Raw genomic sequence first — 57,671 nt, forward strand, 5'->3', positions numbered from 1 at the left:
AGTAAATTGACTGGATAGGAAGAGCCGTATGAATCGAGAGGTTCACGTACGGTTCTGTGAGCACCTGAGGGGGAAGTTCCTTCGGGTGACTCGACCGGGTTCTGAATCGTTTGAAGGTGTACGCAGTGAACATGCCTTGCCCGTGTGGTCAGAGCGACTAGGTTTGATCGGGAAATGTGATGTGGTTGAGTTCTATCCAGATGGGCGGATTTATCCGGTGGAATACAAGCACGGTAAAAAACGCGCAAAGATCCATGACGAAATTCAACTTGCAGCCCAGGCAATGTGCCTTGAGGAAATGACTGGTAAATCAGTGACGCACGGCGCGATCTATCAACATTCTTCCCGTCGCCGTCGTGAGGTCGCCATTACGCCATCACTGCGTCAACAGGTGGAAGAAACTGTTAAAGCAGTGCGCGCCTTGCTGGATTCCCAAAAATTACCGCCGCCTGTGAACGATGCACGCTGCAAGGAGTGCTCTTTGAAAGAGATTTGCCAGCCTGAAGCTTTGGCGGATAAAAGCCACCAGCGGGAAATATTGGCCGATTTATTCACCGTGGATGAATAGCGTAATGAAGCATACCGCAAACACCGAGAAAAGCGTGTTCGACAGCTTCCATTTCTGCTGTGCTGAGCGTGGCCAAAGGTCCTTCGCCGAATCGGGTACGGTCGAGAGTTCGTGGCTGATCTACGATGACCTGGCAATCCCTCAGCAAACGGTTTCGAGCTGTCACGGTAATCCGCCATTGTTTGAAAGACGGATAAACTTGTGTCGTCATCGGCAGGATGATAATCATGGGTGTGCCGATAGCAGTAAGTGCGTTATCTTGGAAAACCAGAACAGGTCGGATTTTGCTGATTTCCTGACCGCGCGGTGGATTCAGGTTGGCGACCCAAATCTCGCCTCGTTGGATTACTTCCACCATTTTTCACTGGTCTCTTTGTGCCGCAAATTGTCGGATATCTGGTCTTCTATGCTATCCAGTACTTCATTTTCGAATGGCAGGAATTCCTCGGCGATTTCTTTTGCTTCCTGCAGGATGTTTTTGTCTGCATATGCTTGCCGTGCCTCTTCCAGGAGCTGATCCATGAAACGTTTTTTCTCGATTTCTGTGAGATACCAGGTAAGCGCATCACGTACGATCTCGGAGCGAGTTTTATTTTCTCGCTGGGCCTCTTCGGAAAGTTGTCGTTCGATTTGATCAGTTAGCCGGATATTGAGCATTGCCATGTTGTACCCTCTAATAAACTACAAAATGTTATATAAATTGTAATACAAAATGTATCAGATTCTCAACACGCTCTATATCATGACGCCCAATGCCTATGCTCATTTGGAGAACAATACGTTACGTATAGATATAGAGCGAGAAAAAAGGCTGCAAGTGCCATTGCATCACCTGGGCGCGGTTGTTTGCTTTGGTAATATCATGATTTCTCCGGCTTTAATGCATCGTTGTGCTGATGATGGCATTAATTTTGTGTTGCTTGATAGCAATGGCCGTTTTAAAGCAAGATTGGAAAGTGCGGTTAGTGGAAACATTTTGCTACGCCAGGCGCAATATCGAAAAGCAGCCGATGAGCAATTCGCACTGGCGATTGCCCAAGGGGTGATTGCCGGAAAGTTGCGTAATTGCCGACAGGTGTTATTGCGAGGTGCACGTGAAGCATCGGACGAGGATGATCAGCGTGAATTGAGTAGTGCAGCAAAATATTTGGCTATTGCAATTCGTAATCTGCCCGGTACCGACACGCTAGACCGCGTGCGCGGAATAGAGGGTGATGCAGCTAAAGTTTATTTCTCTGCTTTACCTTATTTGGTACGCCGCGATATTCGTACATTTTTTACCATGAATGGGCGATCGAGACGGCCACCGCGTGATCGTTTCAATGCATTATTGTCCTTTCTTTATTCTATGGTAATGAATGATTGCCGCTCGGCGATAGAAAGCGTGGGGCTTGATCCACAGTTGGGTTTCCTGCATAGCGTGCGTCCTGGTCGAGCAGCACTGGCGCTAGATTTGATGGAAGAGTTTCGTTCGATTCTGGCAGATCGGCTTGCGCTGACATTGATCAATCGTGGCCAGATTACTGAGCGAGATCTGCAGGAACGGGAAGGTGGGGCGGTTTATCTTCAGGATGATGCCAGGAAAATTGTAGTCATTGCCTACCAGGAACGTAAGCACGAAGAAATTACCCATCCATTACTAGATTCTAAAGTACCGTTTGGAATACTGCCCCAGCTTCAGGCACGTTTTTTGTCTCGTACCATTCGAGGCGACATGGATGATTACATTCCTTTCGTGGTGAGGTAAACATGCTGATTATCGTAACTTATGATGTTTCGACTGAAACCAGGGAAGGCCGGAAAAGACTACGGCGTGTCGCCAAAGTATGTGAGGGGCATGGTCAGCGCGTCCAAAAATCGGTATTTGAATGTAAAGTCAATCTGATGCAATTCGAAGAACTGGAGCGGCGATTATTAGCCGAAATTAATGAAGAAGAAGATAATCTCCGCTTGTATCGTCTAACTGAGCCTTTTGAATTGCATGTGAAAGAATATGGTAATTTCAAATCGGTCGATTTCGATGGCCCACTCGTTATCTGAATTGCGCGAACATAAAGCAACTGAAAAATCGCGGGAGGTTCGCGCCACACCTAACTCTATGAAATTGAGGCATATTTCATACGACGTCCTTACGCCTAATCCTATAAAAGGATCTGATAATCATCAGTTCGCGCATTTACACCAATTTTCACTGATGTATGATGAAGTTGTAGTTGTACTGTAGCGCCCAGCTCTCACGCTACGGCATCTGCTGCCCCGGTTTAACACATCGTCGTGAAACACCTTGTTCCTGAGCGCCCCTTCGGCAAATAGTTTCCATGCCGTTTCATGATCTTTATAGATCAGTGGCACATGGCGTTTGCGCACCTTTGGGACAAGAAACAGCGGTATCCGCTTTTCCTTTCGGAAGAACGTTTTGTTCATGGGTGCGTCTTTCTGCTGGGTATTAACGGACTTGACAATTGTTATCATGTTCGATAACTTTGGTTATGGCATGGACGATCACGTTCTTTAACGAGAAGGTCGAAGCGGAAACCCTGAGGCTGCCGCCGGGTATTCTTGCCAATTTCCTGCGCATTGCGGAATTAATCCAGGAGTTCGGCCCTGATCTTGGACGGCCTCACACCGCACCGCTGGGCCGGGGATTATTTGAAATCCGGGCCAAGGGGCACGAAGGCATTTCCCGTTCGGTATTTTGCACCGTCAAAAACAAGGAAATCGTCATTCTCATGACGGTGATCAAAAAGGGGAACAAAATCCCCAAGCGCCAGATGGAAACGGCGCAGAAACGATTGAAAGAGGTACAAAGCGATGACACATAAACGGCCAACATTCGACACATTCAAACAAACGGCGTTGAAAGACCCGGAGGTCAAAGCCGAATACGATGCGCTTTCCACCGCATTCGAGATGAAACGCCAGATGATAGCCTTACGCAAACGCGCAGGCGTGACGCAGGAACAGATGGCGGCTTTGCTGGGCACTAAGAAAAGTAACATCTCTCGGCTGGAAAGTCTGAATTCGAGCATTTCACCAAGACTGGCCACGGTCGAGCATTATGCCCGCGTTCTGGGCTATTCGGTCAAAATCGAATTCGAACCACGTACACACTAAGGTCGTAATCAAAGTTACATCGACAAATCGAAATCTTGATTCTGCCGCTGTGACGGGGTGTTCCACCGTGCTTGCCGTTGCTCGAACTGTTCCTGAGGCCGGGCTTTCATCTCCGGCGGCAATGCGGAAAAGATCATCGTTTTCAAATGCTCGATCTCTTGGTTCCGTTCATGCCGGACATGGGTGATATTTCGTTGCAGCGCCTGGCGTTCCTCAGGCCGGCCGCTTGACTAAACTTTCCCGCTGCTGCCTGTCGCGTAACAACGCCTGCCAGGCTTCGCGTTCATTCTGATTCTTGGTGCGGCTGTGCTGTCCGGTCAGGCGATCCCATAAACCCCGGATTCCCTTGTTCAATCTCGCTTGCCGGTCTGCGCTTTCCTGCTGCCAGCGCTGTTTTTGTGTATCGGCAAGATTTTGCCGCTCATCCCGGTGCCGCATTTTCATGCGCTATTTCTGTTCCAGTAACGGTTCCAGACGGGCGCGGCTGGTTTGCCTGATCTCTGCGGTGAAGCTTCGCATGCGCTCCATAAGCCGTTTGTCGGTTTTTGCGATTGTGTCGGTAACGGTTGGCAATTGCGCTGGATCGCCGAGCCGCTCCTTGAGCGCTCTGGTTTTGACATCCAGCCATTTCGACAAAGAATAGACTTCTCCGCGCCAATCCACGGCAACAAATCCACGCCGGTCGCCCTTGGCAAGCGTATAGCCGCGCTGTTCCAGAGCGCGTTCGAATGCTTTCTGGCTGTCCGAAACCACCCAGCATTCTTTCAAGGCAGCTTTGATTAACCTGGGATCACCATCCAGCCGTTTGGCGTGCTCCCATTGCGCCCGCGTAAAATTGAGCGGATTACTTTGTCCGCGCTCGATCAGACCGGCAGGCAGTTTCCAACCCTGTTCCAGATGGATTTCCCTGGAAATTTCCATGAGCCTGTTTTTATAGAACGGCAGATTGACCGCTTTCATTGCTTTCGTATCGATGCGCGACCAGACGCAATGCGCATGGCGCCTTCCTTCTTTTTCATGAAAGACAATGACGCGGGGCTGATCCTGCAAATGCATGCGCTCTTCGATCCGGCTGATCGCCTGCTCGAAAACGGATATATCGACTTTTTCCGTCTCCGGCGGATTCAAACTGACGGAAAACAAATACTGGTCGCAGCGCGTGCGCATCGACTGGGCGCGGGCTTCCTGTAAAGCGCCATCCAGCGTATCGGATAAAAAGCCGCTAATCTCGTGCAATTCCACATGATCGTTATCCCAGTCGTTCAGCGGGTGCGCAGCCGGCTTGGCCGCGCTGGGAAGCGATGATGATCATAGATACTATTTATCCAGACCGAGGGATTTCATGAGGGTTTCGCGGATATTGCGGATATCGGCGCAGGCGTTCAAAAGCGCCGTTTTAACTTCAGGGGTAAGAATTAATAAACCGCTATTGGCGGCTTTGGCGAGTTGATTCAGATTATTCGAGAGTCGCGAGCGACCCAGTTTGTCCAGAAGCTGACTGAGAATCTGGTGATCCTTGACCGTATGTTTGTTCCGCGTGCGGCGTTTGATACGGTTTTCGTCGAAAACACGCTGACGGACATATTCGCCTAATGGCAGACCGGCGGCTTCACGTTCAAGTTGAGCACGTTCCTCCGGTGTCAGGCGCAGGCAAAAAGGCGAGGTTTGTTTTGGTGTGTGTTCGGGCATTCAATAACTCCTTTGCTTGAACAATACACACCCGGCTTCCGCCCGCCGGGCAACGGAAGCGATAAAAAACGAAAAATGAATTTGGAATACGAAAACAGCGATGCGCCGGTTCATCGACGCATCGCTGTCAGTGATGGATTTTTATGGTTTATTCTACGGTTCGGGATGCGGATAAATATCCAATGGCGAGCCTTTCAAACTTTCATTCCAGTCCTGTAAAATCGAGAAAATCTGGTTCGAGAGTTCTCCGGTTTTCTGCACCATTAAAATCAGCGGTTTAGGATTAATAGCCTTCGCCGTTTTTTATTTGTGGGGCGCACATGGGACACTCACAGAAAAATAACCCTATTGTGGCTTTTGTGTATATTTCCCTGTAACTTTTCGTGTAATTTGCTACTAATTTTCGCTTTATTTGGCATTGCCGCTTGACTCTTTTAACGGGTAGAGCGTCAACTCTTGGTGATAGGAAGCTTTTTATTAATTTTTCTGTGAAAGCTTAAAACAGATATACGGGCTTTGCTTGGTTATTATTCAGCATGTTACTTGATAGAACGAATTAAACTCGATTGTCTGTTATGCAGGAAGGGTCAATCGATTGCATTTTAGAGATGGATCGAAAATAGAAACGACTATGCTTTAATCTTTTTACAGACCATATTTGATGGGCTATGGTCTGCTAAGGGCCAATTACGATAAAGCAATTTCTTTCAAAACATCAGGCGGCGCTCAGCAATGGCAATCAGGGTTTTAGCTGTGCCACTGGGTTGACGGCGGCCTTGTTCCCGTTCCTGAAGGGGTTCGTACTGACACACTCAACTGCTTGGCAAATTCAGTTTACGAAAGACCCAATTTCTTGCGTGCAGAGATAACGGGGGACATCACTACATGGCCTTCTTTTGCAACCATTTGCTTTACCGATTTTAGTAATTCCGAGTATAGCGATTAGCGAGGGTGAGTCTGGATCAGTTGAATGCCATAGTGTAGCTAAGGATTGAGATGGCTTTTAGCTTTTGGAGGTATTTGTGTGACTTTTGTCATCCTTCCCCAATCGCCACGATCGACACCATTGATTGCAGTAAGGCCGTTATTGGTTAATTATCCAGTTTTAGAAGGCATTCTATGGGGTGCAATATTCCATTTTTTTAGCCTTGATTAAAATGACTTATTTTTTAGAAAATTTCTGCGCAAGAATAAACCCCGCAACTAATGCAATTAAACTATAAATGGTAATGTCTATAAAATCATACATTTGAATAATGTCCTGTTTGAATCAATCTAATACTATGATTCTATACTTGATATAGTCCAGTGATCAAATTTATGTAGCCGGCAATGTTAAATTGACCCACTCACGACATTATAAAACTTGACCAGGCCAAAACGTGCTGATCGAGTATCAAAACTTGATCCCTTCAACCCTATAATGTACACATTTTATTTACATTACAGGGCTTTGCATTTGCAATGCATCAACGTGTTTAAGCCGGTAGTAACGCGCCTTGAAGAAGTCATTGAGAAAGCAGCATTTTTGCGGTGCGCGCAAGGTTGTTCATCTGCTTACGAGAAGAAGTGTTCTCAGAGCGCAATATGGTCTTGCGCCTGTAATTTTTGTTTTGTGCTTAATCAAAGGGATTTAGAGATGGTTATTGATCATTTTCGCTCGCGCCCAGCGCTTCCTTTGCCAAATAATTACCCCGGTCACAGAAAGTGTGGCGACTGCCAGTCCTAGCAAGGAAACCAGGATGCGGCCCGGCAAGCCAAGGATGCGGCCGGAGTGGAGTGGAAACTGCGCTTGAAGGAAGATATCACCTGCGCTGCCATCGCCAGGGATACGCTCGCCTAAATAAGCGCCGGTTTGTCCATCGTAATAAAGCCATGGGTTGCCAAGGCCAAAGTTAGCATGATCTTGCCCTGGTTCATGGAATGTTACGCCATAAATTCCATACTCTGGTTCGTAAAACATGCCGCCGGGTGGGGCGGGCCAGTTCCTTTTCTGTGCTTCCATGCGAGCAAGTTGAATGATTTCTTGCCGTGTGATCGCTGGCTCGATCGGTTCGTCATGAGGGTTGGGTGTACGCAGTGCAAAAGGATCAGGGGTGAGCGTGGAGAAGACTGAGACGAGTGGGCGCATGATCTCCTGCTTGAGGTTCATCGAGATAGCGGTTACCGCCAGTATCAATAATAATCCCCATAGCCACACACCGCCGGAGCGGTGCAGATCGAAATTCAGTTTGTAGCCGCCTTGCTGCCAGCGGAAAGCAAATGATTTACGCCATGCTTGGAGATGGGGAAATGAAATCCACAACGCGATGAAACAATCGATTGTCCATACGATTGCCAGAATGCCCATCAACACAATACCTAATTCCAACCCGAATGCATCCGGGATATGCATGCTGTAGTGCAGCTTGTATAAGAAAGGTATGAAATTTTCACGGCTGAGTGAAATATCGCCCCACATTCGTGCACCGCGGATTTCTCCATTCACTGGATCGAGTGCGATTTGATTGAAAGGTAAATCAAATGCTTTGCCCGTCGTAGGATCGAGGCGTCCGGTTACGCCTAACCCTAAATTTTCATCTGATTCCAGCGATAACGGTAGCCAAGTGATAAGCAGCTTCGGATCAGATGCCTCCAATTGATCGGCAAGAATGAAGGGAGAAACGGGTTCGCCTTCGCTTTGTCTCTTGAATAAATGGGGATTGAGCCATTCATCGAGCTCATGATCCCATGAGATGATTGCGCCTGTTAATCCAGCAATGAACAGGAACACGGCCAGTAATAATCCGGCCCAGCGATGTAATAGGGTGAGGAATTGACGGCTTGTTCTGGATTGACTCAGTGGCTTGTCAAGTTGTCCATTGTCTGCAAGGATGTCGGGTTCGATGTGTTTTGTCATAACGTCATGCTACGCTGTTTGCCACAATCAGGGAGGAAAGCGCTTTTGTGGATTGAGTTGTGGGTAATGCTGCGGGATCGAAGATTAATTGACCATTCTCCATGCGAATAAGGCGATCAGCGAGATGAAAGTAACGATCATCATGCGAAATTACCAACACGGCTTTGCCCATGGCGCGTAACTCTGGCAATAGTTCGTGATAGAAAATCTCCTTGAAAACCGGATCCTGATCCGCCGCCCATTCATCAAATACCAGAAAGGGGCGATTCTCCAGATAAGCCACCACTAAAGCCAGTCGTTTGCGTTGACCTTGTGACAGCGTGAGTGTGCTAAATGCGCCATTTTCGACTTTCACCTTATGCTGCAAATGCAGTTTGGTTAATAGCGCGTTGCCTTTTTGATCCAGTTGGTTGTCATGATTTCCTTCAAGCAACCGATCGAAGAGATGGAAATCAGAAAAAATCGTGGTAAAAAACTGTCGGTAATAATCACGGTTTGCATCATCGATGGTTTGGTCATTGAGCGTGATGCTGCCTTCTTCCGGTGGGTAGAGCCCTACGAGTAATTTTGCCAAAGTCGTTTTGCCACTGCCATTGCCGCCAATCAGAAAGGTGATTTCTCCTGGCTGGAACTGCAAATCAATCGGGCCTAACGTGAACATTTCATCTTTCTGTTCATGATAATAACGATGCACCACGCCGTGCAACACAATCGATTTCAGTGGTGGTAACTCGACGTTCTCCACCTGCGGCTCAGAAGAACGCATTGCCTGTGTGATTTCTTCAATCCGCCTGGCTGAAACTTGCGCCAGATTGGCGCGCGGAATGTTCAACAGCAGCGCCTCGAGCGGGCCTACCATATATACGAAAACCAAAGCATAGCCGGTCATGATCAATGCCCGGTCCGGTACATCGCCAACCAGCAGGAACAGTACCATGCCAATGAAAGCGTAGATCAGAAAATTACCCCAGCTAGCCGAAGCCACAAAAATAGACATGCCGAAGGTGCGCTCTTTACGCACTCGTTCGATTGACCGTTTCAGTACGCCATCAAAAAAAGTGGTGCGTTTGTCACAGTTGAGGCGTAATTCCTTTGCGCCATCGGTGAGCGAGCGAAAATAAGCAAATAAATTGTCTTGTTCTTTTGCAGCGATATCGAGATGCCGTATGGCGCGCAAATGTGCGAGATGATAGCCCACGGAGCCAAATCCTATGACCAGCACCGCCAATAGAAAGACCTGCCAGGACAGTAAAGCCAAGTAGGCTAAGCAACCCAATACGATAATGGCATTGGTGAGAATGATAGGAAAACTTACAAAAAATTCGGCGACCCGTGTGCAATGTTCCGAAAGAGCGGATTGAACCCGCGCTGCGCCTAATTGCTCAAGCTGCCGGTAATCAGCTTGAATGACTCTTTGCGCGATAAAGCTGCGCAAATCAGATTGCGCGCGCTGTCCTAGCCGTTCAAAGAGAATCGCACCGATCATGTAGCCAAACATCACACACAGGGCGGTTACTGCAAAAGTCAGCGCGGCCTGTCCCCGATCGAATTGATCGGTTGTCAGCGCAGCGCTGATTTGGGCAAGTAAATAGACGCTGCCCATTCCATGCAATATGCTTACAAACGATGCACTTAACAGTAACGGCTTGGATTGTTTGATAAGGTACTTCAGCATGAATGATCCAATAAAGTGAACTATATGATAGAGACGAATAGCAAGGATAAAAATTTACTTCGCTATCGTCTTGCCTTTCCCCCGACGACCCCCTTGCTTTTTGTTACATACCAGAAAATGAGATCAGATTTATCAATATGATAGATACAGTCTTATCGTTTGATAAATCGTGTCATCTGCTTTGAAGGTCCTGGTCATTTAAAAATTATAAACAATAATACTTCTCATTCGTCTTAAATCTTAAACAAGCATATCACTCTTTAATTTTTTGTTGGAGACGAATGGAGCCTTATCGAATAAGCGAGCAATCTTGTGCGTTGCCGAGTGCATGTTCATCTACCCCGGTGAACATGCTTTCATACCCGGACAAGTCTTGTTATCGCACCATTTATTCCGGTGCTCAAGCCCAACTGAGCTTGCAAGCTGATGAAATCGGCAAACAATCTATTTGGCATTTATCCCAGCAATTTAATGAGTTAAGGCTGGAATGGCGTGAAGCGCATTCAAAGTCTCCTGAGCGACCTACGATGGCCACCTTTTTGGCGGCATTGGAAGCGGCTTTTACTCACTTTCCCCATCAAACGAAAATCTTTGTATCAGTACCCAAGCAATTGATTGCCGAATCGTATGATTCAGGTGTGCTGGTAAAAACCAGTGATGGAAGCTTCATCGTCCATGCCGAATTGTTCTGGCAACAAGCCAGGGTTTGGCATACGGGCACTCGGCCACAAGCTTACCCACTTTATCTCGTCATCAGTCATGGCCGGCGTCATCCATTGCGCCCACCTAAACCTGCAGGGACTGTCTATCGACGCTTTATCGCTTGGTTGGGCCGCACCTTGTCATTTCGAACCGTCGACATCGACTCTGATTTAGTCCGGTTCAATCGCTGGATGAACGATCCCGTCGTGGCGGCTTTCTGGCAAGAAACAGGTGATCTTGCTCAGCACCGCGCTTATTTGGAAGGCATCCAGGCCGATCCGCACGTCATCAGCCTGATCAGTTGCTTGGATGATGAGCCGTTTGGTTACTTCGAGATATATTGGGCAAAAGAAAATCGGATCGCGCCTTACTATGATGTCGACGATTTCGACCGTGGCTGGCATGTTTTGATTGGAGAGTCGCATTTCCGTGGCAAGCCTTTCGTAACCGCTTGGTTGCCATCTATTTCCCATTATCTTTTTCTCGATGACGACAGAACCCAACGTATCGTCATCGAACCCCGCTCTGACAATAGCAAGATGCTCCGAAATCTTGCCCAGTGCGGTTATGCACATCTCAAGGAATTCGATTTTCCCCATAAACGCGCCATGCTGGGCATGTTGCTAAGAGAACGTTTTTTTGCTGAGCGACTTTGGGTGCCACGTAACACACTATCTCCCCATTCTGTTTCTTTGTCCTGAGGAATTTGTCATGAAAATTTACGATTTGATCGGTATTGGCTTTGGTCCATCCAATATTGCACTTGCTATTACCTTGGAAGAACAAAAGCAATCAGGCTATGGTATCGAGTCTTTTTTCATCGAGAAACAACCTAATTTTGCTTGGCATGCCAACATGCTGCTCGATAACGCGCACATGCAAGTTTCTTTCCTTAAGGATCTTGCCACGATGCGCAATCCATCGAGCCACTTCACGTTTATCAATTACCTGCATCAAAAAAATCGGCTGCAAGATTTTATCAATCTCAAGACTTTTTTTCCGAGCCGACACGAATTCAATGATTATTTGACATGGGCCGCATCCCACTTTGATCACTGCTGCGCGTATGGTGAAGAAGTCATCGAGGTCTTGCCCGAAAAGCGGGGCGATGAAGTTGCACTGCTGCGTATCCGTTCGCGTAATCGGGAGCAAGTAGTCCATGAACGCTTGACCCGTAATCTGGTGATCAGCATCGGTGGGCAACCAAGAATTCCCGAAAGTTTTGCGCCGCTAAAAGGGGATCCGCGTGTTTTTCATTCCAATAACTATCTAAAAGAAATTAAACATCATCCGCACGCAAAAAAGATTGCAGTGGTAGGGGGCGGACAGAGCGCAGCCGAGATTTTTATGGATCTGCATCATCGCTATGAAAAGGATAAGGCACAGGTCGATTTGATCATGCGTGCACGTGCCATCAAACCTTCGGATGATAGTCCTTTCGTCAATGAGATCTTCAATACCGATTTTACCGATTATGTATTCAATAGTTCAGATCAGCAGCGCACAGAAATCCTCAATGAATTCTGGCATACCAATTATGCCGCTCCCGATCTGGTTTTGATCGAACAAATTTTCAATGTGTTTTATCGGCAAAAAGTCGCCGGTATCGAGCGGCATCGTTTCTTACGGCGTCATGAAGTCAAGCAAGCAGTTTCCCAGAATGATGGCATTCAATTTGTTCTGCATGATTTGAATACAGAGCAAGATCGCACGGCAACCTACGATGCGGTGGTGCTGGCGACGGGTTACAACCGCGATTATCACAAATTATTGTTGGCACCAATCATGCCCTATTTCAGAGATATGCAGGTAGATCGACAGTATCGCTTGAATAGCGTGGCGCAGTTCAAGCCATCGGTGTTTCTGCAAGGCGCTTGTGAATCGAGTCATGGCTTGAGCGATACCTTGCTTTCGGTGACCGCCGTGCGGACTCACGAAATAGCACAAGCCCTTATTAACACCAGCAATCAAACAACTTCGGCACAACTGAAAAGGGCGATGCCTTCAGCATTCGCTTATTAGGCAGCGCCAATTTTTTCTAACTGTAATTATTCAACTTATCATGAAAAATACCTTAAAAAAGAGGAAAAAGATCAATCCTAAGAAATTAATACTGTTACTCGGTCTGCATTTTTCTGTATTGTCAGCATCGTTCAACGGTTACGCTCAATCACAAAATACCAATAAACCGGCCGAATCTAAAGATCAGCAAACGCAGACTACGTCAGAGTCAAGCGAAGCTAGCTCAAAGCAATCGGGTATCACTGTATTACCCGCCATGACCATCAAGGCCGCGACCGCGGGTTATGCAGCTAAGAGCAGTAGTTCGGGTACTAAAACCGATACGCCGCTTATCGAGGTACCGCAGTCGATTTCTGTTGTGACACGTAATGAGCTCGATGCACGAGGTGTCCAGGATATGAGTGAAGCCTTGCGCTATACTCCGGGGGTAGCCGTTGATCAATGGGGGTTTGAAGGGCGTGGCTACGAATATCTGCTTTTACGTGGTTTTCAGGGACTCACGACTTCTCTCTTTCGCGACGGCTTGAGCATGGCCGGGCAAGGATTGTATTTTAATTCCTTTATTACCGAAACGTATGGCCTGGAACGGGTCGATGTGCTACGCGGTCCTACTTCAGTGACCTTTGGTCGTGGTGACGCGGGCGGTATCGTGAATCGCATCACCAAACGCCCCAATGCAGATCCGTATCGGGAGATCGAATTGCAATATGGCAATTTTGACCGGAAACGGGTTGCCGCTGACTTGGGTTTTGCCAATGACGATCGCACCTTGATGTTTCGTCTAGTGACGTTGGGGCTCGATTCTGATACGCAGGTGCGCTATCCGAACACGGGGGGAGACCGTGCTGGACTCAGACGCTTTTATATTGCGCCCTCTGTGACCTGGCGTCCCACCGCTGATACCACGATCACGTTGTTGGGAGAAGTACTCAACAACCGTGCGGAAGCCTCGCCTTTCTTTCTCCTTACGCCAGAGGGTATGCGTACCAATGTGGTACTGGCAGATTCAAAATTCGTTAAATATGCAACCAATCAATCCTCTTTTGGCTATCAGATCGAGCACCACTTTAACGAGATTTTCACTGCAAGGCAGAATTTTCGCCATATGCAGCAAGATGGCAACTTCAATGAAATGTTTCGCGCGGGTTTTGACACCGCTATCCCTACCTTGATGAATCGTTCGGCGATTTCGACCAAAGAGCGATTGACGCAAACGGTGATCGATACGCATATTCAAGCTAGGGTCAATACCGGCCCGCTCAATCACACGGCCCTTTTTGGCGTTGACTGGAACGTGACGAATGCTTCTCTGAAGTTTTTTTCAGGGGATGCGCCTGGCATTGATGTATTTAATCCGGTGTATGGTATACCGATTCCAAAACCGAGTTCCTTGGATATCCATGCTAAACAAGAGATCAATCAGCTTGGCGTCTATCTGCAAGATCAGATCAGATATGGCGAGAACTGGCTTCTGACGTTGAGCGGTCGTTACGATCGGGTCGATTCAACGGATGTCGATTATTTAAGCGCTACCCGTGGCAAGATTAGAAGCGACGCTTATACGGGGCGGGCTGGTCTGACTTATCTTTTCTCAAATGGGATTGCGCCCTATGTGAGCTATTCACAATCATTTTTACCCATACCCGGATTTGATTCCAGCAATAACCCCTTCAAGCCAACCCGTGGCGAGCAATACGAAGTGGGTGTCAAATACCAGCCTGTTGGGGGAAGAAGCTTGTATACTCTGGCCTTTTTTGACTTGACCAAAACCAATGTACCTACACCCGATCCGAATGATCCCCTTTTCCGCAGCAGGCAAACCGGTGAAGTCGGCTCACGCGGTGTGGAGTTGGAAGCGAGAGCGGAGTTGCTGCGAGGCTTGAACTATATCGGAACGTTTACCTATCACGATGTTACCGTTACTAAAAGTGGAGATGTTGATAAGGGAAATATGCCGACCCAGGTGCCCACGACCATGACTTCGCACTGGTTGGATTATTCCCTGGGAAGTTTGGGGGTAAGCTGGTTACAAGGCTTCGGGATCGGTGCCGGGGTGCGCCACGTGGGTAGAATTTTCAATGATATGGAGAATACCAGCACGACGCCTTCTTTTACTCTGTTTGACGCCATGCTTCGCTACGATCATGGGCCTTGGATGTTTATCGTCAATGCGAGCAATATATTTAATAATCGATATCTATCCTATTCTTCTCCTAGTGGCCTAGCCTATCCGGGGATACAACGAACAGTCTTAGGAACCTTGAAATTCAGATTCTAGTGGATTGCTGCAGTGGCTTTTTAACCATTGGTAGGGAGCTTGCTGGACACTGGACACGTTTGCTAACCAAATTTGGTTGGGTTGAGGTGATTAAGTTTCTGCTTTGGATAGCATTATTGCTTATTATTACAGGATGCAATATGCTCCCGCAGCGGCAGGCGCAAGAAGTAGGTACGGCGATTCCTGCTCAATGGACAGCAGGGCAGGGGTCGAATCCAGCTGCACCGGATCAGTGGGTGGATGCGTTTGGCGATGCTCATTTACGTGCCCTGGTCGATCACGCGCTTGCAAATAATTATGAGCTGAAGTCAGCGTCTGCACGGGTCGATGCGGCAATTGCCCAAGCGCGTATCGATGGGTCAGGGCGCTGGCCACAGCTTTTCTTTACGGCCGATCACGAGCAAGTAAAAATCCGTGAGGCGGGTTTTGGCGCCTCGAGGTTTGGCGTATTTGAAGCTTTATTTGGCTTGAGCTGGGAGCTCGACGTCTGGGGGCGGATACGCGACTTCCGGCAAGCGTCGCTGTTGGAAGCGGATGCAATGGCAGCCGACTACTACGGTGCGCGCTTATCGCTGGCCGCACGGGTTGCACAGAGTTATTTTGAATTGGTTGAAGCTAAGCTGCAGGCGGCCGTGATCGAACAGTCGATCGAAGATCGCACGATTATCGCCAATCTCGTGCGGGGCCGTTTTCAGCATGGTCTGGTGCGAGGGCTCGATTTACGCCTGGCACTCACCGATTTGGCCAATGCAGAGGCGCAACTCAAACAAATCAACAATAGTATTCAGACAATTACGCGGCGTTTGGAAATTTTGCTGGGGAATTATCCCATGGGGAAGGAATTGAACGTTTCCTCTCTGCCGCCCTTGCCTGCGCAGATTCCTGCGGGATTACCTTCACAGCTATTGGAACGCCGTCCGGATCTGGTCGCTGTGTTTAGCCGCTTGCAGGCCGCCGATTTACGGGTAGCGAGCTCAGAAAAGCTACGCTTGCCGCGTATTACCTTAACAGCCGCTGGCGGTACACGCAGTAGCGATTTAACCGAATTGATCGATCCCAGGGCAGCAGCCTGGAATGTTTTTGCTGGACTCATGCAGCCGTTGTTTACCGGCGGGCGTATTCAGGGCGAGATCTTGCGTAACCAGGCACGCGTGGAGGAAGTGTTGAATTTTTACAAAAATACCGCATTGAATGCTTTTCGCGAGGTCGAACAGGCATTGGCAGCAGAAGAATGGCTACGGCAACAAGAGGCATCGCTCAGAAAAGCCGTTGAGCAAACCGAAGCAAGCCAGGCGCTCGCTATTTATTCTTACCGCAATGGTTTAATCGGCATCCTCACCTTACTCGATAGTTACCGCAGTACACTCAGTGCCCAGAGTGCGTATTTGTCAGTCACTCGGCAATTACTCAGCAATCGTATCAATCTGTATTTAGCCCTCGGTGGCAACGTGTAAGGAGGAAGCCATGAGGGTTTATCAGAATCCGGTCCTCGGTCTTTTATGAAGGCACGACGTCAGTTATTTATCGCATTATTGGTCGCGTTTGCGGGTATTTTGGCGGCATCGGCCATCATTTTTTCTCCTCCCCAAACTGAGCAACAGGAGGAGGTCGTGAAGCCTCCTACCGTTCAAGCCATCGAAGTAAAGTTCGAGCGGTTACGCATGGATGTTCGCTCGCAAGGGCGCGTGATGGCCCAAACAGAAATCGATTTGGTGAGCGGGGTGTCGGGTAATATCATCAAAATATCACCCGCTTTTGTCAGTGGTGGTTTTTTCAAAAAAGGGGATTTATTGGTTTCGATCGATCCTGCAGAGTATGACCTGCGGGTGGCACAAGCCCAAGCGAGGGTGATGGAAGCGCAATACCAGCTGACACGGGAAGAAGCTGAAGCGGCGCAAGCCCAGGACGAGTGGCAATATCTGGGACAGGGAGAGCCTAATCCGCTTAGTCTCAGGATACCCCAGCTGAAAGAAAAAAAGGCAAAACTGGTTGCCGAACAGGAAGAACTAAGGAATGCCCGATTACTGCGGCAGCGTACGGAGATACGCGCACCCTTTAATGGCCGGGTGCGCAGCAAAGAAGTGGGCATGGGGCAATACCTGAGCAGTGGCGCGGTATTGGGCCGAATTTATAACAGCGATCTTGCTGAAGTACGCCTGCCGCTGAGTACGCAAGAATTGGCATTTATTGATTTTCCTGAGCACGTCAACGCTGCCTCTGCCCCAAAAGGGGCAACGGTCAGTCTAACCGCACATTACCAAGGGCAGCAGCGCACCTGGTCGGCTCATATTGTTCGGAGTGAAGGCGTGATCGACCCAGACACCGGCATGGTGGTCGTAGTGGCTCAAATCCCCGATCCGTTTCTTCTAGGCGCCAACAAACCGGCATCCTCCAGCGCCAAGTCACCTTCTACCATTTTGCCGGTTGGTTTGTTTGTGGAAGCGATCATTGAAGGACGCTGGTTTGACGGTTTGGTGGTGCTGCCCGCAAGCGCAATGCTCAAGGATAATCGAGTCGCTGTCATTGACCGGGAGGATCGCTTGCGTTTTCATAGGGTAGAGGTATTCAGGAAAACGCGCGAACAGGTCATCGTCAAAGCAGGTTTGAGTGCGGGCGAGCGGGTGTTTGTTTCTGGGTTGCTTCATCCTGTCGATGGGATGCAGGTGGTACCGGTGGTTGCGCGGGAGATAGACAAACAAATAGCACTGGAACAAGCACAAACCATCGGTAAGCCAGCCCTTCCATGAAATTGATCGTTTGGTTTGCCCGAAACCCCATTGCCGCCAACTTGCTGATGCTGCTCATTATTGCAGCTGGGTTGCTGGGGCTATCACTTTCAAAACGCTATACGGTTCCACCTGCTCCACAAAATCAACTGCAAATCGAAATAGCCTATCCTGGCGCGAGCCCAGCTGAGGTGGAGCAAGCACTGTGTATTCCAATTGAAGAGGCTATCCATGACTTGGAAGGCATTCGGCATATCAATGCCATTGCCAACCAGGCGGAATGTGAAGTCATCGTTGAATTCGATCCCGCGATGGGTGCTGCCCGCTTCCAAGCTGCTGTGCAGGCCAGGATGGATCGGATCACTGTTTTTCCAGAGCGTGCTGAGAAACTCGAAATACGTGAACGAAAAACGGATGCTTCTGCGGTCATCGTAACGGTCCACGGTGAAGTCGGCTTACTGACGTTGATGCGTCAACGTGACCAGCTTCAGGCCATGTTGAGCAAGCATCCCGATATCGGCCTGTTGTCTTCTTGGCCTCGGCTACCCTATGAAGTAGCCATTGAAATCACGGAAATGGATTTACGCCGATATGGCCTGACTTTTGAGGAAATTGCCGAAGCGATTCGAGCTGCTTCCAATAACATACCTGCGGGAGAACTCAAGAAAGCTGACGGCAAGTTACTGTTGCGAAGTAAAAATCAAGCCATGTCGATGGAAGATTTTGCGGCGATTAATTTGCGGCCCAACCCGCACGGTGCACGCTTATTGCTCGGCGATATTGCCCAGATACGTGAAACGGTCAATGAAAGAGATGTATTGGTAAGAATCGACGGCAAGCCGGCTGTCCAAATCTTTGTCATGTCAAAAGACCAGATTGTGAAGACGGTCAATGCCGTGAATGAGGTGATCGAAGCGTTTCGTTCCGAGTTACCTGATGGGATGGGTATTACCACCTGGGATGATTGGTCAAAGTATTATCAGGAAAACATGTCGATGCTGATGAGTTCCGCAGTATCGGGGTTTTGCCTAATCTTTCTGATATTGACGTTAACGTTGCGGTTTTACCTGGCGCTTTGGGTCAGCTGCGGGATTCTGATATCGGTGCTCGGTGCGCTTTGGGTGATGCCCATGCTGGGGATTTCATTGAATACCTATTCGATTGCCGCGTTGATTCTGGTGCTGGGCATCGTAGTGGACGACGCTATCGTAGTGGGTGAGAATATCTACTCGCACGAACAACGCGGACATACGGGTCTGACAGGCGCGATCAATGGCACGCTCGAGGTTGCGCCCATGGTCATCATTATGGTGTTGTCGACCATGATCGCATTTGTGCCCGGCATCTTTTTGCCTGGATTGAGCGGTTATCTGATGTATAACATTTCCGCTGTCGTCATTCTGACACTGGCATTTTCTATGCTGGAAGCACTGTTGATCTTGCCGGCCCATTTAGCGACACATAATCACACCACTTCACGGCCAAATCGATTGACCACCGCTTTCGATGCGCTCCGGCAAAAAGTTGATAAGGGTTTGCACGGGTTAATCGATCGGCTATACGTTCCATTGCTCAAAATATTGCTGCGCTGTCGCTATATCACGTTATCGGTATTTGCCATTTTGCTGCTGATCACCTCTGCGCTGGTCGTTTCCGGGCGCGTGCAAAGTGTCATGGATATGCCGGTGAACGATTATTACTTGTTTGCGTTTCTCCAATTCCCACCTGGTACGCCATTCGAGGAGGTTGACTACCACATAATGCGCTTGGAGCGTATTGCCAATGAAATACGGCTGGAATTGAACGATGAGCTCGGCATCGATACTGCAAGCGAAATAAAAGACAGTTTCCAGCATATTATCGCTGTGAGTGACGATAATGCCGGCTTTGTCGATATTGAAATTGCGATTGACGAGCGTATCCGCTCCCGCATGGATTACATTCAACGGCAATGGCAGGCGCGTTTCGGCGAACTCCCCGCAGGTGCGACGCTGTCCTTTCAAACTTTCTGGCCCAGAAATCTCGGGATTCCTTCTGCCCAGTCCGCCAAAGCGATAGAATTGAAACTGACTGCCCCCGACATCGCAGTGCAAAGCGCAGCAGGGGAGCTACTCAGAGCCAAGCTGGCGGCTTATGCCGGGGTGCACAGTGTGACCGGCTCCATGCAAATGGGTAAACCTGAGTTGAACCTCAGGCTGAAACCCGAAGCGGCGTTTTACGGCTTGACGATACAAAGCTTGGGTGAGCAGGTGCGCAGTGGTTTTCTTGGGCTAGAGGTTCAGCGATTTTTTCTGGAACGGAATGAAATCAGAGTCATGTTGCGTTTTCCTGCCGAACATCGCCGCTCTCTGGATGATTTGCAGCGCATGCCGATCAAGCTGGCCAACGGTAACTTTGTTCCATTCGCTACGGTGGCTGAAGCTGAATATACACCGGGTTTTGCCAGTATCACCCGGCAGAACCGTGAACGCATACAATTGATCAGCGCGGAAGTTCACAAGACGCAGGCGAGCGTTGAAACGATTCTTGCTGATCTGCATGCGCGCGTCATTCCTGAGCTCGAAGCATACTACCCAGGACTTAAGATCGAACCTGGCCAGACTCGGCAAAAGCAGGAGGAGACAATGTCGAATCTCTGGGGTTATGGCGCGCTGGCGTTATTTGCCATTTACGCGCTATTGGCGGTACCGCTGCGTTCCTATACGCAGCCGCTCGTGATTATGCTCGCTATACCCTTTGGTTTTATCGGGGCGGTACTGGGCCATCTGTTACTGAATATTCCATTGGCGCTGGAATCATATGTGGCCATGTTTGCCGTGGGAGGGATCGTAATCAATGCTAGCTTGATCCTGGTGGCCCAAATCAATCAATCTTTACAAAAAAACAGATCGATCTACAGATCGGTGATTCAGGCAGGCAAAGCGCGCTTCCGGCCTATTTTTCTGACGACTTTAACCACGTTTGTTGGTTTGCTTCCGCTGATCCATGCGCAAAGCTCCGATGCCGAGAAACTCATGCCGATGGCGGCAACGCTTGCGTTTGGCATTTTGTTCTCGACACTGATCACGTTGTTGTTAGTGCCGATAACTTGCATGATTCTGCAAGAAATATCCGCATCCAGACAGAAATAGATAAGAAAAATGATAGGAAGACATAGGCGTTACGCTTTTATTTTAATGAAAGGAAAAAAGCAGTGTATCCCTTACTTTTGAAACAGCTCTGGCATACGCCGCTAGCGAATGCATCCGAACAGGAAATTATTTATCGTGACCGATTACGCTTGAGTTATCGTCAAGTATATGAGCGGATCAACCAGGGCGCTGCCGCATTGGCTGTAGCATGCGTCCGGCAAGGCGAAGTGATCGCGGTGATGGATCACGATAGTCATCGCTATCTCGAATGCTATTTCTTCATCCCGATGTATGGCGCAACTCTGATGACGGTCAACACCAAACTCACCCCCGCTCAGATTGCCTATACCTTGAATCACTCGCGCGCATCCATGTTATTCGTGCATGCCGATTTCATTCCGATCATTGAAGAGATACGCGCAGCGTTGCACGGTATTAAAAAAATAATTTTAATGACGGATGAGGGAGCCATCCCGCAATCTTCTCTATCACTGGATGATGAGTATGAAAGCTGGTTGGCGGCTTACCCCAATGAGTTTGCTTTCGCAGATTTCGACGAGCATGTGCGGGCAACCGTTTTTTATACCACCGGCACGACGGGTGTGCCGAAAGGCGTTTATTACACGCACAGGCAATTGGTGCTGCATACGCTTGCGGCTGGCATGGCCTTGACTGCGCCCGCTGCACGGCAACGGCTGCATGGTGGCGATGTTTATATGCCAGTAACCCCGATGTTTCATGTGCATGCCTGGGGCATACCCTATATTGCGACCTTGTTGGGCGTCAAACAAGTCTATCCGGGCCGTTATGCACCGGAGATGCTGCTGAAACTCATCCGTGAGGAACAGGTTACGTTTTCGCACTGTGTGCCCACCTTGTTGAGAATGATATTGGTCGCTGCGCAAAAAGACGGTGTGGATCTCAGCGATTGGAAGGTTGTTGTCGGCGGGTCGGCTTTGCCGCAAGCATTAGCCAAACAAGCATTGGCAATGGGAGTGGATTGCTTTGCTGGCTATGGTTTATCCGAAACGGCTCCGATATTGACGTTGGCGCAATTGAGCGAGGCAGGTGACGCGTCAGAAACGCTACCCGATGATGCACTTGCCACACTATGTTGTGCAGGACGTGCGATTCCGCTGGTGGATTTGCAAATCGTCGATGAAACGATGCGTCCGCAAATGCGCGATGGGCAAAGCAATGGAGAGATCGTCGTGCGTGCACCTTGGCTGACGCAGGGTTATCTTGAAAATCCCGAAGCCAGCACAGCACTGTGGCATGGCGATTATTTGCATACTCAGGACATGGGGGCAATCGATCCCAATGGTTACCTGCGTATCACTGACCGCTTGAAAGATATCATCAAAGTAGCGGGAGAGTGGGTCTCGTCGGTAGAGGTGGAGAACGCGCTAGCCTCGGTTGAGGGGGTGAAGGAAGTCGCCGTTATCGGCATGCCGGATTCTCGTTGGGGAGAGCGTCCACTGGCCTTGTTGGTCGTGGATAAAACGCTCTTTGATGCGTCAGCCGCTCAAGAACAGATGCGTATCTCGGTCGAGCGGGGTACGCTTGCAAAACATGCCTTGTTGACCCACTTCAAACAGGTTGATGCCATTGCCAAAACCAGCGTAGGGAAAATAGATAAAAAAGCCTTGCGAGCCGAGCATGCGACTGCCAATTGATACTGACCTTATTTGGGCTACGGTAACCCGGCATATAGGCTAGCTTGCGCTAAGAAAATCGAAATGGAACCACGATCTACGTTGTGCAAACTTGTCGGCATGCTAGGGCTGTCCTTACTTTTGAATGCTTGCCAACTTTTTCAGCCAGCACCATCGATTCATCATGGTCCAGAGATTTTTTGGGATACATGGGGTGTGCCCCATATTGTCGCCCGCAAAGATAGCGATGCATTTTTCGCGTTTGGTTGGGCGCAGATGCGCAGCCACGGGGATTTGCTGCTCAAACTCTATGCAGTGGCCCGTGGTCGGGGTGCGGAGATCTTCGATGAAAGTTACTTGCCTGCTGATCGATCTGTGCGGCTATTAGCTATTCCAGCATTGGCTGAGAAATGGTACACAGCTCAGGAGCCTGCTTTTCGGGCTAATCTGGATGCATTTGCGGCGGGTATCAATGAATTTGCGCGCCGGCACCCGGAAACTATTTCCGATACGGTTAAAGCGGTCTTGCCTGTCACGCCGCAAGATGTCATAGCGCATACCACGCGGGTAATGACTGTCTTTATTGCGGGCACCTCCGAATGTGGTGCCGTACTGCCGGGTTTTGATTTTTCAGACCAACCGGTCGCCTCGAATGGCTGGGCAATCGGCCCTCAATATTCTGCCAGTGGTCATGCCATGCTGCTCACCAATCCGCACCTGGATTGGCGCGGACTGGAAACCTTTTATGAGGCGCATTTTTTATTGCCAGAAGTCAATCTTTACGGTACGGCCCTGGTGGGCTCGCCGGTGTTGCAGATCGCATTTAACGATAGACTGGGCTGGACGCATACTGTCAATACGATGGATGGCTGCGATCTTTATCGATTGAAGCTAGCCGGGGCCGCGTTGGAGGATGGGTATGTATTGGACGGCATGACTGAATTATTCGCCGTTACCACCGAAATGATCCGCATTCGCCGGCAAGATGGCAGTATGACGAGCGAGCCCTTGCGCATTTACCGGGCCAGACAGGGGCCTGTGGTTACTTTGGATGACCAAGTGCTGGCCGTGCGCTTTGCGTTACTGGAGACGTCATTGCTGGCGGGAATGAACCAGCAATGGTGGAAGATGGGGCAGGCAAGACATTTTGCAGAATTCCAGCAAATACTGCAGGATTTGCACTTGCCTTTATTCAATGTGGTTTACGCAGATGCGGATAAGCATATCATGCTGAGTTTCAATGGCATTATTCCGGTGCGTGACAAAGGGGATGTCACTTTTTGGCAAGCGCCTGTTCCTGGGGATGACTCGAGCCTGATCTGGACAGAAATGCATCGCTATGCGGATTTGCCTAAATCGATCGATCCTGCCAACGGTTGGGTGCAAAATGCCAATGGGGCACCTTGGTACATGACGCTTCCCTTCCTCGACAAGACGCGTTACCCCCCTAACATCGCAGCTGATGTGACCAATGCTCGTGAGTTGCGTGGATTGCAGATACTGAATGAACACAACAAAATGCATTATGCTGACTTGCTCACGGCCAAACACTCGACGCGTTCACTGGTGGCCGATCGGTTACTGGATGAACTGATTGCGGCTGCTCGGATAAGCGGCCATCCCTTGCTGAAGCAGGCGGCGCATGTACTTGATCAATGGGATCGCCATTTCTTGGCAGAGAGCCAAGGCGGGTGGCTTTTTTACACCTGGTTCCGTAAATGGGTAAAGAGAACGATCAAAAAAACAACCGCTGAAAATCCTAGCTATCGTTTTACCCCGGATCAACTCGTCGGCAGCCTATTTTATACTCACCCTTTCGATCCGGCTTTTCCATTGCATACTCCGAGAGGCTTGGCGGATATGTCTCTGGCGATACATGCGCTCGAAGAAGCCGCTATCGAATTGGATGCCAAATTCGGCGCACTCGATGTGGCATGGGGAGATAGCGCGCGCCTGCGCCGGGGTCAAGTTGATCTGCCCGGGAATGGTGCGCCTACCGCGCTAGGTGTTTTCCGGGAAATTTTTTATGAAGAAGATGCAGACGGTAAATTTAAATCGACATCGGGCGATACCTATATCGCGCTGGTAGAGTTTTCGCAGCCTGTTCGCGCCCAGGTGCTTACCACTTACGGCAATGCGACGCAGAATGGTTTTTTTGAGATAGGCGACCAGTTGCGTTTAGCTGCCAATCAGCAACTTCGTCCGGCCTGGCGGACATTGGATGAAATTGAAACAAATCTAATGATGCGTGAGCGTTTGAGACACGATCCTTGAGCCACAAAAATGCTGCAAGTATTGCGCTTGTTGAGGGCGCCGGTAACAGCCTCGTAGGTTGAATTGTTTGTGCTTTTTCGCTGGTGATCATGCAAAATAACAAGCTGATCATTTTTTCTATTCCAGTGTGTTCAATTGTGAAAGCTAAGCGTAACGCAACCAAAAGCGAAAAAGAACCGAAACTCTCCCGCACTCATGCACCTCCTGATCTATCACCAATCGACTGGCAGCGCGGCTTGCGCCGCCAATTTGGTGGCGAGCAAGCGTTTGTTCTGGAAAATAAAGGAGCACAGCCTTTTTTTTCAGAGTTCATTGTCAGCAATCCTCAGTCAAAAAGCCGCTACCGTGTCGCCATTCGTGGACGCCAACCGGGTGATAATTTTTGCTCTTGCCCCGATTATGCAACCAATGAGCTAGGTACTTGCAAGCATATCGAATTTACACTGGCAACACTGCTGAAAAAACGTGGTGCAAAAACAGCTTTCGCGCGAGGTTGGCAGCCACCGTTTTCCGAAGTTTATCTACGTAACGATAGGCTGCGCACCGTGCATTTTCGTGCAGGCACAGACTGTCCACCGATCGTGCATGAAGCGGCAGCAAAGCTTTTCGACACGCAACAGGGCTGGCGGCTACCTGAAGAACGTTTTGGTGAACTCACTCATTTTATGGCAGTCGTTGCAACTGCGGATCATGAATTACGTGTTTATGACGACGCGCTCGATTTTATCGCAAGCCGGTGCGATGCACAGCATCGATTGGCACAACTCGACAAGCTATTTCCACGAGGTGTGGGCGATGCCAAGCTTGCAAAATTACTCAAGGTGCCGCTTTACCCTTATCAGGCCGAAGGTGCATTGTACGCGGTGCGAGCCGGACGCATCCTGATCGGTGACGAGATGGGGCTGGGTAAAACTGTTCAGGCGATTGCTGCGATGGAAATCTTGGCGAGGCATTTTGGTGTTTCACGTGTGCTAGTGGTTTGCCCAACTTCATTGAAATATCAGTGGCAAAGTGAAATTACGCGATTTTCCGGGCGACCGGCTCGCATCCTGACGGGTGGACGATCCCGTCGTCAGAAGGCGTTTGCCGAAGATGATTTTTGTAAGATTACCAATTACGAAAAACTTCAGCCCGACCTTGATCTGATCACCGCTTGGGAACCGGAATTGGTGATCGTCGATGAAGCCCAACGCATCAAAAACTGGAATACCATCGCTTCCCGAGCGTTGAAGCGTATCGATAGCCCTTATGCCATCGTGCTGACGGGTACCCCGCTAGAAAATAAATTGGAAGAGTTGATTTCTATCGTTCAGTTTGTCGATCAGTATCGTTTGGGGCCGACCTGGAAGTTGTTGCACGAACATCAAGTCAAGGATGAAACCGGCCGTGTTACCGGTTATACCGGCCTGGAAAAAATTGGTGAAACCCTGGCGCCGGTGATGATACGACGACGCAAATCCGATGTGCTGGTGCAATTACCCTCTCGGACTGATCAGAATTTGTTGGTCCCCATGACCGAAATGCAAATGGTTTATCATCAAGAAAATGCCGAGATCGTTACCCGCATCGTGCAGCGTTGGCGCAAAACAAAATTTCTTTCGGATAAGGATCAACGACGGTTGACCTGCGCATTGCAGAACATGCGCATGGCTTGCAATAGCACTTATTTGCTTGATCAAGAGACCGATCATGGCGTTAAGGCAGATGAGCTGGCATCGCTCTTTGATGGGCTGTTCGTGCAACCTGGAGCGAAAGCAGTCGTTTTCAGCCAATGGACACGGACCCAGGAAATCATTATCCGGCGGCTGGAAGCGCGCGGTATTGGCTACGTCAGTTTTCATGGCGGAATCGCTTCGGATAAACGGCCTGAATTGATAGAACGTTTCAGTAGCGATCCAGACTGCCGCGTTTTTCTGTCTACCGATGCGGGGGCAACCGGACTCAATTTGCAGCAGCATGCCACCACCTTGGTCAACATGGATCTGCCCTGGAATCCTGCTTTGCTCGAACAGCGCATTGGCCGCATCCACCGCATCGGGCAGACGCAACCGGTACAGATCATCAATTTTGTTGCCAAAGGTACGATCGAAGAGGGCATGCTAGCCGTATTGGCTTTCAAGCGCTCGCTCTCGGCGGGCATTCTTGACGGGGGAGCAAGTGAAATTTCGTTGGGAGGCTCACGTCTGAATCGCTTCATGAAAGAAGTGGAAAATGTGACTGGCCAGATGGGCGAAAGTGAAGCCATGACACCGGCAGAAGAAACGGCAGGCGCCATGGGCGAAGCGGTAGCGGCACCCATCGACGAGATAATTTTGGATGAAACGCCGGAGCGAATAGACGATACACAACCCGCTCAGGCTGCAGCAAGTGGCATGAACCCTGAACCCTGGACTGCACTACTACAACTAGGCACCCATTTGGTTTCTGCGCTGACTTCGGTCAACGATAATTCGGCTGCACCACATCCCTGGATTGATCGCGATCCGGCCAGTGGTACGCACAGTCTGAAAATACCGCTGCCATCACCCGAAACGACCCAACGGTTAGCCGATGCACTATCAGCGATCGCTGATTCATTGCGTGCAGGGCATCGCAAGTGAAGGCGGTAGGCGCAGTGTGATCAGGTTGAAGCGAGCTTTAGAATGGTTGCCAGGAAAAACCAAAACCCACGCACATCAATGGTTTTTCATGGCAGCCTGTATTTATGCCATCTTAATGGTGCCATTGGCCATGCTGGCACGGCACGGCTATGGACCAGCAGTGCTGGCTGCACCGACCGTGCATGCTTTTGAGATGCTGTTCGGTTTCGTCTTGGCCTTGATTACTGGCTATTTACTGGGGCCCCTGCCGAAAAACCAGTTACTGTTATTTTTGCTGCTTTGGTTACTAGCGCGGGTGCTGGGTGTGATAGCGATAGCCGATTGGCTGGCTTTGATCAGTAATGCCGTTTTTGTCGCACTGCTGGCCTGGCATTTACTGCCGCGTTTATGGGTGGCGAAGAAATGGCGTAACCGGACACTGGTCCCCTTGCTGGGCCTGATATGTAGTTTGACGGTTGTCATCGCCTTGATCGGTCAGTTTGATGATTATCGGCTGCAACGCACCCTGCTGGGGGAAAGCGTGCAATTATTCGCGTTGCTGATGCTGTTCATGGGCGGGCGTATGTTGGCTCCCGCGGTAGCGGGAGAATTCTATCGCCAAGGAATGGAACTGGAAGCCAGGGTACAGCCACAGATCGAAGCAGGGCTGATCGTGACCCTTACAGCGGCTTTCCTGCTTGCTTCGGTGCCTACACTCTCGGGTGTTATGTTGATCATCGGAGGCTTGTTGGCCGCCATTCGCCTGATTCGCTGGCAACTCTGGCATTGCTTGGCTCGACCCGATTTGATTTGTCTCGGGGTCGGCTATGGTTGGCTGGCATTGGGTCTTCTGTCGCTGGGCTGGGTAAAACTGACTGGGAGCGATCATTTAGGTACTGCGGTTCATGTAATTACGGTGGGGGCACTCGGCACACTCGCTGCCAACGTAATGGTGCGGGTGACACTGCTGCAGGTAAAACAATACCCATCGCGGATACCCCAGATCGTCATTATGACCGGCATCATGGCAATTGCTGCGATTGCGCGGATCAGCGCCGATTTGAGCCTGTACCGTGAAATGTTTTTGGCGATCGCAGCGGTTGCCTGGAGTATGAGCTTTCTACTGTGCCTGTATGTCATATTCGATTGTCAGACGCGTGTTTTATCGCGCAAATCCTTATAACACTTGCTGTGCATAGTGGCATCAAACTCGCCTTGAAAGACAGATGAGAGGCAGGGTGCTGCCCGATATGCTTGCGGATCTGCCAACAGCTTGTGATGGCGGCATACCCATGAGTGGGTTTTAACATCGGCATCGACCTATGATAGCCAGGTAGCGATTCCTTTGACGTACATGACTCCTGAGCGGGTTGTTAATCGGTATGACCTGATGGACTCGGCCTATGATGTACCGCTGATCGATGTGAATCCGCGCCGGAACCAGGCGCTGAAAGAGGAAATTACGGCTACAGGGTGCGTATGCGCGGACATGGTACGTTTCATTTGGGAATGCTCGGTTTTTGGCGGTGGATTTAAACGAGGTCTCCTGACTGCAAAACCATTGCTGGCCATTCAGTATGAATCGATTTATCTTGTCATCCTTGCAAATTAAAAATAAAGATTTTAATATGCAAGGATGATAAAGCGCGGCGTCTATCAAACAGTATTGCAGGCTTTGAAGCGGCAAGCCGCTGTTGCGCTTATCGGGCCGCGTCAAGTTGGAAAAACCACATTGGCGCTTGATGTCGCAGCAGAAAAAGATGCTGTCTATGTTGACCTTGAAGCGACGGCAGACCGTGAGAAACTTTCAGACCCGGTGTTGTTTCTCACGCATAATGAAAATAAGCTAGTAATTCTTGATGAAATCCATCGAATACCTGAAATCTTCCAGGCCTTACGTGGCTTGATAGATCAGGGACGGCGGAAGGGTCTGAAAACGGGCCGTTTCCTCATTTTGGGTTCGGCTTCTATTGATTTGCTTCGTCAATCCGGAGAAACTTTGGCCGGACGGATCGAGTATATCAATATGGGGCCGTTGACTGTTTTGGAAACAAACTCCAAAAGCGAGTCAGACCCAACGCAGCTTTGGGTACGTGGTGGTTTTCCGGATAGTTATCTGGCGGCCAGCGATGAAGACAGCTATGTTTATCGGCAAAATTTTATCCGTACTTATCTGGAGCGTGACGTCCCTCAATTCGGGCCGCGTATTCCTGCGGAAACACTTGAGCGTCTCTGGATCATGCTGGCGCACAGTCAGGGACAGTCCTTAAATGCATCTAAATTAGCAGGAAGTTTATCCACTTCCGCGCCCACCGTAAGTAATTATATCGACCTGCTGGTTGATCTGCTGCTGGTGCGACGCCTACCACCGTATCATGCCAATATCAAAAAACGTTTGATCAAAGCCCCGCGTATCTATGTCCGCGATAGCGGTATTACCCATGCTCTTCTGGGATTGGCCGATTATAACCAATTGTCCGGTCATCCCGTATTTGGAGCGAGCTGGGAAGGATTTGTAATAGAAAATCTACTTTCCTTTGCGCCATTCCAAACTAAAGCCAGTTTTTACCGCACTTCTGCCGGAGCGGAAATTGATCTGATACTGGAACTACCGGCTGGCAAGCGATGGGCAGTTGAAATAAAGAGTGGTTTGACGCCGAATCTGACAAGAGGTTTTTACAGTGCGCTTGAAGACATACAGCCGGATCGCAGTTTCGTTGTTTATTCCGGCGGAGACCGCTATCCATTAACGGAAACAACCGAAGTAATTGGCCTGTATGCGTTGGCGAACGAACTGATTGAGAGTTTTTCAGTTAAAAGGTGAACGTTACCGGCTAATCTGATCGAAATCTTGTGCTTTCATCAATAGTTGATTATGTTTCAAGCAAATCTGTTTACGCAATTGTTACGAAAGTGCTGAATATTATTAAGCACCTCTAAGGCTGTCCGAGAATGGCAATCGTAGCGAGTCGGTTGCGTTTAAAGGAAAGGTATATAGGATACGTCGTGCTTATTTCTCCATTTTGCTGCTACGCCACTTCTTTCATTCATAGCCATCAAGTCATATATGGGAATAAACTGATCAATCATTGTTGCAACCATACAAATGGGCATCCGTAGCTGATTGCTAGACGCAATATTCTCACCTCTTTCACCCTTATCACCGCTAGCTACTAAATAGTTGATATTTCATTTTTATTTGACGGTCGTGGTTTAATTGAAAGCAATGAATATCCTTGAAAACTGAGAAATGGCATAAAAAGACCCGGCTTATTGGCTGATATTGTTATCTCTAAGCCTGTAAAAATTATCTCGTGTGTCGTATCCGTCTCATAAAGCTGAGACGGATGGACACACGTTTTTTTTTAACTTGTTGGTCAATGGATAGGTTTTGTCCGTTGATCTTGCTTGGAGTATGTAATGAAAACTATCAATAATTTTAGTCAAAAATCCCTTTTAGCAATGTTGGTAGCCGCTATGGGAGCGTTCGGCGGCACGAGCGTATTTGCTGCAACCGAAACGGGTTCGATGAGTGTATCGGGGACATTGGTAAGTGGATGCACGGTTTCAGCTGCAACACTGGATTTCGGGGATAACATCATTGCACTGTTATCTCAAGGAGATGTGACGGCGGATACGGGCGGCACACTGCAGATTGCTTGCACTACAGGAACAAGTCCTAAGATTTATTCAACAACAGCTCGAACTCTGACTGGATCGGGTACCGCAACGGGGGGCAGTATTGCCTTCAATCTGAGCCAGACCGCTGGAGCTGCAGCTGACAATCTGCCAACTACTGCCCTTGGAGCAGAAGCCATAACTGGTTATACTGCAAATGGTGCAGAACAAACAGTGGTCATTTATGGCCGAGTTCCTGTTGCCAATTATGGTAATCAGCCTGCCGGTCCGTATGCAGCGACCATAACCATGAGTGTAGATTACTAATGCTAAGCCAGTCATCCCTTGGATGCTGGCTTTTGTTAGTCGGCATATTGATTGTTAATAGTGCTCATGCCGTTACCATTTCGCCTGTCATGATCGAGTTGTCGAATGCAAAGCGAGTCGTGTCGGTCACTATCAGCAATCCATCGGATCAGCCTATCAATTTCCAGGCGGAAACGCTATCTTGGCGTCAATCTGACGGCAACGATCACTACGAGCCCACTGACGAATTAGTCGTTGCTCCGCCCATAGCGCAGATACCGCCAAAATCAAAACAGATTTTCCGGGTGGCCATGCGTGTTCCAAATCTGAATAACGATGAACGTGCCTATCGTCTGATACTGGAAGATGTCAGTGAGGTATCAGCGACTCAATTGGGTGTAGTTAACATTAGATTTAGACATAACTTGCCAGTTTTTGTCGTTCCTGCCGATGAGGAGAAGATTTCTTTACGCTGGAGTAAATGTTCTGCACCTGCTGGCCAAGGTTGTGTGCGTTTAGATAATGAGGGTAATCGCCGTATTCGTTTTCTGGAATTGGTTGTGGCAGGAGATGGATGGCAGAAGACTATTAGCGGTGGCACAGTACTCTCCAAATCCTGGAAAAGTTGGCAGTTTGACTTGCCTCGTGGTCAAAGCCAGCCTGTAAGTATTAAAGCCAAAACGGTAAATCATGGAGCGATTTCAGCCAACCTGTCCGATTAGGATTGAGTGTTGGTTGTTCGAAAACGAGATCATTCGTTTGAAATATATCGCAAAGCTGGATGTAGATTGTGATCATGGCTTTAGTGCTGCAGGTAGCCATTTGTTTTGCTGCCGGCACGAGAAAATTCGCGCGTTTTTCAGTATGGCTGCTGCTTCTGGTTTTGCTGTCGGGTGCGCAGTCAACTCACGCTTCTATGACCGAACAACGCGAGCATACTGAAGGACTCATTAACAATAAAACGCATCCTTTTGAATCCGAGTACGACAATAAGCCACAGATTTTGCTACTGGATGTCACGATCAATTCCATTAAGTTGGGTGATATTGTTTGGGCCGAACAACTTTCTGATGGTCGGTTGGTTTTGCCTGTGGAAGCTTGGCAGAATATGCGTTTGCGCACTGTTGGTGAGAAACTGACCTTAACCAACGGGAAAACTGGCCATGCGCTGGATTCCATAAAAGGATTGCAATACCAGCTTGATAAGGGTCAGTTAACACTGGCCATTATTGCCCCTGCAGAAGCTTTTGAGGGCAGCGCCCTAGATCATGGGCGGGGCGGTACTATCCCCACTAATGAATCCCCGCCAGGCATCTTTTTTAACTACAACTTAACCGGCACGCGACTTGGCGACGGTAAAATTAGTTATGGGGCGTTTCTGGAAAGTGTGGCATTTAACCGTATGGGTTCGTTGGTTGCGGGTGGATTAGCCCGGGGGAGTGAGGAGCAGCTCGAATTTGTCCGAACGGATACCTATCTCCAGAAGGATCTGCCCAGCACTATGGAAACCCTGGTACTTGGTGACACCATTGGTACGGGTGGCGCCTGGAGCAGGCCTGTACGTTTCGGCGGTATTCGATGGGCGCGAAACTTCTCGCTACGTCCCGGTTATTTTACTTTTCCACTACCATCGATTTCGGGCTCGGCAGCCTTACCCTCCACTATCGATGTGTTGATCAACAATCAGCGCCAACAAAGTCAGACAGTTGAACCCGGTCCATTTACCTTGACCAATATCCCGGTCGTGAACGGAGCCGGGGAGATCAGCCTGGTGGTACGTGACATGCTTGGGACTGAAACTTTGGTCACACAGAGTTATTACGCGTCTTCCCGCTTGCTGGCAAAAGGGCTATCGGATTTTTCGTTCGAAGCTGGCTTGCTACGCAAAAATTTTGGTATTCGGAGCAATGATTACGGTGCACCTTTTTTCGCTGGTACTTGGAGACAAGGCTTCAGCGATGCATTTACGGGGGAAGCCCGGATTGAAATACAGAAACAGCGTCAGGCAGCAGGTATCGAGATGAGCGGTTTGCTGGGAAATTATGTTGTCGCACGCACAGCGGCGGCCTATGCTAGAGCTGAAGGGGAGCAGGGAGGGCGTTATTTATTTGGCCTGGAACGCCGATCACTCAGCGGATCCGGTTCGCTTCAATGGGAGTATTTTGATCGTGGTTATCTGCAGTTTGCTGAACGGTCTGGAGCTATCCGTCCACGTAATCGTATTTCTGCCAATTATGGGATGCCTATTCCCTTCCTTCAGGGATCGTCGCTTGGGCTCAGCTATATTAGCCAATCCAATTGGAATGGAGACCCTTTTAAACTGGCGAGTGCTAACATAGGAATTTCGCTTCCCTTGAATTTGTTTGCCAGCATATTTGTCAGTAAACAACTCGATCATAATCGTGGTTGGATAGGGGGAATCAACCTTATGCTTCCGTTAGGTTCGCAACGTATAGTATCTGCTAGAACGGCCCGCGATAACGCAGGACGAATTATCAATGCCGTACAAGCCAGCCAATCGGTCCCTTTTGGGCCGGGAGTCGGCTGGCGGCTGCGCGCAAGCGACGACCCTCGCCAATACTTGCAAGCAGGTGGAACCCTCAATACCAATTACGGACAAATTAGAGCTGATACTAATCTAGGAGAAAACGGTTATTCGGTGCGTCTGGGTGCAAACGGTTCGATAGGCTATTTGCAAGACTTTCCTTTTGCTACCCGTAATATTGGTCATGGCAGTTTTGCCGTTGTTAAAGTGGGTGGTCTTGAAGGCGTGCCGGTGTATCGTAGCAATCAAATTGTGGCGACGACCAATAGCAGAGGTAAAGCATTGGTACCCAACTTACTGCCGTTTCAGAAAAACCAGATTAGTATTGACCCAGGCGAATTGCCTTTCAATACAGAGATTCAGGGCATAAAGGAGGTGGTGACACCTTATGCGCGTAGTGGTCTGCTTGTGGAATTTCCGGTACGACAAACACGCAATGCATTAGTAGTGCTACACCAAACCGATGGTTCGCCGGTTCCGGTTGGCGCCAGCGTCACCGTTTCACCGAATGGCTTGAGCTATACTGTGGCTAGACGTGGTCAAGTATATCTGACTGACTTGGAAGTAGATAATCATATTACCGTGAAATGGCAGGATGGGCATTGCAACTTGCCTATTACTTTACCTATCGATGGTACAGTGGAGCCGATTATCGGCCCTCTTATCTGTGGAGATTCACAATGAGAAAACCTTTACAATTAGCCGCTTTGTTGCTTCTGAATCAATTGTGGGCTTCGAGTACGCTTGCTTCGACCTGCACGGTTGACTCATCAGTGCTGTCCTTCGGCAGTTTCAATCCATTGACCGATAATACTGTAGAAAGTACTGGCACAATCAGTGTGACTTGCTCCGAATCCGTGTTTTATACACTTTCCCTTTCTCCAGGCAATAGCGGCTCTTATAGCACCCGCAGCATGATCAATAGTGGCAACTATTTAGAATATAATCTCTTTATTGATGCTGGCTATAGTCAGATTTGGGGTGACGGTACTGGCGGGAGCTATACGGTTAATGGTTTGTTTCCGGCTGAAGGGACTGAAAATCACACAATCTATGGCATTATCCCACTTTTCAATCAGCGAGATGCGAGTGTAGGTGTCTATAGTGATACTATTGCTGTGACACTGACATATTAATTTAGCCCCAGCTTCAGAGTTCATTCTTCAAATCTAAGCTTTAACTCTGGGCGATGTCCAGAACATTTCTTGTTAGAAATTCTTTTGTATCCGTAACTATTCACTTGTAATAGGTCACTTCAATCAAGTACTTTCATCCGTCATGCTATGACTGCTGGTCATTTATTTTCCATATAGTTAATGTGCGTAGGCAATCGGCACATCCTGCCAGCTCGTAGTATAACAAGGCGACATGATCTCTCGTCGCATGCTCCAGGATTTTTTGCTTCCTACGGAAAACACCGACACGGTGTTGCGACCATATTTGTTATTCAACTGATCAAGCACATTCATTAACCTAGTCGATCTCTCATCTGCACCCTGTTGTGTCAGCAGTGAAGTTTGATACAGTGTGAAGGGATCGATGCCAGTAAGAATCACCCCGGCTTTCTTGTAAGCATAACCTTTCCGATAGATATGCCTGAGTCCAAACAGTGCTGCTCTGATCAGCAATCGTGTGTCGCTGCTGGCGTTGGGAAGGGGTATGGTAATGCTATTACTATACTGCTTGTCCTGTTCACGAAAAGGATTGGTCTGGATAAACACCTGGATTGCATTGCAGACTGAACGCTGACGGCGCAGCTTCTCTGCCGCGCTGCTCGTATAACTGGCAACGGATTCACTGAGCTCGGTTAGACTATGAATGAGTTGACCAAACGAACGGGAAGAAATGATCTGTTTTCTGGGCGCGGATACTTCTTCCAGTGAGAGGCACGAAATACCTCGTAGCTCATAACCTAAACGCGCCATTACCACCCCAAACTTGGCACGCAACCAAGCAGTGGGCGTATCGCGTAACGCCAGCACGGTTTTAATTCCCGCTTTATTCAAATGCAGACTGATTTGCCTTCCCACGCCCCATACTTCACCCACTTCGATAGTGGATAACAAACTTTCCAATTGTGTAGATGGCATGGACGATAGATCACACACACCGTTGTAGCTTGGCTGTTTCTTGGCAATGTGATTGGCAAGCTTCGCCAATGTTTTGGTTGCCCCAAATCCAACACATACCGGTAAACTGGTCCATTGGCGTATACGGCTGCGTATTGATTGGCCCATGTCCGTAGCGGTTGGCCAAAGCCTGCCTAATCCCTGCAAACCCAGGAAACACTCGTCAATGGAATAGACTTCGACATGAGGACTGAAGTCACGCAGGATGGACATCACCCGATCAGACATATCGCCGTAGAGGGTATAGTTGGATGAGAGTGCGACGATGCCATGCTGCTTGGCCAAATCCTTCAACTTGAACCAAGGGGTACCCATTTTGACGCCAAGCGCTTTCACTTCATTGGAACGGGCAACCGCGCAGCCATCGTTATTGGAGAGCACCACTACCGGTCGATTGATGAGGCTAGGATTGAAGACACGCTCACAACTGACATAGAAATTGTTCACATCCACCAACGCAAACGTCGGTTGATTGATGGAAGCACTGTCTATAGCCATGATCACACAGCAAAGCGAGCGATGGTGCCCACCACGACGCCCCATACCTGCAATTCTTCGTGCTCCTTGCAACGGATGGGGGGATAGGCAGGGTTCTCTGCATGCAACTCGACCACACCATCGCAAGCATATAATCGTTTGACGGTGTATTCGTTGTTAATGACTGCCAGCACGATATGACCATGCTTAGGTTCGATAGAGCGATCCACCACCAGCATATCGCCATCGTGAATGTGAGCTCCGGTCATAGAATCGCCGACGACACGAAAGAAATAGGTCGCGACTTTATTGCGCACCAAATAGGTATTGAGATCGAGCCCTTTTTCGACGTATTCATCCGCGGGGGAAGGGAATCCAGCCGGAACACGATGCAGCAACAACGGCAAGATGCAAACAGCCGGATCGATGGCAGCAGGCTGCAGGTAAGGCAATGTCGATGAGCTGGATGGATCAAAGGATACAATGGTTGTCATGGTGTATGCTTTAGGACATGATGAGCGTACAGTATAAAACACTCGTTTGACGAATAACAATGTGACGATATGTGCGGACGTTTTGCCTTGGCTTACCCCCGTTCCCGTCTGATCGACGGGTATCATGCAGTATCGATGCCAGAGATCGAGCCACGTTATAACATCGCCCCTACCGACGCTATTCTGGTTATTCGTGACAGCGAATAAGGCAGGGCAGGGTCAATGATGCGTTGGGGATTGATTCCCCATTGGGTCAAGGACACCAACAAGCTGCCTTTACTGTTCAATGCGCGTGCTGAATCGTTGGCCATCAAACCCCTGTTTAAGCATGCGTTTCGAAGACAGCCCGCTTTTCTTCGCAGGCCTATGGGAGGCTGCGACAGTCGGTGAAGTCACAATCGATAGCTGCACGATCATCACCACAGAAAGCAATACTGTGATGCGTTCCCTCCATGACCGCATGCCCGTGATTCTTCCACCTGAAGTATGGGATGCCTGGCTGACCCCAACCCAGCAACCCGACGCTATTCTATTGTCGCTTCTGCAGTTCTATTATGCGGAGCAATTGCAGTTATGGCCTGTGTCACCTGCTGTCGAGCGAGCAAGCAATGAAGGAGCGCAGTTGATTCAGCCAATTCATGATCAATCCTCCTGATATACAAAATAACGGGACGCGGAGAATGCGCCAACACACTCGCATCATGTAATATCAATCTGCAAGTAAAACCCTATAGATTGAAAGAGTATGCCTCCTATAAGTACTTACAAACGATTCTGATTTATTTTTCCACAATTCTTGTGTATAAGTTTGTGGATAATTTGCAAATAACCGTGCTAACTTACCTGGTTGTAATAATTTTCTCTGGATTGATCAAAATTTAGACGAATTATATATATAATATATTCAATAAGTTACATTTTTTCCCTTTATTCATGCGCATTTTGCTACCCATTTATTACATACAAAAATCAGTGTGAATTAATTGCTTGTTGTCAAGATTTTTATCTCAAAGTGGAGCGGTTGGCTTTTGATAGTGTATTCTCATTGAATAAATCCCCGACCACGTTTAGCGAAATATTTTGATGAAAAAATATGGCTTCCTCAGTATCAACATCATTCTCTTACTATGGACTATCGCCCTGATTTCTCAATCTGTTTATGCAAGCTTCATTACAGATACGAGAGGCTATGTTTCTGGCCGGCTGAGCACGGTCAATCTTGAAAGATCGTTCAATTCAGCTTACGTGGGAGAGCTTTTGCTCGGCCATGACAGCAGTACTTTTATCAGCTCGGAAAATCAGCCGCCTGATTCCTTCTTTTCCAACCCATGGCGATTCTGTTTTGATGAGGATCGTTATGACGAGATCGAAGCGCTTATCGGCCGAAATGTTGTCGTTGAATTCAAAACACCTAAAAGTAATGCTCTGCTGTCATGTTCTGCCACTCATGAATTACTCGCGATATATCCCGTTGACAAAAAACAAACACTGGAGCAAACACAACTAGTAGGTAGCATACTTTCAACTGATCCAGAAATATCTCGTGGTGTTGAGTTTGGCAGAATTACCAATGTGATAGAGAATAAATATTCTTTTAGAACTTACTCCATGACAATCCAAATTGGAAGTGGTGGAAATCAATTTCGCCATTTTATTATGAACGATCCTGATTTATTTGATTTTGCTGTCAATTGCCTAAAAATGGCGACAATGGTGAGAGTGCATTATAGCGAGCGATATTCGGTGAGTAATCGTTCCGGGGTAAACGCCATGTCATATGTTTCAAAAATTGAAGTCGTTGATTAAGTAACCTGGGCGGTGGCGTAGCCAAGATCATTCGATGAGTTTGGCTGGGCCTGGTGTAGTAAGCTAATTTCCTGATGAGATAGCGACAGGACTTCGCGTTACTGTATTTCCCTAATTCTCATCTATGTACATACAATCAAACCTTACCGCTCAGAATCAGTTCGGCATAATCGAGAGTAGCTGATTGTTTCAGATCAAGAAGAGCAGGGGAGAATTACCACCAAGTACAGCTGATTCTCGGAATGAGTTCGGTTTGCTCCAAGCACATCGATACTTGCAGAAAAACAAGTTTGGATTCTTCGGCTATTTGTAGGTACACACTACTGATCTCCGGACTGTTAATCAGACGGTCACTTACTTTAGACAGGAATGGGAGGTTATCTGCGGGTAACTCTTTGTTATATAGAGATATCGCCAGAATATTTCGATTGGGGTGCAGGGATGAGCGCCAGACTTATATTTTTTTACTCACAAAATATTCCATGCACCAATTGTGTTAGATACACCTTTGCTAAATCCAGATGATCGGTCTAATAGCTGGCTTCTCAATACGTTGCTAAATTCCTGATTTTGATAGATGATGCTGTTATTTCAGAATTTGGTAACACCGCGCGTCCTTTCCCAAAATCCGGCGCTACCGTTTGTAGCTTTGCTTTATCCATCTCGACCATCGTGCCTTGCCTAAAATGGCCAGTTCAGAATCTAATTGCTCAGGCTCTGCTTATATTGGAAGAGACTTTTTCTAGTGCTGACATTGGATTTGTTGTATTCTGTGTGCTAATTGAAGTAATGATTTGCAATATTAGTATTTTTCCTACCAAACTGTGTTTGATTGATGGTAAGACATCATAGAAATTGGCGAGGAGATCATGCCGCTAACCGAAGGATACGATATCGTTCTGGAGCAAGTGAAGCGCGACGGTTTGCCTGAAAACCGTGCGATCTGGAAGTACATCGTAACTCTGCCACCAGGTGTTTATAAAGAAGTCTGCATTGACTTCAAAGGTAAGATTGAGGGTCTCACAAATCCAGCCAATATCTTTGGAGAAAAGGCAACGGATGCCACAGGTGTTCTAGAGTGGGGTGGCTCCAGAACATCGATTGACACTTTCGGTACTGATCCGAAGCAAGTTGACCTGACTTTCGTTTGCTTGAAAGCAAAAAAGGACAGCTTCTTTGGTGCACAATTTAAGCTAAATTTCATTGGGCCATCGAAAGGAGCACCAAGCGGTGTGAGCTTGCATACTAACGAACTTGTTAGGCTAGAAGAAGACGACACTAAAGTAGGATATGCTTGGGTTAACCACGGAGTAAAGGATGGGCAAGAAGCCCCATTGGCATTTTTACCCGTTACAGATAAGCCTGTCCCATCCGATCAGATTGTCGTGGCGACAGCTGAGCCAGTTTCGATGAGTCTATCTGCAGCCCAATTGACTGTTACTAATAGAGGATTGGTTGTCCCCTCGTCAATCTCGGTTCATCTTGAAGATGAAGTGGATCTTAGCCAAATTTTAGAGTCTCGGATCGCTAGGCTTTCTATCAGCGAAATTTTGGAATCTCCTCTTGCAAGCCTCCTCGGACTCACAGATGCTCAGTGGAAAACACTCGGAAAGACCCTAAATGTTAGTACTGTGGGCGAGTTGTTGTCGAACGAGTTAATAGATCGGCTAACGAGTCTCAGGCGAGTTATCGCATCCCAAAGATCTGGCGAGTAACCAATCCAGGATGGATGCGTCCAACGCTGCCACCTTTCCTTGTTTCTACTGTAGTGATTTAATGAACTTCGGTGCCAGGGTTCCCCCTGTGTCAGGCTAGTGGCTTTGCTTCATTCATATCGATTTTCCCATTTCTTTTATCAGTCACCTCCCAATCTATCAGGTCACTGACAAACCTCCGTCGAGCTGATCCATGAAGTTTTTTGTCATGTTTGTTCGTGTAACTCGATTGTCGGGTTAATATAGCCTATCTCAAAATTGTGTAGCAGACACGACCTTCTCGATTAAGCGTATTCGTATCACGCAGGTGCGGAAGGGGATTTCGTGATACGCGTAAAATGGGGAAAGAAGAGCAATTACAATCAGTCACCCGTTCTTATACGTTTCGTGGCTTCATCAAAATAACTCTATAAGTATTTATGATTAAGCGAATTTTTCTTGTTGTTGCATTGACGCTATTTATTTTTGGTGGATTATTCGGTTGGAAGTATTATCAGGACAAACGCGCACAAAGTCGGAAACAAGGGCCGCCGCCAGCCGTAGTTGCGGTGACCGAAGTCAAGCAGGAGTGGTGGCAGCCTTATTTGACGAGCGTTGGCAGTCTCGTAGCCGTAGCGGGTGTCGATGTCAGCAATGAGCTGGCCGGTAAGGTTACCGCTATTCAATTCGAGTCAGGGCAATCGGTTAAAAAAGGTCAATTGCTAGTTAAACTGGATACCTCGACCGATGAAGCCGAGCTCAAAGGGTTACAAGCGGATGAGCTCCTGGCGCAGGTTCAGTTGAAGCGCAGCAAGCAGTTATTGGGTCAGCAATTCATTTCTCAGTCTGCCTATGACCTCAATCGCGCACAACTTGCGCAAGCTCAGTCGGCTGTGACAGCCAAGCAGTCGGTGATCTCCAAGAAACATATCCGCGCGCCCTTCGATGGCAAACTGGGCATTCGCCTCGTCGATCTTGGGCAGTATCTGGCGGAAGGTTCAGCCATTGTTTCGCTGCAAAAGCTCGACCCCATTTATGTGGATTTCACTCTACCTGAGCAACATTTGGCCGATCTTGCCATTGGTCAAGATCTGACGATTACGGTTCAGGCGTATCCTGGGAAAACCTTTCATGGCGAAATCAGTGCGATCCATCCCGCCATCGATATTGGCACCCGTTCGATCGCCATTCGCGCCACTATCAAAAACCTAGATCAAGTTCTGCGTCCGGGTATGTTCGCCGATGTGCAAATCTTATCCAGTCAGCAAAAAGCGGTGTTGACGCTGCCCGATACAGCGATCACTTACAATCCTTACGGCGAATCCGTTTTTGTTATCAAATCCAGCGAGCAGGGGCTGACGGTGCAACGCCAGCAAATCGAAACGGGTGAGACGCGCACAGGCCGGGTGCAAATTGTCCGAGGGTTGGCGGCAGGTGATCGTGTCGTCAGCGCTGGTCAGGTCAAATTGCGTAACGATATGCCAGTCACCATCGCAGAATTGCCTGCACCCGGTGAGCGGGAGTAGCCGTATGAAATTTACCGATCTGTTCATACGGCGTCCGGTATTGGCGAGTGTCATCAGTCTGCTGATTTTTGTGATCGGTCTGCGTTCGATTCTGGTGCTGGATGTGCGCCAATATCCCAAGACCGAGGATACCGTCGTTACCATTACGACGATGTATCCAGGGGCGAGCAGCGATCTGATCAAAGGTTTCATCACCACGCCCCTGCAGCAGGCGATCGCCGAGGCTGAAGGGATCGATTACCTTTCATCGAATAGTCGGCAGGGGAGCTCGACCATCGAAGCGTACATGCGTCTGAACTACGACCCGAACGCTGCGGTCGCCGAAATTCAGGCTAAGGTCGCAAGTCAACGTAATGTTCTACCGGCAGAAGCCGAAGATCCGGTGATAATTTCCCGGACGGGCGACCGGACCGCGCTGATGTACCTGGCTTTTTACAGTGACACGCTCACGCCCTCGCAAATTACCGATTACATGCTGCGCGTGGTGCAGCCCAAGATGCAAGCGGTGGCGGGCGTCGGCAAAGCCCAGTTGCTGGGTAATAAGACCTACGCCATGCGCGTCTGGCTGGATCCGCGGCGTATGGCGGCGTTGGGCATTACGGCCGATGACGTGGCCGAGGTCTTGCGCACCAACAACTATCTTTCAGGCGCCGGGCAAACCAAGGGCAATTACGTCATGATAGACCTGAGTGCCACCACCGATGTGGCGAGTGAACGGGATTTCCAGCGCCTGGTGGTCGGCAATCGTAACGGTACGTTGATTCGGCTCGGCGATGTGTCGCATCCCGAAATGGGCAGCGAAGATTACGACGCGGTGAGCTGGTATAAAGGCAAGGATGCCATTTTCATGGGGATCGAGCAGGCGCCCGGCGCCAACCCGCTGATCGTCGCCCAGGATGTGCGCAAGGCGTTGGCCGAAATGGAATCGGAATTGCCGGAAGCGCTCGAAATGCTGATACCTTATGATGCCAGCCAATTCATCCAGGATTCGATCGATGAAGTGCTGTTTACTTTGGTGGCTGCTGTGGCGATTGTGCTGGTGGTGATTTATCTGTCGCTGGGCTCGGTTCGGGCGGCGCTGGTGCCGGCGGTGACCGTGCCGCTGGCATTGATCGGGAGTCTATTCCTGATGTTTTTGATGGGGTTCTCCATCAACCTGCTGACCATGCTGGCGATGGTGCTCGCGATTGGCTTGGTGGTCGATGATGCCATCGTCGTGGTCGAGAATGTGCATAGGCACATCGAACTCGGTGAACCCCGCTTTCAAGCGGCGATGGAGGCTGCGCGCGAACTGGTGCTGCCTGTCATCGCAACCACGGTTGCCCTGATCGCCGTCTATCTGCCGATCGGTTTCATGGGCGGGTTGGTAGGTACCTTGTTTACCGAGTTTGCCTTTTCGCTGGTTGGCGCTGTTATTATTTCGACGATCGTAGCGTTGACACTGGCGCCCATGCTCAGCTCGAAAGTACTGAGAGACAAAGGCTCGATCGGCCGGTTCGAGCATATGGTCGGGCGTTTCTTTACCAGGCTTGCGACCCATTACCGACGTTTGTTGCAGTTATTTCTGGAATTCCGCGCGCTCTTGCCAGTTTTTTCATTGGTGGTGATGATCAGTATTTATTTTATGTTCACATTATCGCAGAAGGAATTGGCGCCAACCGAAGATCAGAGCATTCTGTTCTTTATGGCGACAGGGCCGCAGACAGCAACCCTGAAATACAATGAAACCTATACGCGCGAGCTGATCGATGCCTTTGAAACCTTTCCGGAATATAACGAAAGCTTTTTGCTGCTTGGCTTTGGTGGCGATGACAACGTCGTGTTCGGTGGGTTTAAAATGCCGCCAACGACGCAGCGGCAGCGCTCGCAAATGGATATTCAGCCGGAATTACAGGCCAAGGTCAATGATATTGCTGGCTTCCAGACAGCGATCATTCCTCGACCGAGTCTGCCTGGATCGGGCGGTGGATTGCCACTGCAGTTCGTGATCAAAACCGATGCCGATTATACCCAGCTCGATCAGGTGGCTGATCAACTGGTGAATGCAGCCATGGCGAGCGGGCAGTTTTCTTTTCTGAAGAAAGAAGTGGAGTTTAGCCGACCCAAGGTGACACTCGTGATCGACCGTAACCGTGCCGCAGATCTCGGTATTTCGATGGAAGAAATCGGCCGTAATCTGGCGGCTTTGCTGGGTGATGGCTATATCAACCGCTTCAATCTGCAGGGACGCAGCTACAAGGTGATTCCGCAGGTCGACGATTTATCCCGTTTCGATACCAGCAAATTCCAGCATTATTATCTGCGTACCGCTTCCGGTGGCCAAGTGCCGTTGTCATCTTTGATCCATATCGAGAAATCGGTCGAGCCGAGCAAACAAACGCAATTTCAGCAGCTAAACAGCTTGACGATCGCAGGCTCGCCCGCATCGGGGGTTGCGCTCGGAGATGCCATGGCGCATATGGAAGCCTTAGCCAGCGAACTGTTCCCGCGCGGTTTCAGCTACGATTATACCGGCAGCTCCCGCCAGTATGCGCAGCAGGGGAGCGACTTGATCATTACCTTTTTTATGTCGCTGCTGATCATTTATCTGGTGTTGGCAGCCCAGTTCGAGAGCTGGCGCGATCCGTTCATTATTCTGACATCGGTACCGATGTCGATTGCCAGTGCGCTGGCATTCCTGATGCTGGGATTCGCTTCGCTGAATATCTATACGCAGGTCGGCCTGATCACCCTGATTGGGCTCACGGCAAAAAATGGCATTTTGATCGTTGAGTTCGCTAATTTGTTACAGGTACGGGAAGGGCTGTCGAAACGTGAAGCCGTGGAACAAGCAGCCATGATACGCTTGCGGCCGATTCTGATGACGACGATATCGACGATGGTGGGCATGGTTCCATTACTCATGGCATCCGGCCCCGGCGCAGCCAGCCGCTTCGATATCGGCTTGGTGATCGTCAGCGGCCTTGGTATCGGCGGCATGCTGTTCACGCTGTTCGTCGTGCCGACGTTTTATCTGTTGATGGCGCGCGACCGGCAGCAAGGTGAAGCAGTTGCGCTTAGCTAGCAAAGTACGCCGAGCCCATACCTCAGGCCTATTTCTGCAAAACCCTCAATTTCTGATTTCAAGCAGGTAAAGATAGACTGCTATAAATCCGGATTTTTAGATTTATTGGTATGGTTCTAATCTTGTTTTTATAGCTAGATGTCACGATTCTGTTTCTGGTTTGCGTTTATCAAACCTAATGAGAACAAGAAGTCCCAGGCTAATCAGCCAAATCGTATCTGGCAGAGGAACTGGAATCACTTGCGTGATCCGCATACCATAATCGCCATCCAGATCCGAGTTGTCGCTATAATAACTATCACTAGCCGCCACAAATAAATACGCGGCTCCAGCAGGAATCTGAATCAATGTATTCGTAATCAAAAAATCCTCAGCAATGTCATTGGGCAGGTTTCCAAAAAAAGTAGGCCCTGTTGATTCATCATTACCTGCGTCAATAGCGTCCTGTACCCTGTTGAGCGTAGAAGATCCAAGAAGTATATTAGTATTGCTGAATACACCAAGCAGATGCCCAGTAACGATGTCTGGGTCACCTGTCCTCTGGCTTAAATCTCCCAACTGCTCAAGCCTGACATAATCCCCCGTACCTAATCCGAGCGATGCGAGTTCAATGGAAATGCTATTTACTGCTGCCGGATCATTATTTGTACGAAGGAATGTACTTTTGGGATCAATACTGATCGTCGTTGCCATAGCTGTCATGGATGCAAGCAGCAAGCTGATTATGAAAATAGATTTTGTGTATATTTTTATCATTGAACTCTCAATATGTTTGTTGATGACTTGAATTCATTACTCTGTTCGCTATGTACTCGTTCAGAACTGATCTGATTATGCAGCTTATGCTATAGGCCTTGACCACCTCAGCAATTCTCTTTGCTTACTGGCCTATCGATCAAACCAATGAGGACTTCCGGTCTGCCGCTGGTACGTTCCATTAACACTGTGAGTCCTATCAAATCTGTAGGGTTCATATACGCATCCTGGATACTCGATAACAACGCTTTTATCTTTACTTGCATATTTACCAGTAGCAAACTCACAAATAGCACACAGATTGAAAAAATTATCAATTTGGTATAAAGGGAGGGGGAAATGGAGATAAAAAGGTATCCGACCAAAATTTTGCCACCGGTTTACGAGCGGGTTTTTGAGCGTGATCGCTTATTTGCGCTGGTTGGGCAGGGAAAGATGGCCAAGGTGATTTGGGTAAATGGGGCACCTGGTTCTGGAAAAACTATTTTTGTTGCCAGTTTGCTGAAGAAACAGCAGGCGTCTTTTTTATGGTACCGAGTTGATGTCAGTGAGAATAATTTTGCCGATATCTTTTATTTTCTAGCGTTGGCTGCACAAAAGAATTACCCCAGACAGAAGATTAAACTACCGGTTTTTACCGCTGAATATGCCAATGATGTAGAAAACTTTGCATGTGTCTTTTTTCGTGAGCTTTTTGCCTCGCTCACGCGGGAATCAGCAATTGTGCTGGATAATTGCCAGGAGCTGGAAAAGGATGCTACTTTTTTCCGCTTGCTACAAATTGCCATAAATCAGTTACCAGATGGCATGCAATTAATCTGCATCAGCAGAAATCGACTCAATGCTGCCCTTAAACGGTTGCAACTGAATAATGAATTATTAGCAATTGGTGACGCTGAGTTACAGTTTATTGATCAGGAAAGCCAAGCATTTTTGAAATGGCTTAATCCACAACTGGAGGATCATCAAATCCATCATATCCAGTTAAGAACACAAGGCTGGGCCGCTGGTATGGTGTTGATGGCAAGGCAATTGAGCATCACCGGTTTTTCCGGGGATTTTAGTTTTGCTGAAAATATTTTTGATTATCTGGTTTCAGAAATTCTTGCATTTTTACCCAAAGAATTAAACGAATTCTTGGTGACCAGTGCGTTATTTACGCAATTGACGGCGGAAATGGCTATTCAGCTGACTGGAAACCGTCAGGCCAAATCGTATCTTGATGAGCTGGTTTCTAAAAATTTCTTGATTGAACGCACTGCCGGTGCCACTCCCATTTATCGCTTCCATCCGCTGTTCAGAGATTTATTGCTGACCCAGGCTGGTACGCTCTTTACCGAAGAGATTTGGCAGGAATTACAGCATCAGGCCGCAAGGATACTGGCCAAGCAGGGAAGTCCAGCCGAAGCTATCCTGCTTTATCAGCAATTACAAGATTGGCCCTCATTGAAAGTGTTGTTGTTGCAACAGGCAGAACAGCTCATCAGTTCAGGGCGCCATCATACTGTCAGTCAATGGATAGAGATATTGCCAAGTGAATTTCTAGAAGCAGATGCATGGTTAAGCTATTGGTATGCGGTGGCGTTGAAACCGGTCGATCCTTTGCTGGCGGAAGAGCGGCTGGAAAAATGTTACCAATTATTTATTATCGATCATGATATCAAGGGTATTTATTCAGCCTGGGTGGCGGCGGTGGAAACCATTGCGATCAGTTGGGATGATTTTTCTAAGTTAAAGGTGTGGGTTAATCGTATTGATGAAATACGCAAACATTATTCTGCCAGCCCATCGATCGAATTGAAAATCCAATTTTACGCAATGGCATTACAGGCTTTCTCTATCTATAACATTCATCATCCATTGTCGCGAAGTTTAATCAGAATTTGTGAAGGAATATTCCGATTCATCCCCATCAGATCTGTCAGGACAGCACTGAGCCTGCAATTGGCCCAATACTACATGTTTAATCTTCAATTAACCAAAGCCCAAGCATTATTTCCATACCTGGAACAAGCGCTGGAAGATGAAGCTTTACCCATTATGACAAGGATCATGAGCGCATATCTATTAGTTGTTAAAAATCTTTTGGAGGCCAATACCATCAAGGGGCTTGAATATACCCACAAAGGATTGGAAATATCAAAGGCATCAGGTCTTCGAGTATTTGAAGGAATGTTGTTCGCCAATAGCGTGGGTTGCCATATCAATAATGGAGATCTGATCAGCGCTGAATATGCTTTGCAAAAAGCAGTTGAATCTAGAAATGATCGCCAACGTATACCGATTGTGATGCATTATGCTTATGTTGTATGGTTAGCCGCGTTAGCCGGTAATCTGCAATATGCCTTGGAGCAAAATAAGCAAGCACTAGAGTTGACACAATTGATTCACTATGAAATCGCTTATGTCGCTTTTTGGTCACTTGAAGTGCAAATGCTGGCTGAACTGTGTCAGTGGCAAAAAGCGGAGCAAACGCTTTCTTTGCTTTCGGCAGCAGCAAAGGATATTAATAATAAACATAATCAGATCCAATATTATGTGGCTGATGCTTGGTGTGCGTATTTACAACAAAATCAGCCTCGTGCGCTTATAGCTTTAACAGAATTATTGCGAATCATGCATCATGAACAGTTGTTCGCTTTTTTTGGATGGCGGCCCAAGGTCTTGACACCTCTGTGCTTACTGGCTATCGAAAATGGTATCAAGGAAGAATTCGCTGTGCGTTTGTTGAGGCACCATCGACTGTTGGATTGTCCACCGCCGCATCTCGAAAAATGGCCCTGGGCCGTACGAATCTATAGCTTCGGCTCGCTGGCTATTAAAGTCGATGGTAAGCTGATCGAGCCAGCAGGTAAAAGCCCGAAGAAGCTACTGGAGCTGCTGGAGCTAATCATTTCATTAGGTGGCCGCAAAGTTAATTGCGATCAACTTGCTGAAATATTATGGCCTGATGCGGAAGGTGATTTAGCCAATCGATCCTTGGAAACAGCACTGTACCGCATACGTAAGCTTATAGGGAAAGAGGCCGTGTTGGTGAATAATAACCTCGTCTCGTTTAATGAGCATTACTGCTGGCTAGATTTATGGGCGTTTGAAGCCACTGCAACTCAGTTGGAACAGGCTCTGAATGAAGGGCAACAACCTGTCATCGTTAAACTAACTGATCGACTACTGACTCTTTACCGGGATACCTTCTTAAAGAATGCTGATTCTGGATTGGTATTAGTGAAGCAAGAGCAATTACTCAATAAACTATGCCACTTACTAGACTTGGTAATAAGCTTTCATGAACGATGCGGTGAACATAAACTCGTCCAATTATTACTATACAAAGAACTCGAACTGAAGCCCTTGGTAGAGGCAAATTATCGGCGGTTGATGGTTTATTACCTCGATCTCGGCCAACCAGATCAAGCATTGAATATTTATCATCAGTGTTATCGGGTTTTACATAAAGGATTTCATATTTCGCTTTCTAAAGAGATTCAGCTCCTCGCTAAGCAGATAGAAACCAGCGAACAGAAGTACTTTGAATGATTTTCTGAATTTGATTGGGATCGATTTATGAATAAATTTATCCAGCCTGCTTCCGCAGCTTAACTATCAACGCATAGCTAGCAGCGATCTCACGGGCTTTATTCATCGACAGGCTCCCGCATGGTGACAAATTCTTCAGCCGCGGTCGGATGAATGCCGATTGTGGCGTCAAAATCTGCTTTGGTCGCACCGGCTTTGATGGCGATGGCGATACCTTGCATGATTTCGCCAGCGTCCGCTCCGACCATATGGGCGCCCAGAATTTTTCCAGTATCGCCATCGACCAATAATTTCATCAGCGTTTTCTCGTCAGAGCCACTGATGGCATGTTTCATCGGGGTAAAGATCGTGCGATATTTCTCGACATTGGGATAATCTCGCCTAGCCTGCTCTTCGGTCATGCCGATGGTACCGATATTGGGCTGACAAAATACAGTAGTCGCGATGTTGCTGTAATCCAATCGGTAGGATTCGTTGTTATACAGCGAACGGGCTAAAGCCGTGCCTTCGGCAAGCGCTACCGGCGTCAATTCCAGTCCGCCGGTTACGTCACCCAATGCAAAGATATTGGGTTCATCCGTTTGCAGGTGTTCGTTGACTTGAATGTGGCCGCTGTCTGTCATGTTGACATTGACGTTTTCGAGGCCGAGATCGGCTAACCGAGGTTTTCGGCCGGTTGCATACAATACAGCGTCGGCTGTGAGGGTCTTGCCTATGTTGGTATGGACGGTGAGGTGGCCATCGTTTTGTTTGTCAATTGAAGTCACATCGGCATTAAACCAAATATCGACACCTTTCTTGCGTATTTCCTGCGCGGCGAATTGGCGGACTTCATTGTCAAAGCCTCGCAAGAAAAGCTCACCCCGGTAAAGCTGGGTTACCTGTGCGCCCAGACCGTTGAAGATACCTGCAAATTCGACAGCAACGTAGCCGCCTCCGACTACCACGATACGTTCGGGAAAGCTTTCAAGATCAAATATTTCGTTGGTGCTGACGGCATATTCACGGCCAGGAACATCGGGAATAAACGGCCAGCCACCGACAGCAATCAGGATACGCTCGGCACTGTATCGTTGACCGGCGACTTCCACGGTATGCGGGTCGAGAATCTTGCCGCGGCCTTCAATGATATCGACATTGGCTTGGTCGAGGATGTCCTCATAAATGGCGTTGAGCCGACGGATTTCAGCTGTCTTATTTTGACGTAAGGTGGGCCAATCGAATTTGGGTTTGGCCATTTGCCAGCCAAAACCTTTGGCGTCGTGAAAATGTGCGGCGTATTCGGAAGCATAAACATAAAGCTTCTTCGGTACACAGCCTACATTGACGCAGGTGCCGCCTATATAGAGATCTTCACAGACGGCAACTTTGGCGCCAAAAGACGAGGCCATGCGGCTGGCCCGCACGCCTCCCGATCCGGCGCCTATTACAAAAAGGTCATAGTTGTAATTCATGAAAATAGCCTGGTTTCGTTCAATTGAGCCTATACAAAAGGGTAGGTGGTGGTGAACACTAAGGCTTGCTCAGTGGCTGTATCCGCTTATTTGCTCAAATAATTGAGCATCGTATCGACATCGCTGATTTCAAATGGATCATCGGGGCAATCATCCATCAGGCCGGGTTCGATAAACATCTGTTTGATCTCGCCATCGACGACGTGCATGGAATAGCGCCAGGAACGCAGACCGAAACCGACGTTCTCTTTCTTGACCAGCATGCCCATCAAGCGGGTGAAATCACCATTCCCGTCGGGTAGCATTTTTACCTTTTCGACTTTTAGATATTTGGCCCATTGGAACATCGTAAAGGCGTCGTTGACGCTGAGACAGTAAACCTCATCGATGCCTTTGTTTTTCAGTTCGTCATATTTAGCCTCGTAACCGGGTAGGTGCGCATTCGTGCAGGTTGGAGTAAAGGCGCCGGGTAAAGCGAAAACAACTACATTCGTGCCTTTGAAGATGTCTCGTGAAGTCACGTCTTGCCACCGGAAAGGATTATCACCGCCAATCGATTCATCGCGAACACGGGTTCTAAATGTGACTTCGGGTATTGAGTGAGCCATGATTTTCTCCTGTAGTTAATTAATATCCGCTTTAATTTCGATTGCATTGATGAAGTGGGGTTCAGTTTGATATCGTTTGTAAACGAATCAATCAACTTCCAATGAGCTTCACGATTTTGCTAATCTGCCAGTGTCAATTGACGCTGGCAATAATCGCCGAAGGACTCACCTGCGGCGCGTCCCTGTGCGTAATTCGCTAGCAGATCATCCAGTGTGTTCAAGATTTCTGCTTCGTTCAACCCCTCCTGGTAAAGGGTATTGAGGCGATAGCCCAGTCGGTCACCGCCCAACCGCAGATCGTAATGTCCCATCGAGCGTCCGACCAACCCGATTTCGGCGGCATAAGGCCGGCTGCAGCCGTTGGGGCAGCCGCTCATGCGAATGCTGATTTCGTCTTGCTTGAGCGCATGTTTATCCAACAAAGCCTCTATCTTGCCAATGAGTTCGGGCAAGTAGCGTTGCGCTTCCGCCATGGCTAATGGGCAGGTGGGCAAGGCGACGCAGGCCAGTGCATGGGTGCGGATGGGCGCAAGCGTAGACTGCGTTTTGAGGATGCCGTGCGCGGCTAGAATCGTGTCGATCACCGCCTTGTCTTGTGCCGCTACATTCAACAGCATGATGTTCTGGTTCCCCGTCAAACGGAAGCTGCATAAATGGGTTTCCGCAATGGCATCCAGCGCCGATTTCACCTGATATTCAGGGTTATTCACGACCCGCCCGTTCTCGACGAATAACGTATAGTGCCAGTGGTTTTTGTGGTCCTGCAGCCAACCATAGTGGTCGGCACGAGCGTTGAAAGTGAAATTGCGCGGGGTGGCCAGCCTAAACCCCAGCCGACTTTCCAGTTCGGCTTTGAATGCATACAACCCCATGCGATCGATGGTGTATTTCAGGCGCGCTTGCTTGCGATCGACCCGGTTGCCGTAGTCGCGCTGCACGGCGGCAATCTGCCACACGGTATCCAGCACCTGATCGGGGGTAACAAAGCCCAACGTATCAGCGAGTCGTGGATAAGTCGCTGCGTTACCATGGGTGCTGCTCAATCCACCGCCTGCCGTCACATTGAATCCGGCCAGCTCGCCGTTTTCTTCGATGGCAATAAAACCCGCATCCTGCGTAAAAATATCCACTTCGTTATGCGGTGGAATAGCGATGCCCACTTTGAATTTGCGTGGCAGGTAGCGAGTTTGGTAGAGCGGGTCGGGTTCCGGGTCGGCATTTGCATCCAACCGCTCTCCGTCCAACCATATCTCGGCAAACGCCTTGGTTTTGGGTAGCAAGTGCTCGCTGATTTTGGCGGCGAAAGCATGGACCGCTTCGTGGAACGGGGAGGTGGCGGGATGCGAGCCTGCCATGACGTTGCGGTTGACGTCACCGCAGGCGGCGATGGTATCCAACTCATATCGGTTGAACCATTGCATGGTCGGTTTGAGCTTGGATTTGATCACGCCATGCACTTGGATGGTTTGCCGTGTGGTGAGTTTGAGGACGCCCGAGGTGTTTTGCGCCAATAGCGGTTGCAACCCCAGCCACTGTTGCGGCGAAATGTCCCCTCCTGGCAGGCGCAAACGAATCATGAATGAATAGGCTGGTTCCAGCTTTTTCGCTTCGCGCTCGCTACGGCGATCGCGGTCATCCTGCTGGTAGACGCCGTGGTGTTTGATCAATTGCTGATCATCTGCCGAAAGCTGCCCGGTAAGCTGATTCTTCAAGCTCTCTGCCAACGTGCCGCGCAATCCTCGGCTGCGAACTTTGATGCCTTCAACAGGCGAAAGAGTGGGTTCAGTCATAGTCGTTTCCATTTTTTAGCACGCTCAACCGCTAGAATGCCAGTGGAGCGGGTAGGTCAATACACATCTTTTACGTATCGATTGTCATCGAGTAGCTGGTCTAGGAATTCCAGGGCCGCCTCTGGGCTGCCTTTGTTTTTGGTCAGAATTTCCAGCAAAGCTTGTTCTACGTCCTTACTCATGGGATCTTTCGCTCCACAGACGTAAATAGCGGCGCCACCTGCTATCCATTGCAGCAATTCATCGGCTTTTTCTTTCAGGCGGTGCTGGACATAAACCTTAGCTTCTTGATCGCGGGAAAACGCCAGATCGATTTTATGCAATACCCCGGTTTCTACAAAATCGATCCACTCGGCTTGATAGAGAAAGTCGCAGTGCTGGTGCTGCTCGCCAAAGAACAACCAGTTACGCCCGCTTGCGCCACGGGAGGCACGCTCCCAAACAAAACTACGAAACGGCGCAATGCCGGTACCAGGGCCGATCATGATGATGTCGCGTTCGTCTTCCGGTAGTTTGAACAAGTTGTTGCGTTGAATAAAAAAATTCACTTCGTCACCTACTTTCAAATCAGCCAGGTAGCGTGAACATAATCCAAAGCCAACCTCGCCATCCTCAGAGCGATGCCATGCCAGTGCGACCGTCAGATGAATATGACGGCCATGGGCCAAAGGTGATGACGCAATCGAATAAAGCCGCGGCGTGAGGTGATCTACGCCATCGGCGAAATGCGGCAGGATGATACCTGCCGCATCGCCCGGCTGGTAGGCCAATGGTTCATCATACGCTATTTCAATATGATAAGTTTCCTTGGCGGAGCCTCGATCATTGAGGTTTATGATTTCCACCACGCGTCCAACCACAGGTTCCAGCCGGGAATAACCTCTACCCGTGGGAGCGGCCAGATCCGCTATCGCCGGGGCGCTGGCAGGTTGCACAGAAGACAACGAAGACAGGACGCCCGCTATCCATTGCGGATAGTGGCTGGCAAAATCCACATCCAATTCTCCGCGTTCGTAAATGCGCTCAGCCCCCAGTTTTTCCAAATAAACATCGAGATCTTTGGCGGCTTTGTTGTATTGGGGGTAGCTGCTGTCACCCAGCCCTAGCACAGCGTATTTGACGCCTTTAAGTGATGCATCGGATTGCCGCAGCAGCTCAAAGAACGCTCCCGCCGTTTCAGGTGGATCGCCTTCGCCGTGGGTGGCAGTAATGAAAATAACCGGTTCACCGCCCTGTAATTCTTCGATGTTCTTGATTTTTTTTACCGGCTGCGGCGCAGAATTCCAGCCATGTTCTTTGGCTTGTTTAGCCAATTGCTGTGCCACCATCTTGGCATTGCCGGTTTCTGTAGCAAAAAACACACGCAACTTTTGTTGTGTGGTTGGGGTGACAGTCATGACAGTCATGCTGTCCGGTTGCGCTATGCCCTGCACATAGCCTGCAAACCAGATGGCTTGATCCCGGCTCAACGTTCGCCGCAGTTCTTCCCACAAGGCTTTTTGTTGTTTTGTTAGCATGTGTATAACATCCTGTTTATAGATTACCCTAGAGCAACAGGCATCTGTCTCGGTGGATAGATGCTGTGACTACCGAGGTTGGTCAACGCTTGTGTAGGCATAGCATACTCCGTAATCATTCCGCTTGCACAAGCGCAGGGGAGCGTGAGTCGAGATCACCGTCCTATTCCCCTGAAGGCAATCAGCGCCAGCGCATAGGCTGCAGCGGCGGCCCAACCAACGGTGGTAAAGCCACCCTGCATGACCAAAACAACCGCTAAGGGTGCCGCGATTACCGAGAAGCAGCCATTGATGCCCCATGCCCAGGGAACTTGCTGGGGGCACGTTTGATGCAAAGCACGCAAGGCCAGTGGAAAGGGCATGCCCAACAAGAAAGCTGGCAAAGCGAGCAGCATCAAGCCGACTAACCATTTCAACGGTTCTGGCCAGATCCATCCCGCAGTAAATAAAGGGGGCGTGAGGAACAGCGACAGCACGATCATGACAATGACACCGCCGATCACGAAACGTACCGTTTTGCAGGCGGCATCGAATCGGGCGCTCAACGCGCTGCCTGCCCCCATGCCACACAACAGAGCGGCAATGACACCGGCCGCACTATAAAGTGAGTGGCCCCAGAACAAGGTAAAGCGTTGAATCCAGACAATTTCCAGAAACATAAAGCCCAAGCCGATTGCCGCAAAATAACACAGTACAGCCAAACGCCCGCCCGGCGCCCACCCCAGCCGCAACAGCGGCGCTACGATCAGAATAAACGCAGCACCGGCCAATGCAAATCCCGTCATTGCAACCAATACGGAGCCCATTTCTACAAAGGCAAGGGTGCTGCTGCCGAGGGACTGCCTGACTTCCTCTAGGCGGTCCCAGCGGAGAAACTGATGGAAATAGGGACGGGCATCAGTGGGTGCCTGTACATCGAATAAATAATGATCGTAAAAGGCTGATGCATCATATGAAGAGAGCAGTGCTGTCAAGCCGGTTACGAGCTTATCTTCCTCCATTACATGAAAATGATCTGCTAGCGCTGGGCCTTGGCCGGGTGACCATAGCCGGTCAAACCCCTTGGTCTGGGAGAATGCCGCCAGTTTGTCGCGTGCGCTTTTTTTCATCGGATGTTTCGATACGACTACGGATAGCATATCCCAGCTTCGGATTGCCGCGACATGGTCTGACAAGTTGGATAAACCCGCTGCACGCATCGTTTCGGCGGCCAACGCCAATAACTTGAGGCTGTGGCGCGGCGGTTGATCGAGATAGACACTGAAGGACAATAATCCTTCTTCACTCAACGCGTTCCATATGGCATGAAAGGATTCTCGGGTCAACAGATAGTCTTCCTGCAGCGCTTGCAAGCCAACGCCGCCGCCAAATGAGCCTTGTGGCGGCAGCAGGATCAGGTCATATCGGGAGGGTGATGTGCTTAGGAAAGCACGGCCTTCACGAGCGATGACGGTCAGCCGATCATTCTGGTAATGTGCTCGCAGATGCCTGGCTACCACGGGATGTGGCTCTAGCGCATCGACCTGCACGCTTTCCTGCGCGAGCACATGGGCGATGGCCGCGCCGCCCGCGTGGAGGACGAGTGCGCTTGCTGGTTTCGACAGCACGAATGGTAATGCCTGCACGCTTTCATCTAGTGCCGCCGTATCGTGCAGCAATACCCCATAAGCATCGCCGTTACGGTAAATATGCGGTGCAGCTGGCACGCTGCCTTGAAACTGCAAGCTGAGACCCTGCCCATAGCGCAGGGCAGGGGATTGCACGATTTGGATCCGTCCCATCGGGTGCGGGGTATCGCTGATCACCTGCGAATCAGGCAATTGCAGCGCGTAACTGATGGCTTTATAGGGCGATGGTGAGATATCGGAGATTAACGCAGTGCTTACCAGCGCAGAAAGCACTAGCAATGTACTGAACCATGAACGGTGCAAGAGCCAGGCAGCGAAGGCGAACGCTGCTGCACAGAGCGCAAATCCCTGGCTGGGCGTGAAATAAACCAGCAGTAAAAGTCCTAGCCCGGCTCCCGTAGCCGATCCAAGCAGGTTCGCGGCATAGCGCTGCCCGACTGCCGCCGCGTCGCGCATGAAGATCAAACCGAGAAACAGCGCGCTTGCAAAAAAAGGTAAAAATACTAGCGCTGCACTCACCATCAATGGCCCCCAACTGCGCACATCGATAAACAGCAAGGGAAAATCTGTTGCCGCCGCGGCTTGCAGCGCCACAGGCAATGCCCCTAGACTGCTTGCTGCGGCGAATATCAGGCATAGGCGCGATACCCTCTCGGCATGCGGCAATAGCCACTCGCGCGCGAGCGTCAGCACCGTGCCGCTGCTGCCGAATCCCAGTAGGGCAATCGAAATCACCGCATAGGCGAAGTGATGGCTTTGCCCCTGCGCTAATGCCTGCATCAGCACGATTTGCAGTGCGATCAATGCTAATGAAGCAACGAACAGGGCAACATTGACGGTGGGTAATCGCATAAGACGGCGATCTGTTTTACGTCGTTATTCTCTGCCGCCCGTGAGCGGGACAAAACTGACCGGCAACAGATTTTGCGTACGCACCTCGCCGCCTTGCTTGGTGACGAGTACCAGCATTTGGACCCGGTAAGGATTGCCGACTGGAATGATCATTTTTCCCCCTTCCTTGAGCTGATCGATCAGCGGTGGCGGGATGTGCGGTGCAGCAGCGGTCACCATGATTGCATCGAATGGCGCATGTTCGGCCCAGCCGTAATAGCCGTCAGCCTGTTTAACCTGAACATTGTCATAGCCAGCAAGCTGCAAGCGTGAAGCTGCCCAGCGTGCCAGCTCCGGCACGATTTCAATGGTATAGACCTCCTGGGTGATCTCCGCCAGTACTGCAGCCTGATAGCCACTGCCCGCACCGATTTCGAGCACGCGGGCATCCGGTTTTATTCCCGCGATTTCAGTCATGTAGGCAACGACATAAGGCTGCGAGATGGTCTGGCCATGGCCAATCGGTACAGGCCGATCGTCATACGCAAACCGTGCTTCATTTTCTGGGATGAACATGTG

Annotated in this window: 44 protein-coding genes and 1 pseudogene (1 of these 45 running past the window's edge); 27 read left to right on the plus strand and 18 right to left on the minus strand. The window is 49.2% G+C overall.

All coding sequences use genetic code 11. The annotated features are described in order from the left end of the window. Positions 1–28 precede the first annotated feature (28 nt). Positions 29–568: a CRISPR-associated protein Cas4 gene (cas4, locus tag C8R30_RS01025; RefSeq protein ID WP_107789325.1), complete on the plus strand. Its 540-nt coding sequence runs from the start codon at positions 29–31 to the stop codon at positions 566–568. Here cas4 and C8R30_RS01030 read toward each other — a convergent pair. Together C8R30_RS01030 and C8R30_RS01035 are read right to left on the minus strand one after the other, a co-directional pair. Next, on the minus strand, positions 552–926 hold the full coding sequence (locus C8R30_RS01030) for a type II toxin-antitoxin system PemK/MazF family toxin (RefSeq protein ID WP_219908805.1): 375 nt from the start codon (positions 924–926) through the stop codon (positions 552–554). The genes cas4 and C8R30_RS01030 overlap by 17 nt on opposite strands. Then, on the minus strand, positions 914–1,231 hold the full coding sequence (locus tag C8R30_RS01035; RefSeq protein WP_107789326.1) for a ribbon-helix-helix protein, CopG family: 318 nt from the start codon (positions 1,229–1,231) through the stop codon (positions 914–916). Before C8R30_RS01035 ends, C8R30_RS01030 begins: the two co-directional genes overlap by 13 nt. A gap of 49 nt (positions 1,232–1,280) precedes the next feature. On the opposite strand from C8R30_RS01035, the gene cas1c reads away from it, so the two are divergent. The 4 genes from cas1c to C8R30_RS01055 all read left to right on the plus strand — a co-directional run bounded on the left by cas1c (position 1,281) and on the right by C8R30_RS01055 (position 3,682). Beyond that, positions 1,281–2,315, plus strand: a complete 1,035-nt coding sequence (cas1c, locus tag C8R30_RS01040; RefSeq protein ID WP_107789327.1) for a type I-C CRISPR-associated endonuclease Cas1c — start codon at positions 1,281–1,283, stop codon at positions 2,313–2,315. A 2-nt stretch (positions 2,316–2,317) separates the two neighbouring features. Further along, the gene (gene cas2, locus C8R30_RS01045; protein ID WP_107789328.1) at positions 2,318–2,608 is read left to right on the plus strand and encodes a CRISPR-associated endonuclease Cas2; all 291 of its coding nucleotides are present in this window, start codon (positions 2,318–2,320) and stop codon (positions 2,606–2,608) included. A gap of 449 nt (positions 2,609–3,057) precedes the next feature. Continuing rightward, positions 3,058–3,390: a type II toxin-antitoxin system RelE/ParE family toxin gene (locus C8R30_RS01050; RefSeq protein WP_107789329.1), complete on the plus strand. Its 333-nt coding sequence runs from the start codon at positions 3,058–3,060 to the stop codon at positions 3,388–3,390. After that, the gene (locus C8R30_RS01055; RefSeq protein WP_090669726.1) at positions 3,380–3,682 is read left to right on the plus strand and encodes a helix-turn-helix domain-containing protein; all 303 of its coding nucleotides are present in this window, start codon (positions 3,380–3,382) and stop codon (positions 3,680–3,682) included. Before C8R30_RS01050 ends, C8R30_RS01055 begins: the two co-directional genes overlap by 11 nt. A gap of 14 nt (positions 3,683–3,696) precedes the next feature. Here the strand turns inward: C8R30_RS01055 and C8R30_RS16335 are convergent, their stop codons facing one another. The 7 genes from C8R30_RS16335 to C8R30_RS01085 all read right to left on the minus strand — a co-directional run bounded on the left by C8R30_RS16335 (position 3,697) and on the right by C8R30_RS01085 (position 9,945). Beyond that, positions 3,697–3,828 carry a hypothetical protein gene (locus tag C8R30_RS16335; RefSeq protein ID WP_258191900.1) on the minus strand — a complete coding sequence of 44 codons (132 nt, stop codon included), beginning with the start codon at positions 3,826–3,828 and terminating at the stop codon, positions 3,697–3,699. A 67-nt stretch (positions 3,829–3,895) separates the two neighbouring features. Beyond that, a complete protein-coding gene (locus C8R30_RS01060) occupies positions 3,896–4,126 on the minus strand; it encodes a hypothetical protein (RefSeq protein ID WP_107789330.1) in 231 nt (76 codons plus the stop codon). A 3-nt stretch (positions 4,127–4,129) separates the two neighbouring features. Beyond that, a complete protein-coding gene (locus C8R30_RS01065) occupies positions 4,130–4,924 on the minus strand; it encodes a relaxase/mobilization nuclease domain-containing protein (RefSeq protein ID WP_107789331.1) in 795 nt (264 codons plus the stop codon). Positions 4,925–4,999: 75 nt separating this feature from the next. Continuing rightward, positions 5,000–5,371: a plasmid mobilization protein gene (locus C8R30_RS01070; RefSeq protein WP_107784412.1), complete on the minus strand. Its 372-nt coding sequence runs from the start codon at positions 5,369–5,371 to the stop codon at positions 5,000–5,002. 707 nt (positions 5,372–6,078) lie between these two features. After that, positions 6,079–6,183 (minus strand): helix-turn-helix domain-containing protein, encoded by a 105-nt coding sequence (locus C8R30_RS16750; RefSeq protein ID WP_476703506.1) that lies wholly within the window; start codon positions 6,181–6,183, stop codon positions 6,079–6,081. An 821-nt stretch (positions 6,184–7,004) separates the two neighbouring features. After that, a complete protein-coding gene (locus tag C8R30_RS01080) occupies positions 7,005–8,270 on the minus strand; it encodes a PepSY-associated TM helix domain-containing protein (protein WP_090669708.1) in 1,266 nt (421 codons plus the stop codon). Between the two features lie 4 nt (positions 8,271–8,274). Then, positions 8,275–9,945 (minus strand): cyclic peptide export ABC transporter, encoded by a 1,671-nt coding sequence (locus tag C8R30_RS01085; protein WP_107789332.1) that lies wholly within the window; start codon positions 9,943–9,945, stop codon positions 8,275–8,277. A gap of 281 nt (positions 9,946–10,226) precedes the next feature. On the opposite strand from C8R30_RS01085, the gene C8R30_RS01090 reads away from it, so the two are divergent. The 16 genes from C8R30_RS01090 (at position 10,227) to C8R30_RS01165 (ending at position 34,917) form a co-directional block, all read left to right on the plus strand. Next, the gene (locus C8R30_RS01090; RefSeq protein ID WP_239654157.1) at positions 10,227–11,348 is read left to right on the plus strand and encodes a GNAT family N-acetyltransferase; all 1,122 of its coding nucleotides are present in this window, start codon (positions 10,227–10,229) and stop codon (positions 11,346–11,348) included. Positions 11,349–11,358: 10 nt separating this feature from the next. Next, entirely contained in the window at positions 11,359–12,669 is a 1,311-nt protein-coding gene (locus C8R30_RS01095) for a lysine N(6)-hydroxylase/L-ornithine N(5)-oxygenase family protein (RefSeq protein WP_090669702.1), read from the plus strand. Positions 12,670–12,709: 40 nt separating this feature from the next. Then, complete coding sequence (locus C8R30_RS01100; RefSeq protein ID WP_239654158.1) at positions 12,710–14,947, plus strand: TonB-dependent siderophore receptor; 2,238 nt, start codon at positions 12,710–12,712, stop codon at positions 14,945–14,947. An 86-nt stretch (positions 14,948–15,033) separates the two neighbouring features. Further along, on the plus strand, positions 15,034–16,401 hold the full coding sequence (locus tag C8R30_RS01105) for an efflux transporter outer membrane subunit (RefSeq protein WP_258191901.1): 1,368 nt from the start codon (positions 15,034–15,036) through the stop codon (positions 16,399–16,401). A 45-nt stretch (positions 16,402–16,446) separates the two neighbouring features. Beyond that, positions 16,447–17,694 (plus strand): efflux RND transporter periplasmic adaptor subunit, encoded by a 1,248-nt coding sequence (locus C8R30_RS01110; RefSeq protein WP_107789333.1) that lies wholly within the window; start codon positions 16,447–16,449, stop codon positions 17,692–17,694. Then, positions 17,691–20,804, plus strand: a complete 3,114-nt coding sequence (locus tag C8R30_RS01115) for an efflux RND transporter permease subunit (protein WP_107789334.1) — start codon at positions 17,691–17,693, stop codon at positions 20,802–20,804. Before C8R30_RS01110 ends, C8R30_RS01115 begins: the two co-directional genes overlap by 4 nt. Positions 20,805–20,866: 62 nt before the next feature. Continuing rightward, complete coding sequence (locus tag C8R30_RS01120; protein WP_107789335.1) at positions 20,867–22,480, plus strand: long-chain-fatty-acid--CoA ligase; 1,614 nt, start codon at positions 20,867–20,869, stop codon at positions 22,478–22,480. Between the two features lie 63 nt (positions 22,481–22,543). Next, positions 22,544–24,733, plus strand: coding sequence for a penicillin acylase family protein (locus tag C8R30_RS01125; RefSeq protein WP_107789336.1), 2,190 nt, complete (start codon positions 22,544–22,546; stop codon positions 24,731–24,733). An 89-nt stretch (positions 24,734–24,822) separates the two neighbouring features. After that, positions 24,823–27,333 carry a DEAD/DEAH box helicase gene (locus tag C8R30_RS01130; RefSeq protein ID WP_090669689.1) on the plus strand — a complete coding sequence of 837 codons (2,511 nt, stop codon included), beginning with the start codon at positions 24,823–24,825 and terminating at the stop codon, positions 27,331–27,333. 25 nt (positions 27,334–27,358) lie between these two features. Beyond that, positions 27,359–28,495, plus strand: coding sequence for an NnrS family protein (locus C8R30_RS01135; RefSeq protein WP_258191902.1), 1,137 nt, complete (start codon positions 27,359–27,361; stop codon positions 28,493–28,495). Between the two features lie 162 nt (positions 28,496–28,657). Continuing rightward, positions 28,658–28,924 (plus strand): hypothetical protein, encoded by a 267-nt coding sequence (locus C8R30_RS01140; protein WP_146162665.1) that lies wholly within the window; start codon positions 28,658–28,660, stop codon positions 28,922–28,924. A gap of 24 nt (positions 28,925–28,948) precedes the next feature. Further along, the gene (locus tag C8R30_RS01145) at positions 28,949–30,136 is read left to right on the plus strand and encodes an ATP-binding protein (RefSeq protein ID WP_107789339.1); all 1,188 of its coding nucleotides are present in this window, start codon (positions 28,949–28,951) and stop codon (positions 30,134–30,136) included. Positions 30,137–30,732: 596 nt separating this feature from the next. After that, complete coding sequence (locus C8R30_RS01150) at positions 30,733–31,257, plus strand: spore coat protein U domain-containing protein (protein WP_107783121.1); 525 nt, start codon at positions 30,733–30,735, stop codon at positions 31,255–31,257. A gap of 32 nt (positions 31,258–31,289) precedes the next feature. Further along, positions 31,290–31,958 carry a fimbrial biogenesis chaperone gene (locus C8R30_RS01155; protein WP_181258674.1) on the plus strand — a complete coding sequence of 223 codons (669 nt, stop codon included), beginning with the start codon at positions 31,290–31,292 and terminating at the stop codon, positions 31,956–31,958. A 74-nt stretch (positions 31,959–32,032) separates the two neighbouring features. After that, positions 32,033–34,465: a fimbria/pilus outer membrane usher protein gene (locus C8R30_RS01160; protein WP_258191908.1), complete on the plus strand. Its 2,433-nt coding sequence runs from the start codon at positions 32,033–32,035 to the stop codon at positions 34,463–34,465. Further along, the gene (locus C8R30_RS01165) at positions 34,462–34,917 is read left to right on the plus strand and encodes a Csu type fimbrial protein (RefSeq protein ID WP_181258675.1); all 456 of its coding nucleotides are present in this window, start codon (positions 34,462–34,464) and stop codon (positions 34,915–34,917) included. Before C8R30_RS01160 ends, C8R30_RS01165 begins: the two co-directional genes overlap by 4 nt. Positions 34,918–35,094: 177 nt before the next feature. Here the strand turns inward: C8R30_RS01165 and C8R30_RS01170 are convergent, their stop codons facing one another. Beyond that, the gene (locus tag C8R30_RS01170) at positions 35,095–36,408 is read right to left on the minus strand and encodes a Y-family DNA polymerase (RefSeq protein WP_107789395.1); all 1,314 of its coding nucleotides are present in this window, start codon (positions 36,406–36,408) and stop codon (positions 35,095–35,097) included. Positions 36,409–36,410: 2 nt separating this feature from the next. Further along, positions 36,411–37,007, minus strand: a complete 597-nt coding sequence (locus C8R30_RS01175) for a LexA family protein (protein ID WP_258191903.1) — start codon at positions 37,005–37,007, stop codon at positions 36,411–36,413. Between C8R30_RS01175 and C8R30_RS16340 the strand changes: the two are divergent. The 5 genes and pseudogenes from C8R30_RS16340 to C8R30_RS01210 all read left to right on the plus strand — a co-directional run bounded on the left by C8R30_RS16340 (position 36,951) and on the right by C8R30_RS01210 (position 44,971). Continuing rightward, positions 36,951–37,536: pseudogene (locus tag C8R30_RS16340) on the plus strand (SOS response-associated peptidase). The gene C8R30_RS01175 and the pseudogene C8R30_RS16340 overlap by 57 nt on opposite strands. A gap of 428 nt (positions 37,537–37,964) precedes the next feature. Further along, on the plus strand, positions 37,965–38,687 hold the full coding sequence (locus C8R30_RS01195) for a hypothetical protein (RefSeq protein WP_107789346.1): 723 nt from the start codon (positions 37,965–37,967) through the stop codon (positions 38,685–38,687). Positions 38,688–39,556: 869 nt separating this feature from the next. Beyond that, entirely contained in the window at positions 39,557–40,402 is an 846-nt protein-coding gene (locus C8R30_RS01200) for a hypothetical protein (protein ID WP_107783131.1), read from the plus strand. Positions 40,403–40,821: 419 nt separating this feature from the next. Then, a complete protein-coding gene (locus C8R30_RS01205; RefSeq protein ID WP_107789347.1) occupies positions 40,822–41,907 on the plus strand; it encodes an efflux RND transporter periplasmic adaptor subunit in 1,086 nt (361 codons plus the stop codon). 4 nt (positions 41,908–41,911) lie between these two features. Then, positions 41,912–44,971 carry an efflux RND transporter permease subunit gene (locus tag C8R30_RS01210; protein ID WP_107789348.1) on the plus strand — a complete coding sequence of 1,020 codons (3,060 nt, stop codon included), beginning with the start codon at positions 41,912–41,914 and terminating at the stop codon, positions 44,969–44,971. Between the two features lie 141 nt (positions 44,972–45,112). Here the strand turns inward: C8R30_RS01210 and C8R30_RS01215 are convergent, their stop codons facing one another. Then, entirely contained in the window at positions 45,113–45,727 is a 615-nt protein-coding gene (locus C8R30_RS01215) for a hypothetical protein (protein WP_107789349.1), read from the minus strand. 339 nt (positions 45,728–46,066) lie between these two features. Between C8R30_RS01215 and C8R30_RS01220 the strand changes: the two genes are divergently transcribed. Then, the gene (locus tag C8R30_RS01220) at positions 46,067–49,264 is read left to right on the plus strand and encodes an AfsR/SARP family transcriptional regulator (protein ID WP_107789350.1); all 3,198 of its coding nucleotides are present in this window, start codon (positions 46,067–46,069) and stop codon (positions 49,262–49,264) included. 98 nt (positions 49,265–49,362) lie between these two features. Here the strand turns inward: C8R30_RS01220 and gorA are convergent, their stop codons facing one another. The 6 genes from gorA to C8R30_RS01250 form a co-directional block, all read right to left on the minus strand. Continuing rightward, a complete protein-coding gene (gene gorA, locus C8R30_RS01225; protein WP_090669663.1) occupies positions 49,363–50,718 on the minus strand; it encodes a glutathione-disulfide reductase in 1,356 nt (451 codons plus the stop codon). Between the two features lie 86 nt (positions 50,719–50,804). Then, complete coding sequence (locus C8R30_RS01230) at positions 50,805–51,326, minus strand: peroxiredoxin (RefSeq protein WP_090669661.1); 522 nt, start codon at positions 51,324–51,326, stop codon at positions 50,805–50,807. A 119-nt stretch (positions 51,327–51,445) separates the two neighbouring features. After that, positions 51,446–53,116 (minus strand): NADPH-dependent assimilatory sulfite reductase hemoprotein subunit, encoded by a 1,671-nt coding sequence (locus C8R30_RS01235; RefSeq protein ID WP_090669659.1) that lies wholly within the window; start codon positions 53,114–53,116, stop codon positions 51,446–51,448. Between the two features lie 56 nt (positions 53,117–53,172). After that, positions 53,173–54,633 carry a diflavin oxidoreductase gene (locus C8R30_RS01240; protein WP_090669657.1) on the minus strand — a complete coding sequence of 487 codons (1,461 nt, stop codon included), beginning with the start codon at positions 54,631–54,633 and terminating at the stop codon, positions 53,173–53,175. Positions 54,634–54,788: 155 nt separating this feature from the next. Further along, positions 54,789–57,113, minus strand: a complete 2,325-nt coding sequence (locus C8R30_RS01245) for a spermidine synthase family protein (RefSeq protein WP_090669654.1) — start codon at positions 57,111–57,113, stop codon at positions 54,789–54,791. A 24-nt stretch (positions 57,114–57,137) separates the two neighbouring features. Continuing rightward, on the minus strand, positions 57,138–57,671 hold the 3' portion of the coding sequence (locus C8R30_RS01250) for a protein-L-isoaspartate(D-aspartate) O-methyltransferase (protein ID WP_090669651.1). It continues 180 nt past the right edge of the window; 534 of the gene's 714 nt are visible here — the last part of the coding sequence; its start codon lies beyond the right edge, outside the window — the gene reads right to left on this strand; it ends in the stop codon at positions 57,138–57,140.

This window comes from Nitrosomonas nitrosa, from assembly GCF_003051105.1.
GTDB classification, from domain to species: domain Bacteria; phylum Pseudomonadota; class Gammaproteobacteria; order Burkholderiales; family Nitrosomonadaceae; genus Nitrosomonas; species Nitrosomonas nitrosa.

What these genes read in the sequence shown, in the direction of transcription:
- cas4 (WP_107789325.1), top strand. Translation starts at nt 29, where the DNA reads ATGAATCGAGAGGTTCACGTACGGTTCTGTGAGCACCTGAGGGGGAAG.
- C8R30_RS01030 (WP_219908805.1), bottom strand. Translation starts at nt 926, where the DNA reads ATGGTGGAAGTAATCCAACGAGGCGAGATTTGGGTCGCCAACCTGAAT.
- C8R30_RS01035 (WP_107789326.1), bottom strand. Translation starts at nt 1,231, where the DNA reads ATGGCAATGCTCAATATCCGGCTAACTGATCAAATCGAACGACAACTT.
- cas1c (WP_107789327.1), top strand. Translation starts at nt 1,281, where the DNA reads ATGTATCAGATTCTCAACACGCTCTATATCATGACGCCCAATGCCTAT.
- cas2 (WP_107789328.1), top strand. Translation starts at nt 2,318, where the DNA reads ATGCTGATTATCGTAACTTATGATGTTTCGACTGAAACCAGGGAAGGC.
- C8R30_RS01050 (WP_107789329.1), top strand. Translation starts at nt 3,058, where the DNA reads ATGGCATGGACGATCACGTTCTTTAACGAGAAGGTCGAAGCGGAAACC.
- C8R30_RS01055 (WP_090669726.1), top strand. Translation starts at nt 3,380, where the DNA reads ATGACACATAAACGGCCAACATTCGACACATTCAAACAAACGGCGTTG.
- C8R30_RS01060 (WP_107789330.1), bottom strand. Translation starts at nt 4,126, where the DNA reads ATGAAAATGCGGCACCGGGATGAGCGGCAAAATCTTGCCGATACACAA.
- C8R30_RS01070 (WP_107784412.1), bottom strand. Translation starts at nt 5,371, where the DNA reads ATGCCCGAACACACACCAAAACAAACCTCGCCTTTTTGCCTGCGCCTG.
- C8R30_RS01080 (WP_090669708.1), bottom strand. Translation starts at nt 8,270, where the DNA reads ATGACAAAACACATCGAACCCGACATCCTTGCAGACAATGGACAACTT.
- C8R30_RS01085 (WP_107789332.1), bottom strand. Translation starts at nt 9,945, where the DNA reads ATGCTGAAGTACCTTATCAAACAATCCAAGCCGTTACTGTTAAGTGCA.
- C8R30_RS01090 (WP_239654157.1), top strand. Translation starts at nt 10,227, where the DNA reads ATGGAGCCTTATCGAATAAGCGAGCAATCTTGTGCGTTGCCGAGTGCA.
- C8R30_RS01095 (WP_090669702.1), top strand. Translation starts at nt 11,359, where the DNA reads ATGAAAATTTACGATTTGATCGGTATTGGCTTTGGTCCATCCAATATT.
- C8R30_RS01100 (WP_239654158.1), top strand. Translation starts at nt 12,710, where the DNA reads ATGAAAAATACCTTAAAAAAGAGGAAAAAGATCAATCCTAAGAAATTA.
- C8R30_RS01110 (WP_107789333.1), top strand. Translation starts at nt 16,447, where the DNA reads ATGAAGGCACGACGTCAGTTATTTATCGCATTATTGGTCGCGTTTGCG.
- C8R30_RS01115 (WP_107789334.1), top strand. Translation starts at nt 17,691, where the DNA reads ATGAAATTGATCGTTTGGTTTGCCCGAAACCCCATTGCCGCCAACTTG.
- C8R30_RS01125 (WP_107789336.1), top strand. Translation starts at nt 22,544, where the DNA reads ATGGAACCACGATCTACGTTGTGCAAACTTGTCGGCATGCTAGGGCTG.
- C8R30_RS01130 (WP_090669689.1), top strand. Translation starts at nt 24,823, where the DNA reads ATGCAAAATAACAAGCTGATCATTTTTTCTATTCCAGTGTGTTCAATT.
- C8R30_RS01145 (WP_107789339.1), top strand. Translation starts at nt 28,949, where the DNA reads ATGATAAAGCGCGGCGTCTATCAAACAGTATTGCAGGCTTTGAAGCGG.
- C8R30_RS01150 (WP_107783121.1), top strand. Translation starts at nt 30,733, where the DNA reads ATGAAAACTATCAATAATTTTAGTCAAAAATCCCTTTTAGCAATGTTG.
- C8R30_RS01160 (WP_258191908.1), top strand. Translation starts at nt 32,033, where the DNA reads ATGGCTTTAGTGCTGCAGGTAGCCATTTGTTTTGCTGCCGGCACGAGA.
- C8R30_RS01165 (WP_181258675.1), top strand. Translation starts at nt 34,462, where the DNA reads ATGAGAAAACCTTTACAATTAGCCGCTTTGTTGCTTCTGAATCAATTG.
- C8R30_RS01170 (WP_107789395.1), bottom strand. Translation starts at nt 36,408, where the DNA reads ATGGCTATAGACAGTGCTTCCATCAATCAACCGACGTTTGCGTTGGTG.
- C8R30_RS01175 (WP_258191903.1), bottom strand. Translation starts at nt 37,007, where the DNA reads ATGATACCCGTCGATCAGACGGGAACGGGGGTAAGCCAAGGCAAAACG.
- C8R30_RS01195 (WP_107789346.1), top strand. Translation starts at nt 37,965, where the DNA reads ATGAAAAAATATGGCTTCCTCAGTATCAACATCATTCTCTTACTATGG.
- C8R30_RS01200 (WP_107783131.1), top strand. Translation starts at nt 39,557, where the DNA reads ATGCCGCTAACCGAAGGATACGATATCGTTCTGGAGCAAGTGAAGCGC.
- C8R30_RS01205 (WP_107789347.1), top strand. Translation starts at nt 40,822, where the DNA reads ATGATTAAGCGAATTTTTCTTGTTGTTGCATTGACGCTATTTATTTTT.
- C8R30_RS01210 (WP_107789348.1), top strand. Translation starts at nt 41,912, where the DNA reads ATGAAATTTACCGATCTGTTCATACGGCGTCCGGTATTGGCGAGTGTC.
- C8R30_RS01215 (WP_107789349.1), bottom strand. Translation starts at nt 45,727, where the DNA reads ATGATAAAAATATACACAAAATCTATTTTCATAATCAGCTTGCTGCTT.
- C8R30_RS01220 (WP_107789350.1), top strand. Translation starts at nt 46,067, where the DNA reads ATGGAGATAAAAAGGTATCCGACCAAAATTTTGCCACCGGTTTACGAG.
- gorA (WP_090669663.1), bottom strand. Translation starts at nt 50,718, where the DNA reads ATGAATTACAACTATGACCTTTTTGTAATAGGCGCCGGATCGGGAGGC.
- C8R30_RS01230 (WP_090669661.1), bottom strand. Translation starts at nt 51,326, where the DNA reads ATGGCTCACTCAATACCCGAAGTCACATTTAGAACCCGTGTTCGCGAT.
- C8R30_RS01235 (WP_090669659.1), bottom strand. Translation starts at nt 53,116, where the DNA reads ATGACTGAACCCACTCTTTCGCCTGTTGAAGGCATCAAAGTTCGCAGC.
- C8R30_RS01240 (WP_090669657.1), bottom strand. Translation starts at nt 54,633, where the DNA reads ATGCTAACAAAACAACAAAAAGCCTTGTGGGAAGAACTGCGGCGAACG.
- C8R30_RS01245 (WP_090669654.1), bottom strand. Translation starts at nt 57,113, where the DNA reads ATGCGATTACCCACCGTCAATGTTGCCCTGTTCGTTGCTTCATTAGCA.